49 protein-coding genes, 1 other RNA gene and 1 riboswitch (1 of these 51 running past the window's edge) are annotated in these 57,671 nt (G+C 67.2%); of the genes, 13 read left to right on the top strand and 37 right to left on the bottom strand.

Annotated elements, in window-relative coordinates; translation table 11 throughout:
• Positions 1–263: 263 nt before the first annotated feature.
• The 3 genes from rnpB to rsmI all read right to left on the bottom strand — a co-directional run bounded on the left by rnpB (position 264) and on the right by rsmI (position 2,440).
• An RNA gene (gene rnpB / locus M2299_RS15990) (RNase P RNA component class A) lies at positions 264–615 on the bottom strand.
• A 115-nt stretch (positions 616–730) separates the two neighbouring features.
• Positions 731–1,519, bottom strand: a complete 789-nt coding sequence (locus M2299_RS15995) for a PDZ domain-containing protein (protein WP_180831551.1) — start codon at positions 1,517–1,519, stop codon at positions 731–733.
• Positions 1,520–1,621: 102 nt separating this feature from the next.
• Positions 1,622–2,440 carry a 16S rRNA (cytidine(1402)-2'-O)-methyltransferase gene (gene rsmI / locus M2299_RS16000; RefSeq protein WP_025876607.1) on the bottom strand — a complete coding sequence of 273 codons (819 nt, stop codon included), beginning with the start codon at positions 2,438–2,440 and terminating at the stop codon, positions 1,622–1,624.
• An 81-nt stretch (positions 2,441–2,521) separates the two neighbouring features.
• Here rsmI and M2299_RS16005 point away from each other — a divergent pair, with 81 nt between their 5' ends.
• From M2299_RS16005 to M2299_RS16020, 4 genes are all read left to right on the top strand, one after another.
• The gene (locus tag M2299_RS16005; RefSeq protein WP_280884673.1) at positions 2,522–4,243 is read left to right on the top strand and encodes a penicillin-binding protein activator; all 1,722 of its coding nucleotides are present in this window, start codon (positions 2,522–2,524) and stop codon (positions 4,241–4,243) included.
• Positions 4,233–4,601 (top strand): YraN family protein, encoded by a 369-nt coding sequence (locus M2299_RS16010; protein ID WP_180831553.1) that lies wholly within the window; start codon positions 4,233–4,235, stop codon positions 4,599–4,601. The genes M2299_RS16005 and M2299_RS16010 overlap by 11 nt, the downstream gene beginning before the upstream one ends.
• A gap of 110 nt (positions 4,602–4,711) precedes the next feature.
• The gene (locus M2299_RS16015) at positions 4,712–5,356 is read left to right on the top strand and encodes a metal-dependent hydrolase (protein ID WP_280884674.1); all 645 of its coding nucleotides are present in this window, start codon (positions 4,712–4,714) and stop codon (positions 5,354–5,356) included.
• Entirely contained in the window at positions 5,353–6,738 is a 1,386-nt protein-coding gene (locus M2299_RS16020) for an FAD-linked oxidase C-terminal domain-containing protein (protein ID WP_099841906.1), read from the top strand. Before M2299_RS16015 ends, M2299_RS16020 begins: the two co-directional genes overlap by 4 nt.
• 97 nt (positions 6,739–6,835) lie before the next feature.
• On the opposite strand, the gene M2299_RS16025 is transcribed toward M2299_RS16020, so the two are convergent.
• Both M2299_RS16025 and M2299_RS16030 read right to left on the bottom strand, forming a co-directional pair.
• Positions 6,836–8,857, bottom strand: a complete 2,022-nt coding sequence (locus M2299_RS16025) for an acyltransferase family protein (RefSeq protein WP_280884675.1) — start codon at positions 8,855–8,857, stop codon at positions 6,836–6,838.
• 167 nt (positions 8,858–9,024) lie between these two features.
• On the bottom strand, positions 9,025–9,180 hold the full coding sequence (locus M2299_RS16030; protein WP_157804317.1) for a hypothetical protein: 156 nt from the start codon (positions 9,178–9,180) through the stop codon (positions 9,025–9,027).
• Positions 9,181–9,477: 297 nt separating this feature from the next.
• Here M2299_RS16030 and M2299_RS16035 point away from each other — a divergent pair, with 297 nt between their 5' ends.
• Together M2299_RS16035 and M2299_RS16040 are read left to right on the top strand one after the other, a co-directional pair.
• Positions 9,478–10,083, top strand: a complete 606-nt coding sequence (locus tag M2299_RS16035; RefSeq protein WP_280884676.1) for a hypothetical protein — start codon at positions 9,478–9,480, stop codon at positions 10,081–10,083.
• Between the two features lie 397 nt (positions 10,084–10,480).
• Positions 10,481–10,891, top strand: a complete 411-nt coding sequence (locus tag M2299_RS16040; RefSeq protein WP_099782824.1) for a hypothetical protein — start codon at positions 10,481–10,483, stop codon at positions 10,889–10,891.
• A gap of 44 nt (positions 10,892–10,935) precedes the next feature.
• Here M2299_RS16040 and M2299_RS16045 read toward each other — a convergent pair whose 3' ends face one another.
• The 10 genes from M2299_RS16045 to M2299_RS16090 form a co-directional block, all read right to left on the bottom strand.
• Positions 10,936–12,123: a hypothetical protein gene (locus M2299_RS16045; RefSeq protein ID WP_280884677.1), complete on the bottom strand. Its 1,188-nt coding sequence runs from the start codon at positions 12,121–12,123 to the stop codon at positions 10,936–10,938.
• Positions 12,124–12,157: 34 nt separating this feature from the next.
• A complete protein-coding gene (locus M2299_RS16050) occupies positions 12,158–14,626 on the bottom strand; it encodes a TcfC E-set like domain-containing protein (RefSeq protein ID WP_280884678.1) in 2,469 nt (822 codons plus the stop codon).
• Between the two features lie 99 nt (positions 14,627–14,725).
• On the bottom strand, positions 14,726–15,220 hold the full coding sequence (locus M2299_RS16055) for a CS1 type fimbrial major subunit (RefSeq protein ID WP_025876629.1): 495 nt from the start codon (positions 15,218–15,220) through the stop codon (positions 14,726–14,728).
• Between the two features lie 109 nt (positions 15,221–15,329).
• Complete coding sequence (locus tag M2299_RS16060; RefSeq protein WP_099841901.1) at positions 15,330–16,064, bottom strand: CS1 fimbrial subunit B flags: Precursor; 735 nt, start codon at positions 16,062–16,064, stop codon at positions 15,330–15,332.
• A gap of 196 nt (positions 16,065–16,260) precedes the next feature.
• Positions 16,261–16,512: a hypothetical protein gene (locus tag M2299_RS16065; RefSeq protein WP_280884679.1), complete on the bottom strand. Its 252-nt coding sequence runs from the start codon at positions 16,510–16,512 to the stop codon at positions 16,261–16,263.
• A gap of 345 nt (positions 16,513–16,857) precedes the next feature.
• Entirely contained in the window at positions 16,858–17,820 is a 963-nt protein-coding gene (gene thiL / locus M2299_RS16070; RefSeq protein WP_099588525.1) for a thiamine-phosphate kinase, read from the bottom strand.
• 120 nt (positions 17,821–17,940) lie between these two features.
• On the bottom strand, positions 17,941–18,420 hold the full coding sequence (nusB, locus tag M2299_RS16075) for a transcription antitermination factor NusB (protein WP_025876637.1): 480 nt from the start codon (positions 18,418–18,420) through the stop codon (positions 17,941–17,943).
• Positions 18,417–18,884 (bottom strand): 6,7-dimethyl-8-ribityllumazine synthase, encoded by a 468-nt coding sequence (ribH, locus tag M2299_RS16080; RefSeq protein WP_280884680.1) that lies wholly within the window; start codon positions 18,882–18,884, stop codon positions 18,417–18,419. Before ribH ends, nusB begins: the two co-directional genes overlap by 4 nt.
• Positions 18,885–19,042: 158 nt before the next feature.
• Positions 19,043–20,143, bottom strand: coding sequence for a 3,4-dihydroxy-2-butanone-4-phosphate synthase (gene ribB / locus M2299_RS16085; RefSeq protein WP_280884681.1), 1,101 nt, complete (start codon positions 20,141–20,143; stop codon positions 19,043–19,045).
• Positions 20,140–20,742, bottom strand: a complete 603-nt coding sequence (locus tag M2299_RS16090; protein ID WP_049469489.1) for a riboflavin synthase — start codon at positions 20,740–20,742, stop codon at positions 20,140–20,142. The genes ribB and M2299_RS16090 overlap by 4 nt, the downstream gene beginning before the upstream one ends.
• Before the next feature lie 77 nt (positions 20,743–20,819).
• Positions 20,820–20,965: riboswitch (FMN riboswitch) on the bottom strand.
• A 243-nt stretch (positions 20,966–21,208) separates the two neighbouring features.
• Between M2299_RS16090 and M2299_RS16095 the strand changes: the two genes are divergently transcribed.
• The 3 genes from M2299_RS16095 (at position 21,209) to M2299_RS16105 (ending at position 23,491) form a co-directional block, all read left to right on the top strand.
• On the top strand, positions 21,209–21,832 hold the full coding sequence (locus tag M2299_RS16095; protein WP_025876645.1) for an outer membrane beta-barrel protein: 624 nt from the start codon (positions 21,209–21,211) through the stop codon (positions 21,830–21,832).
• Positions 21,833–21,981: 149 nt separating this feature from the next.
• Entirely contained in the window at positions 21,982–22,863 is an 882-nt protein-coding gene (locus M2299_RS16100; RefSeq protein WP_280884682.1) for a hypothetical protein, read from the top strand.
• Positions 22,850–23,491 (top strand): hypothetical protein, encoded by a 642-nt coding sequence (locus M2299_RS16105; RefSeq protein ID WP_280884683.1) that lies wholly within the window; start codon positions 22,850–22,852, stop codon positions 23,489–23,491. The genes M2299_RS16100 and M2299_RS16105 overlap by 14 nt, the downstream gene beginning before the upstream one ends.
• A 3-nt stretch (positions 23,492–23,494) precedes the next feature.
• Here M2299_RS16105 and ribD read toward each other — a convergent pair whose 3' ends face one another.
• From ribD to glyA, 5 genes are all read right to left on the bottom strand, one after another.
• A complete protein-coding gene (ribD, locus tag M2299_RS16110; RefSeq protein ID WP_280884684.1) occupies positions 23,495–24,580 on the bottom strand; it encodes a bifunctional diaminohydroxyphosphoribosylaminopyrimidine deaminase/5-amino-6-(5-phosphoribosylamino)uracil reductase RibD in 1,086 nt (361 codons plus the stop codon).
• A 115-nt stretch (positions 24,581–24,695) separates the two neighbouring features.
• Entirely contained in the window at positions 24,696–25,217 is a 522-nt protein-coding gene (nrdR, locus tag M2299_RS16115; protein WP_025876654.1) for a transcriptional regulator NrdR, read from the bottom strand.
• 94 nt (positions 25,218–25,311) lie between these two features.
• Positions 25,312–25,755 carry a hypothetical protein gene (locus M2299_RS16120; RefSeq protein ID WP_099782804.1) on the bottom strand — a complete coding sequence of 148 codons (444 nt, stop codon included), beginning with the start codon at positions 25,753–25,755 and terminating at the stop codon, positions 25,312–25,314.
• A gap of 30 nt (positions 25,756–25,785) precedes the next feature.
• Positions 25,786–26,214 (bottom strand): hypothetical protein, encoded by a 429-nt coding sequence (locus tag M2299_RS16125; protein WP_280884685.1) that lies wholly within the window; start codon positions 26,212–26,214, stop codon positions 25,786–25,788.
• Positions 26,215–26,281: 67 nt separating this feature from the next.
• Positions 26,282–27,535: a serine hydroxymethyltransferase gene (glyA, locus tag M2299_RS16130; RefSeq protein ID WP_032978943.1), complete on the bottom strand. Its 1,254-nt coding sequence runs from the start codon at positions 27,533–27,535 to the stop codon at positions 26,282–26,284.
• A 278-nt stretch (positions 27,536–27,813) separates the two neighbouring features.
• Between glyA and M2299_RS16135 the strand changes: the two genes are divergently transcribed.
• Positions 27,814–31,014: an autotransporter domain-containing protein gene (locus tag M2299_RS16135; RefSeq protein ID WP_280884686.1), complete on the top strand. Its 3,201-nt coding sequence runs from the start codon at positions 27,814–27,816 to the stop codon at positions 31,012–31,014.
• A gap of 108 nt (positions 31,015–31,122) precedes the next feature.
• Here M2299_RS16135 and M2299_RS16140 read toward each other — a convergent pair whose 3' ends face one another.
• Positions 31,123–31,599, bottom strand: a complete 477-nt coding sequence (locus M2299_RS16140; protein ID WP_025876662.1) for an RcnB family protein — start codon at positions 31,597–31,599, stop codon at positions 31,123–31,125.
• Positions 31,600–31,851: 252 nt separating this feature from the next.
• Between M2299_RS16140 and ettA the strand changes: the two genes are divergently transcribed.
• The 3 genes from ettA (at position 31,852) to M2299_RS16155 (ending at position 35,831) form a co-directional block, all read left to right on the top strand.
• A complete protein-coding gene (gene ettA, locus M2299_RS16145; RefSeq protein WP_025876664.1) occupies positions 31,852–33,516 on the top strand; it encodes an energy-dependent translational throttle protein EttA in 1,665 nt (554 codons plus the stop codon).
• Between the two features lie 245 nt (positions 33,517–33,761).
• A complete protein-coding gene (locus M2299_RS16150) occupies positions 33,762–34,451 on the top strand; it encodes an outer membrane beta-barrel protein (protein ID WP_025876666.1) in 690 nt (229 codons plus the stop codon).
• Positions 34,452–34,514: 63 nt separating this feature from the next.
• Entirely contained in the window at positions 34,515–35,831 is a 1,317-nt protein-coding gene (locus M2299_RS16155; RefSeq protein WP_025876668.1) for an NCS2 family permease, read from the top strand.
• Positions 35,832–35,873: 42 nt separating this feature from the next.
• Here the strand turns inward: M2299_RS16155 and bcsZ are convergent, their stop codons facing one another.
• The 16 genes from bcsZ to M2299_RS16235 all read right to left on the bottom strand — a co-directional run.
• Positions 35,874–37,007, bottom strand: coding sequence for a cellulose synthase complex periplasmic endoglucanase BcsZ (gene bcsZ, locus M2299_RS16160; RefSeq protein ID WP_099841893.1), 1,134 nt, complete (start codon positions 37,005–37,007; stop codon positions 35,874–35,876).
• Positions 36,991–40,566: a cellulose synthase complex outer membrane protein BcsC gene (gene bcsC / locus M2299_RS16165; protein ID WP_280884687.1), complete on the bottom strand. Its 3,576-nt coding sequence runs from the start codon at positions 40,564–40,566 to the stop codon at positions 36,991–36,993. Before bcsC ends, bcsZ begins: the two co-directional genes overlap by 17 nt.
• Before the next feature lie 3 nt (positions 40,567–40,569).
• Entirely contained in the window at positions 40,570–42,942 is a 2,373-nt protein-coding gene (gene bcsB / locus M2299_RS16170; RefSeq protein WP_025876672.1) for a cellulose biosynthesis cyclic di-GMP-binding regulatory protein BcsB, read from the bottom strand.
• Positions 42,939–45,563, bottom strand: a complete 2,625-nt coding sequence (gene bcsA / locus M2299_RS16175; RefSeq protein WP_099841891.1) for a UDP-forming cellulose synthase catalytic subunit — start codon at positions 45,561–45,563, stop codon at positions 42,939–42,941. The genes bcsB and bcsA overlap by 4 nt, the downstream gene beginning before the upstream one ends.
• Entirely contained in the window at positions 45,560–46,315 is a 756-nt protein-coding gene (gene bcsQ, locus M2299_RS16180; RefSeq protein ID WP_099841890.1) for a cellulose biosynthesis protein BcsQ, read from the bottom strand. Before bcsQ ends, bcsA begins: the two co-directional genes overlap by 4 nt.
• Positions 46,312–46,491, bottom strand: coding sequence for a cellulose biosynthesis protein BcsR (bcsR, locus tag M2299_RS16185; protein ID WP_025876678.1), 180 nt, complete (start codon positions 46,489–46,491; stop codon positions 46,312–46,314). The genes bcsQ and bcsR overlap by 4 nt, the downstream gene beginning before the upstream one ends.
• Positions 46,491–48,119 (bottom strand): cellulose biosynthesis protein BcsG, encoded by a 1,629-nt coding sequence (gene bcsG, locus M2299_RS16190; protein ID WP_280884688.1) that lies wholly within the window; start codon positions 48,117–48,119, stop codon positions 46,491–46,493. The genes bcsR and bcsG overlap by 1 nt, the downstream gene beginning before the upstream one ends.
• A complete protein-coding gene (bcsF, locus tag M2299_RS16195) occupies positions 48,116–48,295 on the bottom strand; it encodes a cellulose biosynthesis protein BcsF (protein ID WP_025876682.1) in 180 nt (59 codons plus the stop codon). The genes bcsG and bcsF overlap by 4 nt, the downstream gene beginning before the upstream one ends.
• Positions 48,292–49,830 carry a BcsE family c-di-GMP-binding protein gene (locus M2299_RS16200; protein ID WP_134831988.1) on the bottom strand — a complete coding sequence of 513 codons (1,539 nt, stop codon included), beginning with the start codon at positions 49,828–49,830 and terminating at the stop codon, positions 48,292–48,294. The genes bcsF and M2299_RS16200 overlap by 4 nt, the downstream gene beginning before the upstream one ends.
• 237 nt (positions 49,831–50,067) lie before the next feature.
• Entirely contained in the window at positions 50,068–51,255 is a 1,188-nt protein-coding gene (pncB, locus tag M2299_RS16205) for a nicotinate phosphoribosyltransferase (protein ID WP_033830318.1), read from the bottom strand.
• 109 nt (positions 51,256–51,364) lie between these two features.
• The gene (locus M2299_RS16210; RefSeq protein ID WP_100435794.1) at positions 51,365–52,204 is read right to left on the bottom strand and encodes a glycosyltransferase family 2 protein; all 840 of its coding nucleotides are present in this window, start codon (positions 52,202–52,204) and stop codon (positions 51,365–51,367) included.
• Positions 52,201–53,055 (bottom strand): glycosyltransferase, encoded by an 855-nt coding sequence (locus M2299_RS16215; protein ID WP_025876690.1) that lies wholly within the window; start codon positions 53,053–53,055, stop codon positions 52,201–52,203. Before M2299_RS16215 ends, M2299_RS16210 begins: the two co-directional genes overlap by 4 nt.
• A gap of 598 nt (positions 53,056–53,653) precedes the next feature.
• Positions 53,654–55,867, bottom strand: a complete 2,214-nt coding sequence (gspD, locus tag M2299_RS16220; RefSeq protein WP_032977175.1) for a type II secretion system secretin GspD — start codon at positions 55,865–55,867, stop codon at positions 53,654–53,656.
• Positions 55,868–55,876: 9 nt separating this feature from the next.
• The gene (locus tag M2299_RS16225; RefSeq protein WP_280884689.1) at positions 55,877–56,665 is read right to left on the bottom strand and encodes a general secretion pathway protein GspN; all 789 of its coding nucleotides are present in this window, start codon (positions 56,663–56,665) and stop codon (positions 55,877–55,879) included.
• Positions 56,655–57,368 carry a type II secretion system protein GspM gene (gspM, locus tag M2299_RS16230; protein ID WP_263291342.1) on the bottom strand — a complete coding sequence of 238 codons (714 nt, stop codon included), beginning with the start codon at positions 57,366–57,368 and terminating at the stop codon, positions 56,655–56,657. Before gspM ends, M2299_RS16225 begins: the two co-directional genes overlap by 11 nt.
• Positions 57,349–57,671, bottom strand: partial view of a PilN domain-containing protein gene (locus tag M2299_RS16235; protein WP_059065974.1) — the end only. The gene runs 847 nt beyond the window's last position; only the last 323 of its 1,170 coding nucleotides appear in the window; its start codon lies off the right edge, out of view; it ends in the stop codon at positions 57,349–57,351. Before M2299_RS16235 ends, gspM begins: the two co-directional genes overlap by 20 nt.

A 57,671-nucleotide genomic window follows, 5' to 3' on the forward strand; every position in this document is an offset into this window, starting at 1 on the left:
TGGGCGGGGCGCGCCCGCCGGGGGGGCCGCGCGCCCCCACACACTCTCTTTTTTTGGGGGGGGGGGGGGGGGGCGCCCCCCCCGCCCCCCCCACTACCAGGTCCACACACCCTGCGTGGACGGCGATAGGTAAATCCACGCCATGCGTGGATGGACGTGGTAGATCCACGCCATGCGTGGACGGCGATAGGTAAATCCACGCCATGCGTGGATGGACGTTGGTAGATCCACGCCATGCGTGGATGGACGTGGATGGAATGAAGGGGCGGAGCCGGCCGATAAGCCGGGTTCTGTCGTGGACAGTCATTCCTCTAGGCGTTACGTCGCCGCAACGCTCAAGCAACCTACCCGGATCCAACGCGGGCCGCGCCAATGGATCCCTATTTGGTCTTGCTCCAGGTGGGGTTTGCCGTACCGGTCTGTTGCCAGACTCGCGGTGCGCTCTTACCGCACCATTTCACCCTTACCGGCCTTCCGAAGAAGACGTAGGCGGTATCTTTCTGTTGCACTTTCCGTCGGCTTGCGCCGCCCAGGCGTTACCTGGCACCTTGCCCTATGGAGCCCGGACTTTCCTCGGCACCCCCGAAGGGATGACGCGACTGTCTGGCCGACTCCGCCGCGCGCATTCTAGCGTACGCGGGCCCGCCCTGCCGGTTTGATTGCGGCGTGCGGTTCATCCGCCCCCGCAGCAGAGCCACGCCACGCGTGGCTGCACACCGCACCTGCAGGCTCAACGGGCCAGCAGCGCTGCCCGCGATTGGAGCACCAGCGCGATATCCAGCTCCTGCGACGAGGCCCCGGTTGCCAGATCCAGCACCGTGCGGCGCACCTTCAGCTGGATGCGATCACCGGGCGCGTACGCGCGAAGGACCTGTTCGATGCCGTAGGTCGTCGCCACGGCGGTTCCCTGCACCGACAGCACCTCGTCATTTGCCTTCAGGCCGGCCCGCTCGGCGTTGCTGCCGTTGAGCACGTGATTGACCAGCGTCCCTCCCGCCATCCCCAACCCCAGCACGGGCCGCAACGCGTCGGCGCGATCATCGACGGCACCGTTGGCCGAGCGCGACATCTCGGTGTGGGCGAGCAGGCGCCCCTCCATACGTTCATCGAAATGCGGGGCCTGCATGGCGAACGCGCCACATTCCAGCACGCCACGCAGCGGCGGTTGCTTGTAGCTGCCGTGCAGCGCCTGGCGCAGCCGCGTCCACTGGCGCGCACTTACATACCGGTGCTGGCTGGCCGCCATCTGCTGGTAGGCCTGCTCGATCGCTTCGCGCGCAGCGGGATCCACCTGCGGGCAGCCCTCGGCCAGGTCCACGGCTTCCCGTGCGGCGGTGTAGATGACGATCGCGTGGTTGCCTTCCACATACGGGCCCTGCCGCAACTGCACCAGGCCAGGATCGAACAACTCATAGCCGGTGAAGCCACGCCCCAGATCCGATGGATCGATCTCCTCGCCCGCCCACGCGTGGGCGGAAAGGGCCAGGGCAAACACCAGTGAAAGTCCTTTTGCCGACATCGTCCTCATCCTTGTCCAGGGCCACTTCATCCACGCATGGCGTGGATCTACTGCATTCCGCGCTGCTTTCATCCACGCATGGCGTGGATCTCCTTCACCCACTCAACTGCCGTACAACGCCTTGCGCGGTGCACCGGTCAACTCGGCCGCCAGCTTGGCTGCGGTCGACGGTGGCAGGTGCTCGCTCAGCTTGGCGTAGACGTGCCGGCCATGTGCCAGCTGCGCCTCGGCATCGTCGCCAGCGCCCTGCACCATCACCACGAACTCGCCCTTGCGCTGGTTGTCATCGGCTTCCACCTGCGCCAGCAACCCGGCCAGGTCGCCATCCAGCACGGTCTCGAACAGCTTGGTCAGCTCGCGCGCAAGCACGGCCGGGCGCTCGCCGCCAAAGATCGCCGCCATGTCGGCCAACGACTCGGTGATGCGGTGCGAGGATTCGTAGAACACCATCGTGCGCACTTCGCCGGCCAGCCCCTGCAGGCGATCGCGGCGGCCGCTGGCCTTGGCCGGCAGGAATCCCTCGAAACTGAAGCGGTCGCTGGGCAGGCCGGCCACGCTCAGCGCAGCGATGGCCGCGCAGGCGCCGGGAATCGGGCTGACCTTGATGCCGGCAGCACGCGCGGCACGCACCAGCCGGAAGCCCGGATCGCTGACCAGCGGGGTGCCTGCATCGCTGACCAGCGCCAGCGACTCGCCCGCCTGCAGCCGCGCCACCAGGCGCTGGGCCAGGGCCTCTTCGTTGTGTTCGTGCAGGGCCACCAGCGGCTGCTGGATGCCGAAATGGGACAGCAGCTGGCCACTGCGGCGGGTGTCCTCGGCGCAGATGGCCGCCACCGAACGCAATACCTCCTGCGCGCGCGGGCTCAGATCGGCCAGGTTGCCGATCGGCGTGGCGACGACATACAGGGTTGGGACACTCATTTCAGCGGTACTCACGGGGCAAGGGTAGAATCCTAGCGTGTACCTGGCCAAGGCCGCTGCCCTCATCGCATGGACCCGATCATGAACAAGCCCGCCGCACGCATCTCTGCCCTGTCGCTGTCGTTGATGCTGCTGGCCGGTTGTGCCACCACCAGCCTCGTCAGCACGCCCGAATCGCCGGCCCAGAGCCAGGCGCTGGCGCTGATTGAACAAGGCAAGCCGCGCGACGCCGCCCTGCAACTGGAAGCGCTGGCCGCGACCCTGCGTGGCGGCGCCCGCAGCAACGCACTGGCCGATGCGGCCTGGGCCTGGCACCTGGCCGGCGACAGCGCGCGCGCGCGCAGCCTGCTGGGCCAGGTGACCGCCCGCCAGCTGACCGGCGCCAGCCTGCAGCGTTACCAGCTGGCCAGCGCCGAGCTGGCGCTGGCCGACAAGCAGCCGGCGCAGGCACTGGCCCTGCTGAAGGATCATGCCGACAACGTGCACCCGAGCCTGCGCACGCGCTGGTCACTGGCCCGCGCCAGTGCCCTGCAGGCCACCGGCGATGCCTTTGGCGCCGCCACCGAACGCGCCCGTGCGCATGCCGGCCTGACCGGCACCGCGCGCAGCGAGAACCAGGCCGCCATCTCCGGCCTGCTCGGCACCCTCGACGATGCCACCCTGCGCAGCCGCGCCGCCGCCTTGCCGGCCAATGACCCGCTGTACAACTTTGCAGGCCGTGCGCTGATCGCCCGTGGCCTGCCGCTGCCGCGCCCGTTCGATCGCGATGGCGCCGCCCAGTTCGACACCAGCAAGCGCCCGCCGGCGATGAGCGATGGCTACCGCCCGCCGGCCAAGCTGGCCGTGCTGCTGCCGCTCAGTGGTCGCCTGGCCACCGCCGCACAACCGGTGCGCGATGGCCTGCTCAGCGCCTACTACGGTGAAACCCGCCGTCGTCCGGAGGTGAACTTCTTCGACACCGCTGGTACCCCGGCCGGTGCGCTGGCTGCGTATGACAAGGCCGTGGCGTCCGGCGCCGACTTCGTGGTCGGCCCGCTCGGCCGCGACGAGGTGGATGCCGTGTACGGCCGCCAGCAGCTGCCGGTACCGGTGCTCGGCCTGAACCGCGGCAAGGATGCACCGCCCGCCGGCAGCGCCGGTTTCTCGCTGGCACCGGAGGACGACGGCATCGTCGCCGCCGAATACATGCGTGGCCGCGAGCGCAGCAAGGCGCTGGTGATCAACAGCAGCGACGACACCGGCCGTCGCGCCGCAGCCGCCTTCGCCCAGCGCTTTGCCCAGCGCGGCGGCAGCGTCGCCGCCACCATCGCCATCAGCGAAACCGTGGGGGATGTCAGCGCGCAGGTGCGCAACGCCGGCGCGGTCGATGCCGTGTTCCTGGCCGTACGTGCACCGCAGGCCCGCCTGCTGGCCCCGCAGCTGGCGCTGGCCGGTGCCGGTGGTGCCACCCGCGTGGGTACCTCGCAGCTGACCACCGGCAGTGGCAAGGTCGAAGAAGACGTGGCGCTGGACGGCATCATCTATCCGAACGAAGCCTGGAACGTGCGCAGCGTGTCCGGCGTGCCGTCCGCTACCCAGGTCGCGCAGACCCTGCCCAGCGCGCGCGGCGCCGCCAGCCGCCTGTTCGCCTTCGGCGCCGATGCGTGGAAGATCAGCGCCTACCTGGACAAGCTGGCCACCGAAGGCGGCCTGGACGGCGCCACCGGCACGCTGTACCTGGACAGCAACGGCAACATCCTGCGCCAGCCGGCATGGTCGACCTTCAGCGGTGGCCGGCCGATGCCGATCGCCGGTGGTCGCTGAGCACCTGCAACGTGGCTCGGCGGTGGAAACCGCCGCCGAGCAGCATCTGCAGCAGGCCGGGTTGCAGCCGCGTGCGCGCAACGTGCGTTATCGCGGTGGTGAACTGGACCTGGTGATGGATGACGCCGGCACCGTGGTGTTCGTGGAAGTGCGCTACCGCGCGCGACAGGACTTCGGTGGCGGCGCGGCCTCGGTCGATCCGCGCAAATGCCGGCGCCTGATCCACGCGGCACAGCTGTACCTGCAGGAACACCCCGCCGTGGCCAACGCGCCCTGCCGCTTCGACGTGGTTGAAGCCACGGGCGAACCACCGCAGCTGCACTGGCTGCGCGATGCGTTCCGGTTGGATGATTGCTGATGGGTACCGTCCGCTCTGGTAGAGGCCGACCTTGGTCGGCGCTCCTGTGCCAACCAAGGTTGGCACCTACCAGAGCGCAGCCTGGCCGGCACTACCACGGTGCGTGACTGATGCCTTCGATCATCACCCACGCGGCGGTGCCACTGGCGTTGTGGTGCGCTGCTGATCGCGGCCGCATTCCGCCGCGCCTGCTGGGCGCCGGCGTGATCGCGGCGATGCTGCCCGACGCCGATGTACTCGCGTTTGCCCTGCACATTCCCTACGCCGATGCGTTCGGCCATCGCGGGGCCAGCCACTCGTTGCTGTTCGCCCTGGTGCTCGCAGTGTTGGCGGCGGTGCTGGCGTTCTTTGGTAGCCGCCGACCTTGGTCGGCGCCGCTCAGCTCCGGTAGTCGCCAACCTTGGTTGGCGGTGCTGTGCCAACCAAGGTTGGCACCTACCACGGCAAAGCCAAGGTTGGCATCTACCGTACAAGCGGCGGCGTTCGTGTTCGTCTGCGCCGCCAGCCATCCATTGCTGGATGCGTTGACCTCCGGCGGCCTTGGCGTCGCGCTGGCCTGGCCCTGGAGCGAACACCGCTTCTTCGCACCCTGGCGGCCGATCCGCGTGTCGCCGTTCGCGCCGCAGTTCTTCAGCGCGCGCGGCCTGGCCACCCTGCTGTCGGAACTGCGCTGGGTATGGCTGCCGCTGGCCGGCGCTGTCATCGCCTGGAAACTGATTCACCCCGCCCCCGCTGCCCCACGAGATCTGTCATGAGTACTGCCCTGCCCTCCGCATTGGTTGCCGAACTGACCGCCCTGCTGGGCAGCGACGGCTGGCGCATGGATGACGGCGCACTGGAGGCGAACGCGCAGGACAACTCGTGGCGCCACCAGCGCCCGGCTGCGGTGGCATTGCCGGCCGACATCGAACAGGTGCAGGCGCTGGTGCGTGCCTGCCGCGCGCATGGCGTGGCCCTGGTCGCGCGCGGTGCGGGCACCGGCACCACCGGCGCTGCGGTGCCGTTGCCCGGCAGCATCGTGCTGTCGTTCACCCGCATGGACCGCATCCTCCAGATCCGCGCCGGCGACCGCTGTGCGGTGGTACAACCGGGCGTGCTCAACGGAACGCTGCAGCAGGCACTGGCACCGCACGGCCTGTTCTGGGCACCGGACCCGTCCAGCGCCGAGATCTGCAGCATCGGCGGCAACCTCGCCTGCAATGCCGGTGGTCCGCGCGCGGTGAAGTACGGCACCAGCCGCGACAACGTGCTGGGCCTGGTAGCAGTGACAGGTACCGGCGAGGTGATCCGCTGCGGCGGTGCCTACACCAAAGACGCCACTGGCTATGACCTCACCCACCTGCTGGTGGGCAGCGAAGGCACGCTGGCGCTGATCGTGGAAGCCACGCTGAAGCTGACCCCGCTGCCGGTCAGCCAGGCCGGGCTGCGTGTGCTGTACCGCGATGCCGACGCGGCCGCCTCTGCCGTCTCGCGGCTGATGTCGCAGCCGGTCGTTCCCACGCGCTTGGAATTCATGGACGCACGCAGCCTGGAGCTGCTGCGCCTCAACGGTGCCGACGTACCCGACGCTGGCGCGATGCTGCTGGTGGAAGCCGACGGCGACCACGACACCTTGCCCTACCTGCTGCAGGCATTGGCGACCGCCGCCGAAGGTGACGGCATGATCGCACTGGACGTGGCAATGGAAGGCCGCGCGCGTGACCAGCTGTGGGCCGCACGCAAGGCCTTGTCACCCGCGCTGCGCAGCGTCGCCCCGGGCAAGATCAACGAAGACGTAGTGGTACCGGTATCGCGCATCCCCGATCTGGTGGCTGGCGTGCAGGTACTGGCCCACGACTATTCGCTGACCATCGTCACCTTCGGCCATGCCGGCAACGGCAACCTGCACGTCAACATCCTCTACCACCCCGATGATGCCGACGAGAACGCGCGCGCGCATGCCGCGCTGCCGAAGATCTTCGAACTGACGCTGGCGCTGGGTGGCACGCTGTCGGGCGAACACGGCATCGGCCTGGCCAAGCGTGATTTCATGGCGAAGGCGTTCACCGCGGAAACGCTGGCGGCGATGCGCGCGATCAAGGTCGCGCTGGACCCGGATGGCATCCTCAACCCGGGCAAGGTGCTGCCGCCGGCATAGGCCGCGGAAGGCGGTAGAGCCGAGCCATGCGCGGCTCGCAACGCGACGCGCGGGCTTCCCCGAGCGGAACGGAGAGCAGCCAAGCGCGGGCCCGGCGCTACAGTGGATTGTCGCCCGCAACATCGATCAGGGTCTGCCGGAAGCTGGGCAACAGCACGCGGTTGCCATGGCCGCTCAGGTGATCGTTGTCGAAGAACAGCGGTTCACCGTCCTGCACGGCCGAGCAGGTATCCGGTCCGCACAGCAGCGGCAGCGGATCCCACACGGTCAATGACGGGTAACGCGCGGCCAGCTCGGCCAGCAGTGCCATCTGCGGCGCACGCAGCCGCTGCAGATCCGCGCGCGACATGCTCAGGCCACCGGCGCACGCCGGATTGCTACGGTTGAACCAGTCCGAGCAGCGATAGGCCCCGGCCTTGAACAGCGGCAGCGGTGCATCGATGACCACGTGCACGCCCAACCGCTGCAGGCGGCCCAGCACACGCTCGGCTTCATCGCGTGCCGCCTGCGCATGCGCGGGCGTGTGTTCGGCCCGCAACTGCCGATAAATCTGCTGTGCGTCCTGTTGCTGCCAATCGAACCCTCGCAGCTCCGGCATGCGCAGCGCCGCCAGCAACACGATGTCACCCGGGCGCGCGTCGCGTTCGATGGCCGACAGGCTGTCCTCGATGAAGTCCTGGCAGTCGGCCGGGCTGGGCCGCAGCAGATTGACGAAGCTGCAGCCGCCGCGATCCTCCTGGCGGATCTCCATTCCGGTCTGCCGCGCGACCATGCTGGTCATCGTGCGGTAGGCCGCCGCATGCGAGTCGCCCACAACAAACAGGCGTCGCCCTTCAAGCGCCGGTGCGCCCACCGGCTCCAGCGGTCGCCACGCCGGGTAGCGACGCGCCTGCCATGCGTAGCCATCACGGGTGACGCTGAGCGAGATCTGCTCGTGGTACTCCACCGTCGCCCAGGCACCGGCGCCGCACAGCGCCACCACCGGCAGCGCCATCGCCAGCACCTTCGCCGGCGCCAGCCGCAACAGCGGCAGGGCGCTGCGCAGCGGACGTTCGACGTAATGGTAGGACGCGGCCGACACGGCCAGCAGCAGCACCGGGTACAGCCACAGCGCAGCGCCCTGCAGCCCGTAGGTCCAGCGCAGCAGCACCAGCAGTGGCCAATGCCACAGGTACAGCGAATACGACAGGCGCCCCAGGTACGACAGCGGTGCCCAGCCCAGGGCGCGGCCGACCCGCGATTGGCCATGCCCGGCTACCGCCGCCAACAGCAACAGGGTGCCGACCACCGTGGCCAGCACACCCGGCACCGGGATCGCCAGTTGCGGCGCGACAAATACGCCCGCCAGCAGCAGGGCCAGGCCGGACAGTGCGAGCGCATCCCCGCGCTTGCCGGGACCGCGCGTGCTCATCCACTGGTACAACAGCGCACCGGCCGCCAGTTCCCAGAAGCGCGACGGCAGCAGGTAGAACGCCGCCGCCGGGGCGGCCTGCACCTGCCAGCCCGCCCACGCCAGCGACAGCACCGTGAGCGCCGGCAACAGCACACGCGACCACGGCCAGCGGTCGTGGCCGCGCAACCACACGAAGAACAGCAGCGGGAACACCAGGTAGAACTGCTCCTCCACGCCCAGCGTCCAGGTGTGGAGGAACGGATTGAGTTCCGCGCCGGGCGAGAAGTAGTCATCCTGCTGGCCGGCCAGTACCACGTTGCTGAAACCCACCAGCGCCGCCCAGCCGGTCTGGTCGAACTGCTCGTTGCGCCAGGCGCGGGGAATGAACAGCGCCGACAGCACGAAGGTGGCCATCAGCATCACCAGCAGCGCCGGCAACAGGCGCAGCACGCGGCGCCGGTAGAAATCGAGCAGCAGCGCGCCCAGTGGCATGCCTGCACGCGATGCCAGCGACTGGCTGATCACGAAGCCGGAGACCACGAAGAACAGGTCCACGCCGGTGAAACCACCGGGCAGCCACGCCGCGTTCGCATGGAAGACGATGACGGCCAGCACGGCCAGTGCACGCAGGCCATCGATGGCAGCGTTGTGGGAGCGTTCGGGGTGAAGCATGCGGGCGACCGTCAGCGAGCGATCGGGCAGCATGGCCAGCGCTGGCGCAGTCATTCAATGGACAATCGCGACAGACCTGGACATCGTTCATGTCCGATCCCAACTCAGCACGATGGTGGAGCCGAGCCATGCTCGGCGGTTCTGCAGCCAGAGCGCTTGGGGTCAGATCCCATTGCCACGGGCACTGGGATCCGACCCCGGCGTCGGCCTGGTGTCGCTGTTTACCAGGCCATGCGCAGGCCCAGCTCGGCCAGCAGGGTACCGTCGCTGACGACCAGTCCGCTGGCACTGTTGTGCGTCTCGATCACGCTGTCACGCAGCTGCACATCGCCACCGCGTACCGACAGCCCATGCCCGAGTCCACCGCGGGTGAGCACGCGGCCTGCTGCTGGCCCTGGGAACCTTCCCAGCCGGCATGGCGCTGGCCGGTGATCTGGACGACCAGCGCGCCGACGTATCTGCAGGCGACCCGGTCGAGGCCTGGACCCTGGTCATCGGCTCGATCCTGAATGTGGACGGTGGGCAGACGCTGCAGATCGTGGCTAATGACGACTCCGAGCTAAACATCTGGGACGCCGTGGTAACCCGTAGTGGAACCAGTCAGAGAGCCATTACGCTGAACGACTCGGCGTATCTCGCTCTGGCCCGAAGCCGGATCTTTGGGGGGCATCGGGTTGAATGGTGGCACCACGCCGGCCATCCTGGCGCAGAGCTCGATCTCAGTGACCACTGCCGGGTTGGCACCTGGCGAGCGCCTTTCGGTCGGCGTCGACTTGGCAGGCTCGGCAGCAGGCTTCGGTGTTGCCAGCCCCAGGGCGACCATCAACGTCACCACCATCTACGTGGAAGACGCCCCAGTCGCCAGCCGCGATGTCGGCAACGGCGTTGGCGTGCGAATCCAGTTCGGGCAGATGGATATCGTCAACGGCTCGCGTGTGGATGCATCCAATATCGGCGCGGTGCTCTGGGGCGAAGTCAATCCGGATCAACGCATCCGTCTGAACATCGATAACTCCACCCTGCAATCTGGTCGCGGCGCTGCCATCCGGGTCAATGCAGCCGCTGACAATACCTACGACATCACCGTGGCCAATGGGGCGCAGCTGATCGGCGGCGATGGCAACCTGCTGCTGGTGGGCCGCGACATCGGTCTGGTCAACACGCGCACCGACGTCAACTTCAATGTGGATGACGCCCGATTGGCGGGTAACATTACCTTTGAGCCTACCAATGCCCCCACCGCCAAGACGGCGAACCTGAGCGTGGCTTACAAGTGGTGATCTGCTTTCTACAACAAGTGTCGCAACTGGCACGCGCAGGCGTGCTCCGGTTTCGCGCAGTGCGTTCGATATGCGTCTGCAATGTTTTCGAAATTGAAACTTTTCTGATTGGTATAGCAGCACCTGCGTGCACATCATGGCGCGCCACCGACAACGGGTGGCACGGGCTTGCAATCCCGTTAGGTTGATGTGTTGTTTACGCTTGCCTGTCGGCGTCGCGCTTTCCTTGTTGGGCGGCGTCGGCAGGCAATCCGTCCGTGCCCTATGGCGGGCGGTGCGTGGGGGGCTCGTACCCGCCGGCGTTTCTACATCAACCTCCGGTATTGCAACCACGCACCGTCCGCCGCCCTCGCCCAGCGCGAGGGCGGCCCCTTGCTTCGCACTCAAGGACGCCGCCATGACTTCTTCGCTCTATCCCTATCTGTTCGCCACACTGGGCGACGCCGTCGAACGCCTGCCAGACGATCTGGCCAAAGCACTGGAAACCACGTTGGGCAGCACGATGCGCGCCCACGCCGACGAAGGCATCACCCTGCTCAGCTGCCTGCAGCGCATCCGCCACGTGGACGCCGCCGATGGCCAGCCGTGGCCGGACAAGGGACGCAAACAGTGCTTTGGTTTCGCGATGGCACGCATCGACCGCGCCAATGCCGGGCTGACCTTGCTGCTGGAACTGCTGCACGCCATCGAGCGCTTGCGCGTGGACGGCGATGCCGACCAGCAGGTGGGCGATGACGTGCGCGAAGGCTTGCTGCTGGCCTGCCGTGGGCTGGCCGAGTATGTGGATGTGCAGTTGCGGGTAGCGTAGCCAGCTTCCGCGGCACCTCGACCACGCCAATCCCTGCCCCAGGCTCAGGGATTGGCGTCGAACAACACGGTCATGTCTCCTTCCCAGCGCGAGCCCGGTGTCTTCACCATCTCCAGCACCGCGTCACGCCCGGCGGTGAAGCGTAGGGTCGAACGGCGCTGCATGAGGTAACCATCGGGCGTGAAGCGCGGTGCCTGACCGTCATCGGCCAGCAGTACGGTGTTCTGCGCCGGACGACCATCGCGCAGGTTGTTCATGCCCGGAAGGGTGACGTCCACCTCCACCGGCACCTGCTTGTCCGCCCGCGGATCATGAATACCGCACTGGTCGCCGACGTGGTGCTGGCAGCGCAGCTTCATGCTGAAGTCCATCGACGTGGTCAGATGAAAGGGCAGCTCCTGGCGCAGCCTCGCCGGCGCAGTGCCATGATCGATCCAGGGCGACCAGCCCCCTTCGGGCGCCAACTGTACGCGCGGCGCCTCGGTGGCGAAGCGCACCTGGAAGTCGTGGATCACATCGAACACGAAGTTCATGCGCACGGCCTCGACACCGGTGATGTTGTCGCCCAGATCGATGTCGGCCCCGGCGCCGCCGGTGGTCCAGGTTTCCTGGGCCACGTAACGGCCGTCCTGCAGCGTCATTGCATTGGGCAGGGTGACGTGGATGCCGAGCCCCACGTTCCGGTAGGAATAGGTGCGGCCATACCGCGTGCTGGTGCTGTAGCACTCGGTGGGGCTGGCTGGCGTCCGCGCCGCCCAACCACCCAGGGAGAATCCAACCCCACCGGCGCCGCGGATGGCCGTACAACCTCCACTGACGCCGTAGTACCAGGGATCGCCGCCACCACCGAAGTTGATGCGCATGGACAGGGCCGCAAAGCTGATGGTCGCCTCGAAGGTGCGTCCGCTCGATACCTCCTGCAGGGTGATCGTACGCGGTGGCGGGAAGCGGATGTAGGTGGTATCACGCCTTGACGTGTCGTCGCTCGGCCCTTGCTTGCGCCAGTACTCGCGGTTGCCGAGGTCGAAGATATAGGCCCCTTTTCTATCGCATTCGGCCGGTCTCCAGTTGCAGAAGCTGCCCCGGGGTGTCGTGTTGCGGAATGCGGTATCGCCCGGATCCAGGGCGTTGGGCCTGAATTCGCCGGTGACGTTGACGTCCACCACCTGTGCGGTGGCAGGCAACGCCGCCATTACGGCCAGCAACGGGAACAGCCGGATGCCAATAGTCATGCTTTAGACCTGCCTGGTTCGTCGGAACAATGGGCTAGTGCGCGACCACCGACGGCGGACAACCGATGCCGCCCACCATCAGTACATCGCCTTCTCGGGGGTGACGGCCCTCCTCCATGGTCAGCACACAGCTGATCCGATTCGGATAGCGCAGCTCCACCACCGGCGCGCGTGCGCTGAGTTCAAGGGTGAAGAAGCCTTCTTCCTGGCTGACGTTGCGGCCGGCGTGGTTGATCACCTGCACCCCGCGCATGCCATTGCCATCGGCATCCAGTACCTGCCCCATCACGGTGAAGGTGCGCAGTACATCCACCGTGGTATGCACCACGCCGCCCTTGTTGAGGTGGTAGCTGATGGTCGACGGCTGCAGCGCCGCCGCAGGTGCGTGCCGGCCGTGGAAGTCGAACTGCACCTGTCCCGCACGATAGGCGGTGACCGGAACGAAGTTGCGTCCCGGGCGCAGCTGCACGCCACCGCCACGACTGTCGTCGGCACGCAGCTTGATATCGGGGAAGTCACTGCGCACGTCGACGATGATGCCGGTGTCCACGCTGCCGCTGCGTCCCTGGCCCAGCACGGCAGCATGTCCTCCCCCGATCACCAAGGTGCTGTCCAGGTTGGCGCTGCCGCCAACGTGGCCGGAACCGGCAGCGCGATACAGCTGCACATCGCCTTCCAGCAATGGGCTCTGCAGATAGGCGCCGGCGCCGGCGCCAATGCCGCTGCGTTCAGCTGTGACCATGCCATTGACGCTGCGCAGGATCTTCCCATCCACACGCTGGGTGGCGACCGCGGTGACGTAGCCGTCGCGCTGGCCGGCTTCGCCGGTCCGGCTGCCCAAGCTGCCGCTGTAACTGCGGCGCTCGCTGCCGAGTGACACACTGACGGTCAGATCGATGCCGCGCTGGCGGCGATAGTGGGTGAAGCGGCTGCCCGGACGGTCGTAGGCCGAGACACGCCAGTTGACGTCATGCCTGCCGAACAGGGTCTCGCGGCGACCGTAGGAAACGTCGATGCCGGTGCCACGGGTGAAGCCGGAACTGCGGGCCACGCGCAGGCTCGCATTATCGCGGTGACTGAAGCGATGGGTGATCGATACGGCCGTGGTGTCCTGCCAGCCTCCCCGGGTTTCCCAACGTGGCGGCGCACCCTCGCTGGCGGGCAGCCGATGACGCTGCTCTGCCCAGCTGCGCGCGTGGTTGGCGACCACCGAACCGGCACGGTAGCGATACAGTCCCTGCAGATCCACGCCGCGCCCGGCATCGCTGGAGGTGTAGAAATTGGTGTAGGCGCTGAAGCGATCACTGGCCTGCCAGTCCATCGACAGGCCGGTGGCGCGGCGCGTGCCGATCTGCTGCACGGTGGCACCGGCCACTGCGCGCGGGTGCAGCAGGTAGTTGACCACCGCACCGGCGGCGATCTCGCCTTCCTGCATTGAACGATCGCTGTCGAGCAGGCTGCGCTGCTGGCCGGCGAACGCGCTGTAGCGCCAGCGTCGAGTGGGATCACGCCAACGGCTGGGTTTGTGGATCGAGGCGGTTTCGCGCGAGGCCTCCTGGCCGTCTTCAATGACCCGCAGTACCACGTCGTAGATGCCGCCTGGCAGGCGACGTGTGTCGATCTCCTGCACGCCGGGCTTCACGGCCTGTGTGGCCAGCAGGTTGCCGTCGCGCAGAATCTCCACCACACCGTCGCGGTTGGCGGTGACATAGACCGGATAGACGCTGGCGCTGCGCGTGTCGGCCAGCAGCACATCCGACGAACCGAACATCACTCCCAGCGCGGTGTCATTCTGCGTACCCGGCGCGCGTGGCTGGCGGATGATGCCCTCGAACGTGGGCAGGAAATAGCCCGCGCGGACGAAATGATCGCCGAGCTCGCGTTGTGCATACAACGCACTGAGATAGTGCTCCGTGCTGCCGGGTTGGGCGTAGTACTGGTAGCTGCCAACCGTGCTCCACAGGCCGATGCTGCCACTCAGTTCAGCGCTGTAGCGTGCGCTGGCCGGCTGGTCCTGGCCGCCATGCACCGCCAGGCTGTTGCGTACGATCAAGCCGTGGCTGCCGGACGCCGGCAGGGCAATGTTGCGTTGTTCCGCACTGGCAGTTGCCGGCGTCAACAGGCTCAGCAGCGAATTGGCCAGACTGTAGTGCAGCGCGGCCAGGCCACGACACTGCGGCGCGCATATGCCAAGCGGCAGCGGTTCGGCCAGCTGCTCGGCCCAGCGCGTGCGCTCGCTCTGCGGCCACGGGCTGTCGATGCTTTCGACGAAGCCGATCAGCTGTACGCGGTTGTCTTCATGCAGCAGTACTTCGGCATCGCCCAGGTACTGCCCGTCCAGTTCCACGCGCACGGTCAGCGGATTGCCGAACAGATGCTCGCGGAACTCCGCAGGCATGCGGCCGCGCTGCTCCAGGAGGCTGGCCTGTGCGTCTGGCGCGCCTGCGGTCGCCTGCGCCGAGACAGCAGCAAGCATGGCGGCAATGGCAACAGCCAGTCGCATCGGAACCGGTCGCGGAGGTAGGTGTGAAAGGCGCATAGATGACATTGGCCCTCCTGCCGCACGCGCGGTGGGGCAGGAAGGCACAGAGCTCGGCAGGCGTCAGATGTCGCTTTCGAAGATCATGTGGAACTGGCCGCCGTAAGTACCCTGCTTGTAACCGCCGCCCGGTTCGGTAGGCGCGATGGCGAAGGCCAGAGACTTGCCGGATGCGGCCTGGGCTGCGTTGGCAACGGTGATCTTGGCGGCGGCCGTTGCCGGCACGACCACGTTGTCCAGTTTCACCGCCAGATCCACGACGTCCGCGGCCGATGCCATCTGCGCCGGGGCAGACAGATAGGCGGTGATGGCAGCCGGCGACTTCACGTTGATCACGCGACCGGTCAGTTCGCCGAGCACCTGGCGTGCGGTATCCCACGGCAGATTCTGCGGCAGGCCTTCCCAGCCGTCCGGCGTGGACACCTGCAGGCCGGCGACGTTGGGCACGTCAGCCGACACATTGACGGTGATCGATTTGGTTTCGGTAGCCGCAAAGCTGACGGCCGGGGTGATGAGCAGGACTGCCGCAGCCGCCATCGCGTGTTTCAAGAAGGACATTCAGATACTCCTGGGTGAGTGGGTACAAAAGCCAGGACAAGGGCAAAGCTGTCCCATCGGACTCCTGGCGGGCCCGGGCGGGACAATGGCGTTGGTGGGGGACGGACGGTCAGCGGCGACTGTCGATGCTGCGCTGGCGTTCGCCCTCCTTCAGGTCGTAACGGATGAAATGCGTATCGTCAGACGCCAGCACGTGAGAGCGACCGGGACGTACGTGCACGATGATTCCGGGCGTACAGGCGTCGACCTTGGCCCGCTCGCACTGGCGCAGGTTTTCCAGAACAATGGTGGCGTTGCCGTGGTTGTGGATCTGGCCGGACTCGATGCGGGTGTCATAGCGCGGGTGTTGTGGCGCGATGAACAGCACGGTGCCGAAGCCGGTGAACACGCGGATGGCCGAGGAAAGCTCTGCGGCCTGCTGTGCCTGTTCCTCGCTGAGCGAGAATTCCTCGGCACTGGGCGCCACCGGCACGAAGCGCAGGCGGTAGTAGCGTTCCTCGTCGCGCAGGCCCCGATACACCAGACGTGTGGCCTGCTGGCCGTTGCCTGCGATGATCAGGCGACTGGGACTGGCGATGACCCCATGCGCCCCAGGCGCGTTGCGCACCAGCGATGGCGCATCCACCGGAACTTCGACGGGCTTGTCATCGGCATCGAAAACGATCTCTGCCACTTCCACCCGGACGTAGGCGGTGCTGGCGCCGGTATTGCGGATGCGTTTGAGCAGGTTGCTGCTGCCGGGCTGCAGGTAGTCGAAGAGGACGCCGACATTGATCTGCGGTGCGCTGGCGTGACTGGGGAACGCCAGCGCACACAGCAGCAGGACATGGACGACACGTGACATGGCACCGCTCGTTTTCAGGAGCGTGAAGTGTGTCGTCGCGTCAAACGCCCCGCTATGAAAATAGTTGTAAGCCGAAGCGCGCAGCGGCGAATTCGGAGGATTCCTAAATGCTCATCGCGCGTACTGCCAGCATGGCCGGCAATCAAGGCACCCTGCCCGCAGCCGCGTACCGGCAGGACACAAATCCCTGCCGCACTCAGGCGAAGTGCTCGTCTCCGCTCGGGCCGTCGTGCACTTCCGTATGCACGCCCTGCCCTTCCGTGATGTGGCCGATGCGGGTGATCGGCACGCCCAGCGATTCGGCGACGTAGTGGCACGCCTGTTCCGCACGTATAAGGGTTACGCCGGAGAGGTGGCGCGCAGAGCTGTTACATCCGTGCCAACCAAGGTTGGCACCCACCAGGACAACACGGTAGCGCCGGGCCATGCCCGGCGTTCTGGTAGCCATCGACCTTGGTCGACGCAGCGTTGGCGCGCAACCCTGACACATCCGTGCCAACCAAGGTTGGCACCTACCAGAGCAGCACGGTAGCGCCGGGCCATGCCTGGCGTTCTGGTAGGCGTCGACCTTGGTCGACGCAGTGTCGGCACGAAGGCCTGACACATCCGTGCCAACCAAGGTTGGCAGCCACCAGGACAACACGGTAGCGCCGGGCCATGCCCGGCGTTTTGGTAGGCGTCGACCCTGGTCGACACAGCGTCGGCACGAAGGCCTGACACATCCGTGCCAACCAAGGTTGGCACCTACCAGAGCAACACGGTAGCGCCGGGCCATGCCCGGCGTTCTCATGTGTCAGGCGAAATGCTCGTATCCGCTCGGGCCGTCGTGGCCTTCGGTGTGCACACCCTGCCCTTCCATGATGCGGCCGATGCGGGTGATCGGCACGTCCAGCGATTCGGCGACGTAGTGCAGCGCGTCGCGCTGGTCGGCGGCGGCGGTGAAGCACAGTTCGTAATCGTCGCCGCCGTGCAGCGCGCAATCACGGGCGCCATCGCGGCCGAGCAGTTCGCGCAGTGCCGACGACATCGGCAATGCATCGGCGTCGACTTCGGCGCGCACACCGCTGCGTGCGGCGATGTGGCCCAGGTCGGCCAGCAGGCCATCGGAGATGTCCACGGCGGCATGCGCGAATGCACGCAGCCGCAGGCCCAGGGTGACGCGCGGGGTGGGACGCAAAAGGCGCAGGCGCAGGGTTTCGTAGTCGGCCAGCAGGGTGGCGGCGGTGACGTTCAATGCGCCCTGCTGCCACAGGCGCAGCGCACCGGCAGCATCGCCGAGGGTGCCGCTGACCCAGATGTCATCGCCAATCTGTGCGCGATCACGACGCAGGGCCTGGCCGCGAGATACCTGGCCCATCGCGGTCACCGACAGCGACAGCGGGCCACGCGTGGTGTCACCGCCAATCAGGGCGATGTCGTGCTGGTCGGCCAGCGCGAAAAAGCCATCGGCGAAGGCATCGATCCAGTCTTCGCTGGCCTCGGGCAGCGACAGCGCCAGCGTGCACCAGGCCGGGCGCGCGCCCATCGCGGCGAGGTCGGACAGGTTGACGGCCAGCGTCTTCCAGCCGATGTCGAACGCCGGAGTTTCGGTCGGGAAATGCACGCCGCTGTTGAGCGTGTCGGCGGTGACCACCAGTTGCTCGTTCGGGCGCGGCTGCAGCAGCGCGGCGTCGTCGCCGATGCCGAGCACGATGTCGTCGCGCTCGACGGTGCGGGCGCGGATGCGGTCGATGAGGGCGAATTCGGCCAGGGACATGGGGCGCTCCCGCGTTTGTACGTGCCGCGCCGTGCGCGGTGGGCGGTAGTGCCGGCCGCAGGCCGGCAACCTCAGAATCCCTGCAGTTGCCGGCCAGCGGCCGGCATTACCACAGGTGGGTCAGTGACCCGATTCGACCTTGCGCCATTCCACGGCGGCACGATCCAGCACGCCGTTGACGTAGGTGTGGCCATGTTCGGAACCGAAGCGCTTGGCCGATTCGATGGCTTCGTTGATCACCACGCGGTACGGCACGTCCAGGCGGTAACGCAGTTCGTAACCGGCCAGGCGCAGCACGGCGCGTTCGATCGCGTCCACTTCGTCGATGCCACGGTCCAGGTACGGGCCGAAGGCTTCGTCGATGTCGCGACGGTTGTCGAGCACGCCATGCACCAGCGCTTCGAAGTACGCCAGGTCGGCGATTTCGCGGGCCTGTTCGTGGGCGAACTGGGCGATCAGCGACTGGCCGTTGCCGCCGGAGATCTGCCAGGCATAGATGGCCTGCACGGCACGACGGCGCGCGCGCGAGCGCAGCACCGGATCGATGCCATCGCGGCGGACGGGTTTACCGGAGGGCTTGCCCTGGGTGTTCTTGTTCATGGCAGCTGCTCCAGAAGGTTGACCATTTCCAATGCGGCGAGCGCGACTTCCTCGCCCTTGTTGCCGTGGCTGCCGCCTGCGCGGGCCTCTGCATCTTCCACGCGTTCCACGGCCAGCACGCCGTTCAGCACCGGCACGCCGAAGTCCAGCTGCACGCGCATCAGGCCTTCGGCACAGCGGTCGGCCACGTGTTCGTAGTGGCGGGTGTCGCCACGGATCACGCAGCCCAGGGTGAGGATGGCGGCGTGTTCGTGGGCGGCGGCCAGGCGCACGGCGACCAGCGGCAGCTCCCAGGCACCCGGCACGCGGATCACGTCGATGTTGGCTTCGGCAATGCCGTTGCCGGCCAAGCTCTGGCGGGCGCCAGCAACCAGCACATCGGTGATGCGGGCGTTCCAGCGGCTGGCCAGGATGGCGAAGCGCGCCGATTCGGGAGTGCGAAGATCGCCTTCGTAGTGGCTCATATGCGGCTTGGGATTCGATTAAGGGGTAATTCTACCGTGGATGGGCCCCGGCCGTGGCTGGCGGGGGCCCGGGAGACCCGCCGGGCATGGCCCGGCGCTACCGGATTACGGGGCGCCGGTGTAGCGCCGGGCCATGCCCGGCGAGCGCAGCGGGCGGGTTACGGGGTGACCGTCTCCACCACTTCCAGGCCATAGCCGGCCAGTCCGATCTGGCGGCGGGGCGTGCCCAGCACGCGCAGCTTGCCCAGGCCCAGGTCGGACAGGATCTGCGCACCGGCACCGTTGCGGCGCCATTGGCCCACATCCTTGTCCTTGCCCGGCACCACCGGCGCCGGCTGCTGGCGCAGGCGGGCCAACAGCGCTTCGCCGTCGCGCGGGGCCGACAGCACCACCATCACGCCACTGCCTTCCGCGGCGATCGCGCGCAGGGCATCGGTGGCCGCCACGCCGAAGTCATCGCGGCGCCAGTGCAGCAGGTCGGCCAGCGGGTTTTCCACCTGCACGCGCACCAGGGTGGGCGTGTCCGCATCCGGGGTGCCGCGGACCAGGGCGAAATGCAGGTCGTGGGCGATGCGGTCGCGGTAGGTGACCAGCTTGAACGGACCGAACTCGGTGTCGATATCACGCTCGTCCACGCGCTCGATGGTCTTTTCGGTGGCCAGGCGGTAGGCGATCAGGTCGGCGATGGAGCCCATCTTCAGGCCGTGCTCGCGGGCGAACACTTCCAGCTCCGGGCGGCGCGCCATGCTGCCGTCCGGGTTGAGGATCTCCACCAGCACGCCGGCCGGTTCCAGCCCGGCCAGCATGGCCAGGTCGACGCCGGCTTCGGTGTGGCCGGCGCGGGTCAGCACGCCACCGGGCTGGGCGATCAGCGGGAAGATGTGGCCCGGCTGGTGCAGGTCCGACGGCTTGGCATTGGGCTTCACCGCGGTGCGGATGGTGTGTGCGCGGTCGTGTGCCGAGATGCCGGTGGTCACGCCCTCGGCCGCTTCGATGCTGACGGTGAAGTTGGTCTGGAACTGCGCGGTATTGGCCTGCACCATCGGCGCCAGGCCGAGGTCGGCGGCGCGGGTGCGGGTGAGCGGCAGGCACACCAGGCCGCGGCCATGGGTGACCATGAAGTTGATGTCGCTGGCCTTGACCAGCTCGGCGGCCATGATCAGGTCGCCTTCGTTCTCGCGGTCTTCGTCATCGACGATGACGACCATGCGGCCGAGGCGGATCTCTTCCAGGATGTCGGGAATGGGGGCGAAGTTCATGCGCGGGCTCCTTCACCCAGCAACCGCTCGACATAACGAGCGACCAGATCGATTTCCAGGTTGACCGCACTGCCCACGCCGGTGGCGGAGAACGCGGTATTGGCCACGGTGTGCGGGATCAGCGCCACTTCAAAGCCTTCGTCGTCCACTTCGTTGACGGTGAGGCTGACGCCGTCCACGCAGATCGAGCCCTTCTTGGCGATGTAGCGGCGCAGGGCGGCCGGCGCGGCGAAACGCCAGCGCTGGGCACGCGCATCTTCATGGATGGACAGGACCTGGCCGAGGCCGTCGACGTGGCCGCTGACCAGATGGCCGCCAAGGCGGTCGGTCGGGCGCATGGCACGTTCGAGGTTGATGACCGCACCTTCGGCCAGTTGGCCGAGCGTGGTCAGGCCCAGGGTCTCGGTGGACGCATCGGCCTGGAAGCTGCCGGCGTCGAACGCGATGACGGTGAGGCAGACGCCGTTGATGGCGATGCTCTCGCCCATCTGCACGTTGTCGAACGGCAGGTTGCCGACGTTGAAGGTGAAGCGGACATCGCCGCCGATGGATTCGCGTGCGGCCAGACGGCCGACGCCTTCGATGATTCCAGTAAACAAGTAACGTTCTCCGCGAAAAGTGAGCGAAAAACGCCGCAAGGCAAACAGGCGGGCGCAGGGCCGCAAAGGCCCTGTGGCACCGTCTTCTTTCATCCGGACTATACCGTCGGCTCCGGCATTGGACCGGATCTGCTGACCCCCGACGGTAAGGCCGGGGCGCTCGCGGGCTCGTGCTTGCGCACCTACCGCCGGTGGGGAATTGCACCCCGCCCTGAAGACGTTTGTGTACCGGCGAACCGGCCCGCCAAGTGTAACAGCCCGGGCTGAACGGGGCCGGATGCCCCCGGGGGTCGGATCCCTTTCCGCAGGAAAGGGCTCTGACCCTACCCGGGCGCGTCCGAGCCTGTGACGGCCGTCGCTCGCATTTCGTAAAACTTTCATTAAAATCGGCGGTCGGACGACATGAGGTCGCCACGGACTGCCGCACAGGTGGGCCGCCAATGGACTGAAATTCACAGGAATTCCCATGCGCAAGATCCTGATCGTGGCCGCCCTGCTGGCCGCTGCCCCGTTCTCGGCCTCCGCCGACGCCCTGAGCTACACCTACGTCGAGGGCGGCTGGACCCAGGTCAAGACCGACGACGACGTGTTCAACGACCCGAAGGTTGATGGTGGCTACGTGCGCGGTTCGATCGCGCTGGCCGAGCAGGTGCACGTGTTCGGCGGCTGGAACTACGGCAGCAAGTCGTACGACTACGACTACGGCTCGATGAAGCTCAAGCTGAACCAGCCGGAGCTGGGCATCGGTTACCACATGCCCTTCAGCGACCGCGTCGACTACACCGCCGACATCGCCTGGGTCCGCCAGCAGGCTGAAATCACCGTCAAGGACGTGGATTACGGCCGCTTCAGCGTGAAGGACCACACCAACCTGGTGCGCGCCACCATGGGCCTGCGTGGCAAGCCTTCGCGCATGACCGAAGCCTGGATCAAGGCCGGTTACATGGACGGTGGCAACGAATTCAAGGGCACCTGGGTCGGCACCGTCGGCGGCCAGATCAACTTCACCCGGACCTGGGGTCTGGTGGGCGAGATCTCCGGCTACCGCGACGTCACCCAGTACTCGGCCGGCGTGCGCGCCAGCTTCTGATTGCCCGATCCTCGTCGTGCGATCGAACGGGCTCCGCAAGGGGCCCGTTTTTTGTTGGCCGTCGCGCGCAATACGCTTGGCTGCGGCACGCCATCGAATGCAATGACAATTGCGCTAGGCTTGCCGCCCTCTGGAACAGGAACACCGTCATGAAGACCCCGATCCGCGGCCTGCTGGCCACCGCACTGCTGTGCGCCCCGTTGTTCGCCGCGGCCGCCCCGGCGCAGCTGACGCCCGAACAGACCTTCAATCTGTACGCACGCGCATTGCTGGAAGACGATGCCGCCGCCACGCGCACGCTAAACGATGCATTGAAGCCGGCCTTCGACGGCCAGGACTCGGTAACGCCGGTGCCGGGCATGATGGCCCAGGCGTTGGCCGAGCCGTGGCAGATCGTGCTGGACGTGGCCGGAGTGAAGGGCGATCCCGCAGCGGCGGAAGCGATGTACGCCAAGGCGCTGAAGGCCTCGCAGTGCCGTGCCACGCGCAGCACGGTGGAAGACAACGAATTCGTGGACGACCAGAAGATCGCCAAGGTTGATTTCAGCTGCCAGCTGGCCGACCTGGGCAGCGTGCAGCCGTTGTTCCTGGCCAGCCTGACGGGTGAGGACAAGGCTCCGCGCGCGCGCTTCACCGAGGCCTATACCCAGGCCCTGCAGAGTGGCCCGCGCAAGGCCGTGACCGGCACCCTCACCCTGTACACCGCCAAGGACAAGAGCTACTGGTACAGCAGCAACTTCGATGATCTGGTGGGCCCGGTGCTGGATGCGCTGGCGCCGTTCGATGGCTGGATGCAGGACGTTGAAGCAGCCAAGGCACCGAAGGTGACCGGCGTGCCGGCCTGCGATCTGCTGCTGCAGCAGCACCGCAGCTGCGTGGCGAAGATCGCACCGGACCAGATCAGCGGTGTGGATGCGATGACCGAAGAGTTGAAGGCCAAGACGCAGGTGATGTCGGCCGAGGAAATGACGCAGGAGTGCAAGGCACTGCGTCCGATGGCCGAGATGATGTGGACCGATGCGTGCGCGTGAGTTCACTGCGCTGAAGCGACTGGGGCTGGCTGCATTGCTGGCCCCGGTTGCGGCACTGGCGGCGCCACCTGTGCCCACGCCCGGACACGTGTTCGAGCTGTACGCACAGGTGATCGTGCACGGCGATGCCGCCGCCCAGGCCGAGCTGGGCCGCTATCTGGGTACAGCCAATGGCCCGGCGATCGCGGCGGCGCTGGCGAGCGTAAGCCACCTGGAGCAGGCGCCTGAAATGGCCGATTGGCCGCAGGCCGCCGCGGCCCTGCGCAGGCGCCAGACATCGGTGCGTTGCAGTGTCGGCAGCGTGCATCATCCGCAGGCAGACATTGCCGATGTTGACTACCGTTGCCACCTGCCGGACCTGACGGCCCTGCTGCCCGTCTATCGGCAGCACCCGGTGCCATTCAACGGACCGCATCCCCCACAGATGGCGAGCGAACTGGCGAGCGCGTATACGCAGATGATCGCGACGGCACCGGACCGGGAAAGGATCATCACCGTGTCCTTCGAGCGCGATCATGACGGCGGCGCCTGGCGCGTACAGAACCCCTCGCCGCTGATGGGCGAACTGGCCGATGCGTTCCTGCCGTTCTTCGAGTGGAACGAGCACCCGCCTGGCGAGGATCGTTGAACTTCATGGCCGCAGCAGCAGCCGCAGATCATCCCCAACTTGGCGCTGGTCGATCACGCGCAGGCGGCGCTGTTGGTCCATCACGTCGATGCCGAGGTCGGCCAGCAACGGGCGGCCGCTGTCGCCCAGCAGTGTTGGCGCCTGGTACATCAGCAGTTCGTCGACCCAGCCACCACGCACCAGCGCGCCGGCCAGCGTTGCACCGGCTTCGGTGTGCACCTCGTTGATGCCGCGCTCGGCCAGCAGTGCCAACACCGCGCCCAGATCAAGGCGACCGTGGCGGACGGCGACGCTGGCAAAGGCCGCGTCGGCAGCGTCGGGCGGGCTGATCATTGCATCGTGCAGGTACAGCGTGGGCGCCCCACCCTCGCGCACACGGCTGCATTCCAGCGAGCGCAGGCGGGAATCGAGGACGACGCGCAGGGGCGGCATGACTTCAGTGTCAGCCAGGCGCACGGTCAGCATCGGGTCGTCGGCGATGACGGTGTCGGCGCCGGTGAGGATCGCGCCAGCGCGCGCGCGCCAGTGCTGCACATCTTCGCGAGCGGCGGGGCCGGTGATCCACTTCGAGCTGCCGTCGGCCATCGCGGTGCGGCCATCGAGGCTGGCGGCCAGTTTCACCCGCAGCCACGGACGACCGCGTTCCACGCGCGACAGGAAGCCCTTGTTGAGTTCCCGCGCCTGTGCCGCCATCAAGCCCTCGGCGACCTCGATGCCGGCGTCACGCAGCAGGTCGAAGCCACCGCCATCGACTTTCGGGAACGGGTCGCGCATTGCCGCGACCACGCGCGACACGCCGGCTTCGATCAGCGCCAGTGCGCACGGCGGCGTACGGCCGTAATGCGCGCAGGGTTCCAGGGTGACGTAGGCGGTGGCACCGCGCGCGTCGCCGCCCGCTTCGCGCAGGGCGAACACTTCGGCATGCGGGCCGCCAGCGCGCTGGTGCCAGCCCTGCCCGACCACGCGCTCGCCATGGGCGATCACGCAGCCGACCATCGGATTGGGACGGGTGGTATAGGCACCGCGTTCGGCAAGCCGCAATGCGGCGGCCATGTGCAGGTGGTCAAGGACGGTGAACGATAGGCTCATGCCGCCATGGTACCGCCGTCAGCACGATGCCAGCCAAGAGCCCAGTAGATCCACGCCATGCGTGGATGGGCGGTACGGCGCCAACCAAGGTTGGCAGCTACCGATGCAGAGGCCGTCAGCCCTTCTTTTTCTTGGTGAGGGCAATCACATCGCCCAGCAGCTGCAACTGCTCGGTGCTGGAAGGCAGGTCGCGTTCGAGCTTCTCGATTTCCTCGCGGAAGTCGGCCACATCCTCGAAACTGCGGTACACCGACGCGAAACGCACATAACCGACATGGTCAAGCTTGCGCAGTTCGTTCATCACGAACTCGCCCACTTTGATCGACGGCACTTCGCGTTCGCCGCTGATGCGCAGCTGATGCACCACTGCGCGCACCGCCGCCTCGATCTTCTCTTCCGGCACCGCACGCTTCTGCAGCGCGCGGTCAAAGCCGGCGCGGACCTTGCGGGCATCGAAGGCTTCACGGGTGCCATCGCTCTTGACGATGGCCGGCAGCTTCAGTTCAACGGTTTCCAGCGTACTGAAGCGTTCGTTGCACGCCTCGCACTCACGCCGACGGCGAATCGTCGCGCCGTCTTCGGAGACGCGCGAGTCGATGACCCGTGTATCGGCATGCTGGCAGAAGGGGCAATGCATTGAACGCCTGGCTCAGGGAAATACCTGCTGCCACGGTCGTGGTAGCGTCGCAACGGTACCTGAGAAGGGGTTTTGCAGCAAATGCAGGCAGCGATCAGCCTTGTCCGGCAAGGCCCGGGGCGCGACGCAACCACACCAGATGCGCAGCCGGCACCAGCAGCGGCACGCCCAGTACCAGATAGCCCAGTACCTGCCAGGGGCTGCCGGCAAACAAGCTGAAAAGCACCACGCCGATCACCGCCAGCGCGGCCATCGCGCCAAGCGCCAAGCCGATCCAGGGAATACGGGCGGTGTGCCGCAGGCCATCGCGCCCTCGCCGCAGGTAGCGGATGCTGAGCCACAACCAGGCCAGCAAGCCGATCACACCCGCCAGCGCCCACAGCAACAGCACCGCCCCTTCGTCCCCGCGCATCAGGCCGTGGCGGGTCAGGAAGGTGTAGATACCGAAGCCGGCGACGCCGCCACCGGCCACCAGTGCAGGCAACCCCAGCAGCAGGCATTGGGCGATATACAGGCGTTTGTGCAGGCGCTCATCCATGCGTTCGAATCTCCTTGCTGGCTGCTTGCTTCACGTGCGTGGTCGCAGCCACCAGAGCATGCCGGCCGGGACCAGCAGCGAAGGCCCCATCAGCAGCAGACCGAAGCCTTCGCTGCCGTGGGTGATGCCCAGCCACAGCCCCATGCCCAACAGCGGCAGCGCAGCCAGCATGCCAAGCAGCAGCGTCCCCCACTGCGCCCGGCTGCGCGCATGCAGTGCGCTGCGCCCTGCAAACAAATATCCGCAACTGAGGTCCAGCCAGGCGATGCAACCGGCGAGTCCGGCCAGGCCCCACAGCAGCATCAATGCCTGCCCGGGCAGGTTGACGGTGCCGTCGGCAAGTGAAAGCACGCTTCCGGCCATGGCCAGTACCGCCATCGCCCCACCAAACAGCACGCTGGGTGCGCCCAACGGCACAGCCAAGGCTGCATAAAGATACTTGAGGCGGCGCTCATCCATGCGCGGGTACTCCGGTACCGGGGTCAGAACCCTTCCCGCAGGGAAGGGCTCCGACCCCAGTGCCCGATCAACCGTAGACCGGGTACTTGCGGCACTGCGCGCTGACCGCATCACGCACGCGGGCGATCACGGCCTCATCGGCCGGGGCGTCGAGCACGTCGGCGATCCAGTTGGCCAGGTCCACGCAGTCCTGTTCCAGGTAACCGCGGGTGGTCACCGCCGGGGTGCCCAGGCGCAGGCCCGAGGTCACGAACGGCGAACGCGGGTCGTTCGGCACCGAGTTCTTGTTGACGGTGATATGGGCCTTGCCCAGTGCGGCTTCCGCGTCCTTGCCGGACACGTCCTTGCCGATCATGTCGACCAGCATCAGGTGGTTCTGGGTGCCACCGGAGACGATCTTGTAGCCGCGTGCGATGAGCGTGTTGGCCATCGCCTGCGCGTTCTTCACCACCTGCTGCTGGTAGGCCTTGAAGCCCGGCTCCAGCGCTTCCTTGAAGGCCACGGCCTTGCCGGCGATGACGTGCATCAGCGGACCGCCCTGGATGCCCGGGAACACGATCGACTGCAGCTTCTTGACCAGGTCTTCGTCGGCGCCCTTGGCGACGATGATGCCGCCGCGCGGGCCGCGCAGGGTCTTGTGGGTGGTCGAGGTGACCACGTGTGCATGTTCCAGCGGGCTCGGGTAGACGCCAGCAGCAACCAGGCCGGCGACGTGCGCCATGTCGACGAACAGGTAGGCACCGACCTTGTCGGCGATGGCGCGGAAGCGCGCCCAGTCGATCACCTGCGAGTAGGCCGAGAAGCCGGCCACGACCATCTTCGGCTTGTGCTCCAGGGCCAGGCGCTCGACTTCGTCGTAATCGATCAGGCCCTGGTCGTTGACGCCGTACTGCACGGCGTTGAACAGCTTGCCCGAGGCGTTGACCTTGGCACCGTGGGTGAGGTGGCCGCCGTGGGCCAGGCTCATGCCGAGGATGGTGTCGCCCGGCTGCAGCAGCGCGAAGTACACGGCCTGGTTGGCCTGCGAACCGCTGTGCGGCTGCACGTTGGCGTAGTCCGCGCCGAACAGTTCCTTCAGGCGGTCGATCGCCAGCTGTTCGGCGATGTCCACGTATTCGCAGCCACCGTAGTAGCGCTTGCCCGGGTAGCCTTCGGCGTACTTGTTGGTCAGCTGGCTGCCCTGGGCTTCCATCACCGCCGGGCTGGTGTAGTTCTCGCTGGCGATCAGCTCGACGTGGTCTTCCTGGCGCTGGGTTTCGGCGGCGATGGCCTTGGCCAGTTCGGGATCGTAGGTTTCGATGCGGACGTCACGCGGGAACATCGGTTACTCCAGGCAGGGAGGGAACAGCGGGGCCTGCGATTGTAAGCGGGCTGGAGGGCCCGGGCGACCGCAGCGGAAGGGGCTTGGGCATTGCGCTGTGGCATGATGTGCTGGCGCGCCTGCGTGTGTAATCCGCAGCGGTGTTGGGCAGCGACTCCATTCCTGGAATATCCGGAAGTGTGACCCGCTTCCTTGCAACTCTGAATTGTTTATATTCAGAAACCTAAAGCCCTCCCCTGCGCGGCCGATACGCCCTGTCCATACAGGGGAAAATCCGCGTGACCCATTCGCACCAAGCTTCGCCGGCAATGACGCTGGCACCGCGTCGCACTTCCGGCGCCTCCCGTACTCTTTCCACCAGCCTGCTGGCCCTGGCGATCGGCCTGGCCATGAGCGGCCCCACCACGGCGATTGCTGCGACGGTCACCGTGCGCGATCCGAGCCAGCTCGATGGCAACTGGTATGTGCCGGGCGCGTGGAGCAACGGCGATCCGAACCTGACCGTCGAGAACCACGCCTACATCGACAGCGTGACCCCGGTCGTGGTGGATGCGATCAGGGCTGATTCGTGGCGCGTGGACATCGGCCATGGCGGCAGCGGCGAGCTGTTCATCCAGAACGGCGGCGTGCTGGAAAGCACTGCCATCTTCATTGCGACGCTGGCCGGCTCGACCGGCAAGGTCACCGTGACCGGCGCCGGTTCGCAGTGGATCGGCAACAACAGCATCGGCGTCGGCCATGAAGGCAGCGGCTTCCTGGACGTGCTTGATGGCGGCCAGGTGATCAACGCCCAGGGCACGTGGGTGGCCTCGGAAATGGGCAGCAGTGGCGTGCTGACCGTGTCCGACAAGGATTCGCGCTTTGCCACCGACCAGATCCACGTGGGCGCGCAGGGCATGGGCACGGTAAACGTGCGTAACGGTGGCAGCTTCCAGACCGGCGTCGCCCGTCTGGGCAGCTACAGCAGCGTGGCCCGCGGCGAAGCCACGGTGACCGGCAAGGATTCGAGCTGGTTGAACAGCAGTGACCTGCTGATCGGCGTTTCCGGCACCGGCACGATGACCGTCGCCGACGGCGCCACGCTGACCGTGCAGGGCAGCACCCTGCTGGGCCAGCAGCGGCACACTCCGGGTGTGCCCGATGGCGTGCTGGTGCTGACCGGCGCGGGCACCACCGCCACCACCGGCTTCATCGCCGTGGGCCAGAACGCGGTGGCCGAACTGAATGTCTTCGACGGCGCCGCACTGACCGCAGGCAACGTGGGCGTGGGTGAGAGCACGCAGGGCGAAGGCAGCTTCCGCGTGGCCGACGCTGGCAGTTCGGCCAGCATGGGCCGCCTGACCGTCGGCAATCAGGGCAACGGCAGCGTGTCGGTGTATGACGGCGGTGCGCTGACGGTCAACGACGCGCTGGGCCTGGCCGGCGCCAGCGGCAGCCGTGGCTCGCTGACCATTGGTCGGCAGGGCACGTTGAACCTGGCCGGCGGCCTGATCTACCAAGGCGCCGGTACGGCCACCGTACTGATTGCCGATGGCACCCTGCACCTGACCAGCAAGGCCTTCACCAGCAACGTTGAAATGGCGCTGGACGGTGTCGCCACGGTGGACACCGACCAGGTCGATGCGATGTTCAGCGGCCGCCTGACCGGCACCGGCGCACTGCGCAAGACCGGCAGCGGCACGCTGACCACCCATGCCAACAACAGCTACAGCGGCGGTACCCGCATTGAACAGGGCACCCTTGTGCTGGCTGGCAACGGTGCGATCCGTGGCGCGGTGGACGTGGCATCGGGCGCGACACTGCAGCTGCAGCGCAATGGCCAGACCCTGTTCAACAACGTGCTGTCCGGCGCGGGCGATGTGGTCAAGCTGGATGCGGGCCTGCTGAGCCTGTCGGGCGACAGCAGCGGCTTCACCGGTACCACGCGCGTGCAGGCCGGCGCGCTTGACGTGCATGGCCGCCTGGGCGGCCTGGCCGACCTGGGCACTGGCACCGAGCTGAGCGGTGACGGCCAGCTGGGCAACGTCGTCATCCGCGACGGCGCCACCCTGGCACCGGGTTCGGCCACGGCCTTCGGCACGCTGTCGATGACCGGCAGCCTGCTGATGGAGAACGGCTCGCGCTACCTGGTGGATCTGGGCGCCGATGGCGCCGGCGACCGCGTGCAGGTGGGCGGCGGCGCAACGCTGCAGGGTGGCAACACGGTGGCCATCGCCAGCGAGGGTGACTGGCAGCCACGCACCCGCTACACCATCCTGAGCGCGACGCAGGGCGTGCAGGGCACGTTCTCCGGCGTGAGCAGCACGCTGGCCTTCCTGACCCCCACGCTGGACTACGACGCCAGCAACGTCTACCTGACCCTGGCCCGCAACGATATCGCCATGCCGGATATCGATCTGGCCTTCCCCGATGTGGTGGTGAACCCGAACCAGAAGGCGGTGGCCGGCGCGGTGGAAGCGCTGGGCAATGGCAACGCCGTGTATGAGGCGGTGGTACGGCTGGACCTGGCCGAGGTGGTGCCGGCCTTCGACAGCCTGAGCGGTGAGATCCATGCCGCGCACCGCGGCGCACTGCTGCAGAACCGCTTCCTGCACGAGGGCATCGACCGCCATCTGGACGGTGCCACGATGGGTGCCGAGATCGCCCCGGGCGTGCACGCCTGGATCGGCGGCAACGCCGGCCAGCGCCGCACCGATGCCGGCGCGGACAACACCGGCTTGCGTTCGTCGCAGCACGGCGTCATGGCCGGTGCCGGCTGGCGCCTGGGTGAATCGCTGGAAGTGGGCGTGGCCGCCGGCCAGCAGCAGCTGGTCAGCCGCCTGGCCCAGCGCGATGCACGCAGCGAAACCGACAGCACCGAGTACGGCGTGTACGGCCAGTATCGCTGGCAGGGCCTGAGCCTGCGTGCCGGTGTCAGCCGTGCCGACTACCGCACCGACAGCACGCGCACCGCAAAGGTCGGCACCCGCCTGGACGAAGGCCTGTCCGCCCGCGAGGACGCCACCGGCACGACCGCGTTCCTGCGTGCCGGCTGGACCTTCGGCGGCGCGCGCCTGCAGCTGACCCCGGAAATCGAAGTGGCCCAGGTGCGCCTGCAAAGCGACGGCAGCCAGGAACACGGCGGCCACAGTGCCCTGCAGTGGAACGGCGGCAGCGCACGTTACCGCACCGGCCTGGCTGCGCTGCGCGCGGACTGGGACATCAGCGGTGGCCAGCGTGATCGTGCGGCGCTGACCGCGCGCGTGGGCTGGCAGGTGGCGGGCGGCGATCGCCTGCCGCAGGTCGATGCACGCTTCGTGGAAGGCACGCAGGGTTTTGCGATCAGCGGTGCGCCGCTGGCCCGCCGCAGCGCGCTGGCCCAGTTCGGCGTGGCGGTGAGCCCGACCGACAACAGCCGCGTGGCGCTGCAGATGCAGGGCCGCCGTGGCGATGGCCAGCGCGATGTGGGGGCGCAGTTGGACTGGTCGGTGGCGTTCTGACCGCGAGGTTGGCCGGTTGAATGAAGAAGGGCGCCTTGCGGCGCCCTTCTTTTTTCCGGGCGGGTCGGAGCCCTTTCCGTTGGAAAGGGATCCGACCCTGGCGCTGCATCAACGGTTGTTGATGATGTAGTCGGCGATGATGCCGGTTGCCACGGCCACCAGCAGCATGTTGCCGCGGTCATCGCGGATCCAGTGGTGGCCGGACGGCGGGCGGCGCAGGTGGTAGCGCGGGTAGTCGTTCACCACGTAGATCGGGCCGCGGTAGTAATCGCGATAGCGGTGGCCGCGCTGCCAGCCATAGCCATAGCCGGGCCGGTAGCCCGGGCTGTAGACCACGCGCGGCGGCGGCGGTGCCGGGCGGTAGTAGCCATGGTCGTAGCGGCGGTCGTGGCGGTAGTCACGGCGCGCTTCGCGGCGGTCGCGTTCCCAGTCGCGACGGTCGTGGCGCCACTCGCGGCGATCTTCTCGCCATTCACGGCGGTCGTGGTCGCGACCACGGTGGTCGTTGTCGGCGAAGGCCGGGGCGATGGCGCCCAGCGCCAGTACAGAGGCCACGGCGCCGGCCATGAGTCGATGGATGTGCATGGGAGACCTCTGCTGGGTGGGTGGTGAGCCCATATTGCGCATTCGATCTGAACGGTTTCCGGCTGGAAACGCTTCCCGCTGCGGGACTGTGACGGCCCATTCAGTCCTCGGCCAGCCCCGGGCGCTGCGGACGGCGCGGGGCGTAAGCGGTTCCGGCTATAATTGGGGGTATTCCATTCAGTCTGTGCCCGCTGCCGCAACGGGAAGTTCCCCGTGACGGACCGGGCGCAGGGTCGCGCCTACGGAGACCTCATGTCCTCGCAATACATCTACACCATGAACCGCGTGTCCAAGGTGGTCCCGCCCAAGCGGCAGATCATCAAGGACATCTCGCTGTCCTTCTTCCCGGGCGCGAAGATCGGCCTGCTGGGCCTGAACGGCGCCGGCAAGTCCACCGTGCTGAAGATCATGGCCGGCGTGGACACCGATTTCGAGGGCGAAGCCCGTCCGCAGGCCGGCATCAAGGTTGGCTACCTGGCGCAGGAACCGGAGCTGGACCCGACCAAGACCGTGCGTGAAGCGGTTGAAGAAGGCGTGGGCGAAGTGCTGCAGGCACAGGCTGCGCTGGACGCTGTCTACGCCGCCTATGCCGAAGAAGGCGCCGATTTCGACGCGCTGGCCAAGGAACAGGAGCGCCTGGAGGCGATCCTCGCCGCCGGCGATGCGCACACGCTGGAAAACCAGCTGGACGTGGCCGCCGATGCGCTGCGCCTGCCGCCGTGGGATGCCATCGTCGGCAAGCTGTCCGGTGGTGAAAAGCGCCGTGTGGCGCTGTGCCGCCTGCTGCTGCAGAAGCCGGACATGCTGCTGCTCGACGAACCGACCAACCACCTCGACGCCGAGTCGGTGGAATGGCTGGAACAGTTCCTGGCGCGCTACACCGGCACCGTCGTGGCGGTCACCCATGATCGCTACTTCCTGGACAACGCCGCCGAGTGGATCCTGGAACTGGACCGTGGCCGCGGCATTCCGTGGAAGGGCAACTACACCGACTGGCTGACCCAGAAGGATGAGCGCCTGAAGCAGGAAGACAACCAGGAAAAGGCTCGCCAGAAGGCGATCCAGAAGGAACTGGAGTGGTCGCGCCAGAACGCCAAGGGCGGCCGCACCAAGGGCAAGGCCCGTCTGGCCCGCCTGGAAGAGCTGCAGTCGGTCGATTACCAGAAGCGCAACGAGACCAATGAAATCTTCATCCCGCCGGGCGAGCGCCTGGGCCAGGCGGTGATGGAATTCAAGAACGTCTCCAAGAAGTTCGGCGACCGCCTGCTGTTCGACAACCTGAACTTCCTGGTGCCCTCGGGCGCCATCGTCGGCATCATCGGCCCCAACGGTGCCGGTAAGTCGACCCTGTTCAAGATGATCACCGGCCAGGAAAAGCCGGACACCGGCGAGATCGTGGTCGGCCCGACCGTGCAGCTGTCCTACGTGGACCAGAGCCGCGACGCGCTGGAAGGCAACCACAGCGTGTTCCAGGAAATCGCGGGCGGCCTGGACATCCTCAACATCAACGGCATCGAGATCCAGTCGCGCGCCTACATCGGCCGCTTCAACTTCAAGGGCCAGGACCAGCAGAAGATGGTCGGTTCGCTGTCCGGTGGTGAGCGTGGCCGCCTGCACATGGCCAAGACCCTGCTGCAGGGTGGCAACGTGCTGCTGCTCGACGAACCGTCCAACGATCTGGACATCGAAACCCTGCGTGCGCTGGAAGATGCGCTGCTGGAGTTCCCGGGCAACACCTTCGTCATTTCGCATGACCGCTGGTTCCTGGATCGCATCGCGACCCACATCCTGGCGTTCGAAGGTGATTCGCACGTGGAGTTCTTCCAGGGCAACTATCGTGAGTACGAAGAAGACAAGCGCCGCCGCATGGGCGACGACGCTGCGCCGAAGCGCCTGCGCTTCAAGGCGCTGAAGTAAGCAAGAACGAAAGGCCGCGCTCGCGCGGCCTTTCACCTTTCATGGGCCGCAATCGATTTTTGTTGACGCTTTTGGTCTCTTCGCGACGCACTTCAACGCGACCCGGCTGAAGGCTGCCCGTGTAAAGCAGTGTTGATTCCTTGTCGCACACGGCATCCTCCGTACTTTGCAACTCGTTGTATGTTCCCGGCCCAATGCTTCGGTTTTCCTACGCACCCGATTCATCCCCCTCGTAGGAAAACACCATGAAAGCACTGATCTCCACCACGGCAGCGCTGCTGCTGTCGGGCACTGCCGCGGCCGCGCCGGCGAACTGGGAAGGCATCTACCTGGGTGCCCATGCCAGCCATGGCGAAGGCCACAGCCAGGACCGCAGCAATGCCAATGCCTCTGAAAAGAGCATCCGCGGCTTTGCTGGCGGGCTGCAGGCCGGCCGCAACTGGCAGTTCGACAACAATGTGGTTGCCGGGATCGAAGGCACCCTTTCCTTCGGCAACATCACCCAGGAGTGGAAGGACCGCGACAACCACCAGTACAGCCCCTACTACGGCAAGGATGCGGTGACCCGTTCGGGCGCAGTCAACCTGACGCTGGGTTACGCGGCGGGCCAGTGGCTGCCGTACGTCAGCGCCGGCGTGAGCGTGGCCCGCCAGGAGTTTTCGCTGGGCTGCGACAAGTCGCTGGTGGAGGCCACCAACGGCTGCCGCGTGGCCGAATTTGAAACCCGCGCATCCCATGTATCCACCGGCGCGAACGTCGGCGCAGGCGTGCTGTACCGCTTCAGCGACCAGCTTTCGGCGGGTGCGGAGTACCGTTACACCCATCTGGGCTCCAGCCCGGTTTACCTGGAAGATCCCAACTACCCGGCTGCGGCGCGACGCAGCTTCCATACCAACTACAGCAGCGTTACGCTGAAGTTGAACTACCACTTCTAACCGCCTGGCGACGCACCCGCCGGTCCTTCGGGCGGCAGGGCGTGCAGGTACGAGAGATCTGCGATGTCCCTGTTCGAACGCCTGTTCCAGCTGCAACAGCACGGCACCACCGTGCGCACCGAACTGCTGGCCGGTGTCACCACCTTCCTGACGATGTCCTACATCGTCTTCGTCAATCCCGAGATCCTGGGCACCACCGGCATGGACGCCGGCGCGGTGTTCGTGGCCACCTGCCTGGCCGCGGCGCTGGGCTCGGTGGTGATGGCGCTGGCGGCCAACTTCCCGGTGGGCATGGCCCCGGGCATGGGCTTGAATGCGTTCTTCGCCTTCACCGTGGTCGGCGCTGCCGGGCTGCCCTGGCAGCAGGCGCTGGCGGCGGTGTTCATTTCCGGCCTGGTGTTCCTGGTGCTGTCGCTGACCGGCGTGCGCGCGTGGCTGGTGTCGGGCATTCCGGCGTCGTTGCGGTCGGCGATCGTGGCCGGCATCGGCCTGTTCCTGGCCATCATCGCGCTGCAGAAATCCGGCGTGATCATCGGCAACGAGGACACGCTGGTCGCGCTGGGCCCGCTCAATACCGCGCCGCCGCTGCTGGCACTGGGCGGCTTCCTGCTGATCGCGATCCTGGAAGCGCGACGAGTGCGCGGTGCGATCCTGATCGGCATCCTGGCGGTGACCGCGGCCGGCTGGGCGTTGGGCGATCTGCAGTACCACGGGCTGGTGTCGTTGCCGCCGAGCCTGGCGCCGACCTTCCTGCAGCTGGACCTGCCTGGCCTGCTGCACCACAACGGCGGCGCGCCGATCGCCGTGCTGCTGCAGGTGGTGCTGGTGTTCGTGCTGGTGGAAGTGTTCGATGCCACCGGCACGCTGTATGGCGTGGTCGGCCGTGCCGGCCTGCTGAAACTGCCGGGCGCGCAGAAGCGGTTCGGCCGCGCGCTGCTGGCCGACAGCACGGCGATTGTGGCCGGCTCGCTGCTGGGCACCAGCAGCACCACCGCCTTCGCCGAAAGCGCCTCGGGCGTGCAGGTGGGTGGCCGTACCGGTTTGACCGCACTGGTGGTCGCTGCGTTGTTCCTGGCCGCGCTGTTGTTCTCGCCGCTGGCGGCAATGGTGCCCGGCTATGCCACCGCGCCGGCGCTGCTGTTCGTAGCCGGACTGATGCTGCGCGAACTGGTGGAAGTGGACTGGAGCGACCTGACCGAATCCGTACCCGCCGCGCTGTGTGCGCTGGCGATGCCGTTCACCTATTCCATCGCCAACGGCCTGGCCTTCGGCTTCATTGCCTATGCCGCGCTGAAGGCCGGCACCGGCCGCTGGCGCGAGGTGCATCCGGCGGTGTGGCTGGTGGCGGTGTTGTTCGTGCTGCGTTACGCGCTGGAGTGATCCCCTGTTGATGGGCCCGCCGGGCATCGCCCGGCCGTTGCATCACCAGCGCGGCTGCAGGCGTCCGTCGGCAGCGAAGCGCCAGCGGCCTTCCGCCCAGCCGCGACCGAACAGGGTGAGCATCTGCGAATAGTACGCGGGCTCGCCAGCACGCTGCTGTTCGGCGCTGGGCAGGCTTTCAAGCAGAACCGCGGCGCGGGATGTTTCCCCCTGTGCCAGCAGGTAGGGCAGCAGTGCGGCACGGAAACCGTAGTTGCCCTCGCCCTGCCCTTTGCCGGTACGCGTGTCGATTTTCTCCCACATCGGCGCACCGCTGCGCAGGCGCTGCAGAGGGCCGGACAGAGCGGTGAGCTGGCGACGGAACAAGGGATCGCGCGGCGCAGTCATGCCGGCCCAGGTGTAACAGCGGATGGCGTCGTAGCCACCCACAGCCCCTTTCACCGGATCGGCGATGAAGCTGCCGTCCTTCCACGCGGCCCAGTCCGGCGCGAACCCATGCGGACTGGTCTGCTGCAGCAGGGCCACGGTGTTGTCGGCCAGCGCCTGCCAGGGGCCGCTGCGATCAACCGCTGCGAATCGCCGCAGCAACGGCAGCGGCAGGTAGCTCGGATTGACCCGGGTGGCACCGTCTTCGATAAATCCCTGCGGCCCCGGCAGCAGCATCGGCCCCAGCGTGGGTATCTGCACGATTTCGCGCGCGCGCACCTGTGCCAGCATGCCTTCGGCGATGGCCTGCAGCGCGGGGCGGCGCCACAGGCGCGCAGCTTCCAGCAATGCGTAGGCGAGCCACAGGTCCGAATCGGATGCAGGATTGTCGTCCAGCAGGCGCCAGCCTTCCTTGCCCTGCCCCCACAACCAGCCTGGCAGGCGCGCGGCCATGTCACCGCCTGCGAGATTGTCCTGCGTCCAGGCCAGGATGCGGTCGAACAGTGCAGGATCGTTGTCGACCAGCGCGAAGAACAGTGCATAGGACTGGCCCTCCGATGTGCTGCGCTGATCGTCCTGGCTGCGGTCGATCATGCGCCCATCGCGGCTCAGGCTGCTGTCCTGCAGCACCTGCCAGGCCGGCCAACGCGATGCTGTGGTGGCCGCGCGAACGCCGGCGCTGCCCAGCAGCGGCAGCAGGACTGTCGCCTGCAGCAGACGGCGGCGTTGCAGGTCAGCGGAATTCGCCATACGGCACCAGCGGAGAGACGGGCAACGGCAGGTTGCCCTGCCACGGTTTGAAGGAATAGCGCAGGTACAACTGGAACGTGTTCGGCGAAAAATCGCGGCTGCGCTGCAGGGTACCGGCCGCGCCCAGCACGACGTGATCACCCAGGCGCCGCTCAACTGCCGCGTACAGGCGATAGCCCGTACCGGTACTGCTGCCATCGGTGGTGTACAGGCCATCCGCGTCCAGTTGCAGCGGACCGTACTGCGGTTCCAGCTGTGCGATCACGCGCTGGATGAGGGCCTCGTCGGGGAAGCGGCTGATCGAGCGGGTGCGTGCGTTGGAGACGCTGACCGAACCATCAATGCGCACCGACCAGTCGTCGTTGCGCCAGGCGAAGCCCACCGGAAGGCTCAACGACGCATAGCGCTGCGGGCTGTAGTAGCCGCCCTGACCCAGCGAATAGCCGCCCAGGTCCTTCTGGTAGCGCCAATACATCGCGGTGGTTCCCACATCCAGGCGCATGTCCGGGCGTTGGATCAGCTTGTGGTACCAGCCAACCATCGCCCGCGCGCGGGTGTTGTCCACCACGTTGTGACCGGTCAGCTGGTGCCAGCTCCAGTTCGACCACACGCCGTTGCGTCCACCTTCGTCATAGCCGAGGCTGACGGTCACGCCATTGGCGGTGACACCGCCCCAGGCAATGCCACTGCGTGGATCGATCGCACCAGCCTGCGACAGCAGCGAATTGGTCATCGGCCGCCGCGATACGGTCGCTCCCCAGCCCAGCCGGCCGAGGTCACCATTGAGAGTCACGCCGCCCAGCCAGTTGCCCACCACGTAGTTGGACGGCGAATGGCCGATATCGAAATTCCAGCGATCATCCAGGGTGCGCCAGCCCACGGCAAAGCCGGCACCCGAACTGCGCCGCTGGTGTACGTAGCGGGTGCAGCCCGGCGCCTGCATCCGCGTGCCGTCGGCCTGCAGCAGGCCCAGGTCGCAGCTGCCGAAATCGTCGCTGTAGGCGCCGTCGGCGTCGGTCTGGAAACGGCCTGCATCGAAATGCACTTGTTCAATGCGCGCCCAGCCCAGACCACCGGCGAACGGTGCATCAAGATGGGCGATGCGGGTATCGCGTGCAAGTTTCGAGATGCCAGGCGTGCCGTCGCTGCGACGGCCGGAATCCTGCATCACGGTCAGCGTCGGATTTTCCTGCTGGTACAGGGTTTCCACGTCGCTGCGCAGGCTGCGCCGCAACCAGTCGTCGCTGGCGGTTTCGCGGCTGGCCAGGGTCAACGCGCGGTTGTCACGTGGCTGCGCCTGCGACGGTGCGATCAAGCCATTGTCGGCCATCGCCCGTGCGTACATGTCCAGCGCCTGCTGCGGATCTTCGCGCCGTACAAGACGCGCCGCATCGCGCCAGGACTGGGCGTCCGGCCCGCTCTTGCGGGCAAGCAGCGCGCGCAGGATCTGCAGCGCCTTGGCGTCTTCATGCAGGTCGGTCCAGATGGTCGCCAACTGGCGTTGCTGGCCGATCGCATCATCGGCCACCACGGGGGGCGCGTCGTGCATCTGCCGACGGGCACTGGCCAGGTCGCCGGTGCCGATCCAGGCCTGCAGCTGGCCCAACTGCGCATCGAGATTGTCCGGTTGCACCGCCAGCACCTGCTGGTAGTAGTGCAGCGCCTGTGCATGATCATCACGCAGGCGCGCCCACTCGGCCAGGATCAGCTGGTTGTCCGCGCTGGGCGGCTGTTGCTGCAGCAGGGCAACGGCTTCTGCTTCCCGGCCTTGCGCGCGCAGCTCCCACAGATGATCGATCAGCTGCTGGCGCTGCAGGCGTTCTGACAAGGCGCGCATGTCATCGTCCCACTGCGCGCGCGGCACGCCTTCCAGCACGGCCAGCGCCTGTGGCAGGCGATCGGAGCCGGACAGGTACAGCGCCTGCGCGTAACGCGCTTCGATGCCGGCATTGCGCGTGGCCATATCGGCAACCACCGCATCTGCTTCATCCAGCTTGCCGGCCGTCCGCAGTTCATTGCCCAGCGCATACGCCAGCCAGGCATCGCCGGGCAGTTCGCGGCGCAGCTCACGCCCCAACGTGATGGCCGCATCGGCATCACCAGCGGCCAACGCCTGCTCACGACGCTCACGCAGCCGGCTGATCTGCAGCTGGCGCAGGTCTTCGGCGTACAGGGTGCGCTGCGCTGCAGGCAAGGCGTTGATGAAGGATTCCAGACGCTGCGGGTCGGTACGGCCATACAGCTGCACCAGCTTGCGGATCACATTGGCATCGCGCGGGGCGATCCGCCGCGCGGCCTGCAGCTGCCGCTCGGCGGCCTCATCGTCGCCACGCGCCACCGCGACATCGACCAGGCCGAGGATGGCGTTTATCTCGCGCGGCTGCTGCCGGCGCGCCTGCGAATACAGTGCCTGAGCATCATCGAGCCTGGCAGCGGCCAGCGCGGTGTCGGCCTGGTCCAGCAGCAGCCAATAGCGGGTGCTGGTGATCAGGTCGCGCCATCTGTCGCTGGTATCACCCGCGGGTGTGGCCTGCACGGCACGCTGGAAATAGGCGATGGCCTGCTCGCGGCGCCCCTGCCGCATCAGGGCCATGCCCAGCCCACCGAGGAACTCCGCTTCGCGCGGATAGCCGCGCAGCGATTGCAGGAATGCGCGCTCGGCCTCTGCATTGCGACCGGCGTCGAGCAGTTGCTGGCCACGCAGGCCTGCGCGCCAGGAGGGATCGCTTACCCGCTTGTGCTGTTCGGCATAGCGTTCGCGCACCAGCGCAATGTCGCTGAAGGTGGGGTTGCGGGTGATGAATTCCTGCAGGCGGCGCACGTTGCGCTCGTCGGCAGGCTGGTCCTGCAAGTAGCCCCATTCGGCATCAGCCGCCAGCGCGCGCGCTTCCGGATTGCGCCCCATGCGCTGCAGCGCCGCCAGCGCATCGGCGTCACGCCCGGCTGCGAACAACAGCTGCGACAGTGTCTGCAACAGGGTGGTGTTGCCGGGGTAACTGCGGTCCAGCGCGGTCAGTTCCCGGATTGCGGCATCGCGCCCGCTGGCCTGCGTGCCGCGCAGGCGCCAGTACTCCAGGCCCAGCTGCAGCCCCGGTGGATCGTCGTTGAACAGACGGCGGTAGATCAGCAACGCTTCATCGCTGCGACCACCGGCGGCGAACAGCCGTGCCTGCTGCAGTTCCTGCTGCAGGTCGCCGCGATAGGCGCGCCACAGGCGCTCACCGGCGGCCAGTTCGCGGCTACCGGCGCCGAGCTGGCGCAACCGTTGCAGGGTCGCATCGGCATCTTCCATCTTCTGCTGCGACAGCTGCACTTCCAGGATCGCCACCAGGGTGCTGCGGTCGTCCGGTGCCAGCATTCGCAGCCGGGCCAGTGCATCTTCGATCAGCCCCTGACGGCCGCTGGCCTCGCCGATGCGCACCTGCTGCAGCAGCCATTGCCGCTGCTCGGCAACAGTGCCGCCGGGCGTGGCTGGCAGCGCCTGCGCCGCGCACGGGCCCGCCAGCCCGATCAGGACCAGGCCGGAGGCGGCGACCAGCGACGGCGGCGTACGCACCATCAATCAGTGCCCCGGATCCAGCCGCTTGGCTGCCACCCAGCGCAGCACACGCCAGAACAGGAATGCCACCATCAGCACCACCACCGTAGCCAGCACCGCCAGCAGTGCCGGATGGTCGGCCAGGTGGTACCAGAGCAGCAGCCACCACGGCAGCGCGCCAACGTAGTAATGGTCGCCGACGAACTGGCTGTGGATGCCCGAACTGCGCAGGATCGCCACCGAACCGGCGATCGCCTGGCGCTTGCCGGTATCGCTGAGGGCTTCGTCGAGCAGGCCGTAGTCGGCGGCATTGCTGGCCGCCAGCGAGACGATGCTGCGCTGCGCGTGATGCGGCGACTGCAGGCCGATGATCGCCGCGAAGGGCGCTTCGGCGGTGACCGCCACCTGGGTAACTGCCGGATCACCGGCACGGCTGCCGCGACGGGCCTGCTCCATCGCCAGCTGCGGCGACGGTGACTGGCCATTGAGCAGGCGCGTACGCTGGTCATCGATCAGCAGCGACAACTGATCGCTGCCGCGCAGCTCTGCCGGCATTGCACCCAGCATCAGCAGGTCGGCATCCAGTGCGCTGGCCTGCTTCCAGTCGTCGGACAGGCGCAGGCCATAGGCCGGGTACCCCGTCTGTACGCCCAGGCCGCCCACCAGGTTCAACAGCAGGCTGACCTGCGACTCGCTCGCCGTTGCCGGCACCAGCACCACCGTCTCGGACAGATCGGCCATGCGGCTGAAGGGGAAACCGCTGAGCGCGAATGCGGACAGGTCCGGCAGGCCCATGTAGTGGTGGAAACCGGAGAAGTCGATGGTCGAATCTTCTTCGATCGCCGCCTGCAGGTTCGGCGGCAGCACGGTCTGGCAGTGGTCGCGCTGGGCACTGCCCATCACGCTGGCAAAGTTGAAATCAAAGCGCAGCTGGTTGCGGTCGCCCAGCTTGAGCGAGGGAATCAGCAGGCGGCCGTCGTCGGCACCGGCGTCGCCGGCCAGCACCGGCAGGCGGATTTCCTCCAGACCCTGCTTGCCGTTGCGGCGCACCAGCGGGAAGCTGGAAATGAACTGGTCGTTGATTGCTACGCCCAATCGCGATTCATCGCTGCCGAACGGCGGCGTGTAGCGGTAACGCAGGTTCAGCGGAATGCCCTGGTTGCGCCAGATGAAAAGATCCGGCGGCAGGTTGAGGTTGACCGTGATCGGCTGCGGCGACACGCCGTTTGCATGCAGCTGCTGCGGGTAGTCGAGCAGTTCGGCCAAGCGCACGGCCCGGTCGGTGCGCACCCAGTTAGGTGCATCGTACGGCTTGCGCGGGGCCAACGGCTTGACCTCGTCGATGCTGACCTGGCGGCCACGGAACAACGCGTTGCCCGCCGCCATCGCCGCCACCGCCTTCTGCAGATCGTCATCGTTGCGGCCCAGCACCAGCAGAAGCTTGCGCTGCGGATCCTCCGGCAGCGCCATCAGCTCGACCACCGGGCCCTTCACCGGTGCATGGTTGGCGATCACCGGCGGGAACTTGCCATTGACTGCCAGCACCACGGCATGCCCCTGCGCCGGCAGTTGGCCGAAGCTGACCGGGAAACGCGCCTGCCGCCACCAGCCGGCCAGGCTGCCGAAGTAAGAGGCCATCACGGCACCGGCGCGTTGCTGGGCCAACGTCGGTGCGGCACCGAACACCACCGGCAGCTCTAGGCGCGCGGTATCGCGTGGATCGAAGAACGGCAGCGGGAAGTTGGCCAGGTCATCCTGCATCGCCAGCAGCTGTCCGCCCAGGCGCAGTGTGCTGTTGCTGGACAGGTTCACCCACAGTGAACTGTGGGTGGGTTCTTCGCAGATGTCGGTGTAATGGCCGACAAATTCCAGCCGCACCTGGTTGAAGTCTGCGATCAGGCGCGCATCCAGCGGCAGCTTGGCCTGCACCGGGCGGCCAAGCTGGTCGTTGCTGATCGGCACCACGCCCATCAACGCATCGTTGAGATAGACCCGCAGATGCGACAGGGTCGGCAGCAGCGACGGCGACGGTGTGAAGCTCAGGTCCAGTTCGGCCTCGCGCGCGAGCCGGTCGCGGCGCACCTGGAATTCGAAGGTGGTCGCGTTGCGCACGCCCGACAACAGCGTGTCCTGGCGACGACCCAACTGGGCGAAGGTACTTTCGCGTTGCCAAGGCCAGGCACTGCCTGCCCAGGTCTGCGGCAGTGCAGCTTCACTGCGCTGCGCAGGAACCGCTGCAGCCGCCACCGGGGTCGGTACGGCGACCTGGGCAGCCGGTGCGTCCGGGGTGGAACCGGTGGTCGGCATGCGTGCCGGGGCCGGCGCACTGTTGCCCGAGGCCACAGGCAAGGCCAGCAGGGGCAGCAGCAGCCAGCGCAGAGAGGACGGAATGCTCATGGACGAAGCCCTGGATCAGCGGCTGGGTCAGCCGGGTGGGATGGAAGCGGACGTTGCGGGGCGAAACTGGCCAGCCAGCGCAGCAGGCGACGGTTCCAGTGCGCGGGACGGTCAAGGTCGAACGGAGTGAAGTCGCCCATCCGCCGGTAACCGCGCCAACCCAGCACCAGCACGCTCCACAGGCTGCGTGGCAGGCTCTTGGGCTGGTAGCCGGCGTGCCAGTCGAGCCACGCATCGGCGCGGGCGAAGGTGCACTGGGCAAATTCCACGCGCTGGCGTTCATTCTCGAACGTCAACAGCAGGCCGAGGCGATGGCCAACGCTGCGCTGCACCCGTGCGGGGAACGCAAACTCGCGGCGGCCCCGGCCCAGCAGCACCTGCACCGGTTGCCCCTCAAGCAGCTGCGGGTCGTCGCCCAGCTCGATGCCGACACCGTCGTTGGAGTAATCCTGCATGACGCCACGCAGGCGGCGACCATCGGGAACCTGCAGGGCCATCGGCAAGCGTGTCGTCACGCGATGGGTGCGGCGCACCTGCTGCACCTCGGCGGCCACGGCCAGCGCGCCACCGATGATCAGCAGGTTGTACAGCACCCACAGCGAGCTGACGACCACGGTGCCGCGTTCATCAGCCGGGCCGTGCATGAAGCGCCAGACCGCAAAGCACAGGCCCAGCACGTTCAACAGTGCCAGCACCAGGTATGGCCGTGCCACACGCCAGTCGAAACGGTCACCGGCCTGGGTGCCGCCCTTGTCGGTGACGTTGAACTTGCCGCGCCCCGGGCTGAACAACGCAATGGTGGTCGGCCGTGCGATGTACCAGGCCAGCACGGTCTCGTAGACCTCGCCCCAGAAGGGCCGCCGATACTTGCCCTGGATGCGTGCGTTGGTAAGGCTGGCGTGGGCCATGTGCGGCACCACGAACAACAGGATGGCCAGTGCTGGCGCATAGATGATGTAGACGTGCAGCAGCAGGAACGCCAGCGGCGCGGTGAGGAACACCAGACGTGGAATGCCGGCGAGGAAGTGCAGCATCGCGTTGGCGTAGCAGAAGCGCTGGAACAGGCTCAGGCCCTTGCCGATCAGGGGATTGTCGATGCGGAAGATCTGCACCATGCCGCGCGCCCAGCGGATGCGCTGGTTGACATGCGCTCCCAGGCTGTCGGTGGCCAGGCCAGCCGCCTGCGGGATACGCAGGTACGCCGAGTTCCAACCGTTGCGATGCAGGCGCAGCGCAGTATGCGCATCCTCGGTGACGGTCTCGGTGGCAAAGCCGCCAATGGCATCGATCGCCTCGCGGCGCAGCACCGCGCAGGAGCCACAGAAGAAGGCCGCGTTCCACAGGTCGTTGCCATCCTGCACAAGACCGTAGAACAACTCGCCCTCGTTGGGGTCGCTGCGGAATACCTGCAGGTTGCGCTCGAACGGATCGGCCGAGAAGAAGTGGTGCGGCGTCTGTACCAGCGCCAGCTTCGGGTCGCGCAGGAACCAGCCGCAGGAGACCTGCAGGAACGACCGCACCGGCAGATGATCGCTGTCGAAGATGGCCACCAGTTCGCCATCGATCAAGGTCAGGGCGTGATTGAGGTTGCCCGCCTTGGCGTGTCGGTTGTCGGTGCGGGTGATGTAGTTCACTCCGGTACGTTCGGCGAAAGCGCGGAACTCCTCGCGCCTGCCGTCGTCGAGAATGTGGATGCGCAGCTTGTCGGCCGGCCAGTCCAGGCCCATCGCCGCGTACACGGTGTGCCGCACCAGGGCCAGGTCTTCGTTGTAGGTGGGAATGAGCACATCCACCGTCGGCCACTGCTGGACATCGGCGGGCAGCGGCGCCGGGCGACGGCGCAGCGGCCAGGCCACCTGCACATACCCCAGCATCAGCACCAGCCACGAGTAGGTTTCCGCAGCCAACAGCACCAGCCCGCAGATCAGGTCGAAGGTGCTGTTCCAGTTCAACGTGGCCGTATAGCGCCACCACAGGTAGCGGCAGGACACGGTGATCGACAGCACCACCAGCACCAGGGTGGCGTAGCGCCCCTGCATGCGCCGCACCAGCAGGGCGATGACCCACAGCAGCAGCACGAACACGAACTGCGCGAAGTAGGTGAACGGCTGGGTGATGCACAGCACGGCCAGGCCCAGCGTGACCAGGCCGATCAGGAACGTCAGCAGATTGCGCCTACGCGGCGACAGCCCCTGCAGGCGCTGGCTTGCCCAGGCCATGAAGCGGCTGTTCCAGACCTCGTTGGGTGCATCGCGCATTGCGCGCACGTAGCGCAGGTGACCACGCCCGGCGGCACCGCGCAGCTCGGCGATGCGTTGCCGGCGCGCGCGCGCCAAGCGTTGCCGGCGCTGCGAAGGGCGCGGCACCAAGCGCACGATCGACAACCAGAGCGCCTGGATCAGCAAGCGGATCGGATCGCCGGGGCGCCAGCGACGGTCACCCTGCAACTGCGGGAAGGCACCGCGCAGGCGCGGCGCCAATGCCTGCCATGCCGGAGCTTCCAGGCGCAGGAACGCCCAGCCGATGGCCTGCAGCAGCCACAGCACCAGGCAAGTCGCCCACGGCGCATGTACCCGATCACGCAGGCGGCTCCAATGCAGGTAGTACACCCGCGCGCTCATCCGTGCGCGCCCTCCGCCTGCCGCCGGGCAGACTCGGCCAGGCACCACAGCGCGAGGCCATCGATATCAGCCGCGGCCAGCGAATCGGCCGCGTAGCGGCCCAACGGCTGCTTGCTGGCCAACGCCGCCGGTACCCGCGCATCCTCATGCAGCGGTTGCGGCAACAGGCGCGCAGCATGCGAGTGCAGCCACAACTGCATCAGGTCGCGCTGTACCGGCACAGCAGGATCGTAGCGATTGGCCAGCACACGGCGCGCGTCGGCACTGTGCCGTTGCAGCGCCACATGGTTGGCCGGATCGACACAGGCCAGGCGGAGCGGCAAGGTGCAAGCGGCATGCTGGTTGATCGCGGCCACGTGTGCAGGCAGCCGCTGTGGCAGGTCGAACATCACCCAGTCGAACTGCGGCACCAACAGCGGCATGCGATCGGCCCAGGTAGCCGGCGCCGCCTGCAGCCACTGCTCTACCTGCAGTGCCTCAGCGTCATCGACGCGGCCATAGGGAAGCACGGCCAAGCCAGGCGCGCAGGCGAAGGCCGCCGCGCGCCAGTCGCCTCCGTCAAGCTGGGCACGCGCCCAGCCACCCGCTTCCTTTGCGGGCAGGCCCAGGTGCAGGCCAAGCATCTGGTCCGGGCTGCATTCGACCAGCAGCACGCGCTGGCCCTGCGCATGCAGGGCCTGGCCCAGCGCTGCCAGCACGGTGGTTACCCCGGTGCCGCCATGCACGCCCTGCAGGGACAACAGCGTGTTCATCGCTGCTGCTCCAGTTCCGCCAGCAGCGGCCAGCGCGCCAGCGCCTGCTCGCGCTCGCGCTGCGCCGAAAAGTCCACGTAGGGCATCTCCGGCATGTTCAGGCTGCGCCGCAGCAGGTCGATGTCGTCTTCCTCGACCGACAGGGTGGTGGGCACCGCAAGAATGTCGGCAGCCATCAGCGTTTGTCCTCGGGGTAAGGGCTCCAGGTCTGGCTGCCCTGCAGCTGCAGCCACGGCTTGCCGTCGTAGTCGATGACCTTGGCGCCTTCGTTCTCGGAAACCGATGGCGTTCGCGGCAACCCCTTCAGCAGGCTGTCCCAGTCACGGTCGGCCGGCGGCGACTGCGCGTTGAGCGCGTAGACCCGTGCCACCAGCTCGGAGATGGCCAGGTAGCTGCTCGGTTCGGGAATGTGGCGCGGGCCGCCGGCAGCAGGTGCCCCCATACCGACCAGCTTCACGCCTACCGGCACGTGGGTGATCGACGGGCTGGGAATTTCACGCATGCCCGGGATCTGCATGCGATCGCCGTGCAGTGCGGCACCGTGTTCGGGTACCACCACGATCATGGCGCGGCGCCCACTCTTCTCCACCGCGTCGACGAAGCCGGCCATGTCACCGAGCACCATCTGCGCACGCGCCTTGTAGTCGGCAGCGTTGGCACGACCATCGGCGCCGACGATGCGGTTGCCGTCGTGCAGCGAGATCGTGTTGTAGAACAGCGCGACCTGCTGGGTGGATTCGGCCTGGCGTTGCTTGAACCAGCTGTTCAGCACGTCGCCATCGCGACGCAACGGTGACTTGTCGAACGCCACCAGCGCGCGCGGCAGTGGATTGATGTCCATCGGTTTGGCCTGCAGGCCGCCGTACTTGGAGAGCTCGCCGATGAAATCGTCGAAATGGCCATCATGATTCATGGCCAGCTCGCTCTGGAAACCGAGGCGCTGCAGGTTGGAGAACAGCTGGCACTCGGCCGGTACCGGGTCGAACAGCGCGGTGTGCGAAGTCTGCCCGCAGCTGGCGCGCAGCAGGCGGATGGCCGCCGGCCCGCTGTAGGCGGTTGCCGAATTGAAATCGTCGAAGACCACGTCCATGCGGTCGAGCAGGTTGTTCTGGCGCAGCCCCACTTCGTCCAGGTCGCTCCAGGCCAGCGAGCAGATGTTGAGGATGATGACGTCGAAGGGCGCGCCGCTTGCCGGCGCCGGGAAGGCCGTCTTCAAACTTGACTGCTGCTGGTAGAAGCTTGCCAGCCAGGCGTTGAGGTTGTCGTTGCTGGCAGGTGCCAGCGGCGCACGACCGGAGCCCGTATTGCCGGTGGCGGCCACGGCCTGGCCCTGTCGCGCGACCAGGTCTGCCGGCAGCGGCAGCGCAACCACCGCCATGCCGAGCATGCCCAGCACGCTGAGGGTGGTGATGCGCAGCCACGGTTTCAGCAGGTAATAGGCCACCAGCAGCAGGGTCAGCACCGCCACCATCTGCCAGTTGATGAAGCGCTGGGCCAGTTCCAGCCAATAGTCGGCAGAAAAGTCGAGCACGCCCGGCTGCGCCAGCAATCGCTGGAACGGCGGCCACCAGGTGTCCTGGTAATACAGCGCCACGCCAACGGGGACAGCCACCACCGTCCGCGCGATACGCGCCCAGCGCCAGCGCAGCGGCACCAGCAGCGCGCCGAGGAACAGCAGGTTGGGCAGGATCTTCAGGTCCAGCGCACCCATCCAGGCCAGCACCACCTTGGACAGGAAGTACAGGTTCCAGCCGCGCAGGTCGGCCCAGGCGAACGGCGATGCGGGCAATGCCTGCGGACTCATGCCGGCCTCCGCGGTGCGCGCTGGCGCACGCCCGCCCGGCGCAGGTGACGTGGCGGCAACCACCCGCCGACGCGTCGGCGCAGGCCTCGCCACAGCACGCCCAGCATCGCGCCGAACGGAATCATCAATACCGCGCAGGCGACGATCAACGTCCACAGCTGCTGGTCGGTGGTCATGTGTCGTCTCCCAGCCGCAACGGTGTTGGCGTTGCAAATGGCACTGCTACAACCGTCGCAACTGCGACCGGCGCGGGTTCCGCAGGCTGCGGCAGCAGCTCCGTCTCCGGATCGCTGCCGCTGGCGTTCATCGCCGCGATATCGTATTCGGCAAGCCGCTGGTAACCGTCGAACAGCTCGCGCCAGGGCAGCCGGAACAGGTTGCCCAGCGCCTGTTCGATGGCATCGCGGCGACAGCCGAACAGGAACAGGCGCACCTGCCCGCGGTACACGCAGGCCAGGTCGCCCTGGCGGCGGATGCGCAGCTGCTGCAGCGTCTGCTCGGCACGCAGGCCAGCCACCGGCTGCAATGCCAGCACTGCACTCTCCACGGCGCTGCCGTCCTGGTCGATGCGTTCACTGGCGATCTGGCGGAAGCGCGACGCACTGACCTGGCCACTGATCGACGGCGGCCGGTGCGCACGGATCAACGGTTCCGGATCGTCAGCCAACTGGCCCTGCCAACGCTGCCGCTGCACGGTATCGAGCAGGGTCAACAGGCGCGGCAAAGGGGTGTGGGCAGGCACCACGAGGCTGCCGCCGCACTGCAGCAACAGCCGCTCATCGGCGTAGCGCAGGCAAGGTTGCAGTTCACGTACCACCAGCTTCACAGCATCGCCGCGCTCACGCCGCAGGCGATGCAGCAATCGCGCCAGGGCGTCGACCTGTGCGTTTTCGCTGATGGCGACCACCACCGTGGCTTCGCGTGCCTGCAGCGCGGCAGGCATCAGGCCAGCCCAGCCTTCATACAGGCGCCAGGCCGACGACAACGGCGGGGCACCTTCCAGTACATCGGCCTGGGCCAGGAACAGGTCGCGGTCGCTGCCGCCCTCGCCCGCCACTGACGGCGCTTCAACCTCGGGGTCGACCAAGCGCTGCAGACGCTGCTCGACTTGTTCAACGGTGAAGGCACGTTGTGCGACGACGCCGTGGCTGTTGGTCCAGTAATGCAGCAACAGCTGCAGTGCACCACGGTGCGGATGCAACTGGGCGACACCGGCGCAGCTCCGGTTCAAGGGCAACAGACGCGGAGCGAGCGTGGCCACCTCGCCATGGCAGAGCAGCAACAAGACCTGCGCGGCGTTCTGCGCCCACTGCTGCAGGCGCTGGCACCAGCGCGACAAACGCGCGTCGTCCCAACCGTCCAGTGCAGCCACGGGGAACTGCACGATGCACATGCGCGTTGTGGCGCCTGAAGCGCGAGGCAAGTCCTCGGCAAGGCCGCGCAGGGCCAACTGCATGCCCTGGTGCGAGCACTGGAACATGTGCACCCGTGCAGGACCTTGTTCGGGCGTCAGCAGAGACAACATCGGCTCGACGCCGCGCCCCAGCGTTGCCAGCACTACGTCATCAAGATCGCCCGCGCCGATCAACGCACTGGCGCCGAGCAGATCGGCCGGCGCGCTGCCAGCAGCAACGACCCAGTACACGCTGCCACCGCGCATTTCGACGAATTCGGCCGGCATGCCGGCAATGGCAAGATGAGGCGCCGTCACGCGTTGTTCCTTTCAGCGGCCATCGGTGGGTCCATTGGCAGACTTGCAGGGTGGATACTGCAGCGAAGGAAACTCATTTGATGACGCACGTCACATTCGTGTGGTTGTGGGCGCATCATACCGTCGATCCTGATGCTTGCGGCATCAAGGCACGGTCAATTACTGCCACCCGCGATGTGCGGCAAGCACCACATGCAGGCAGCCACGGGCCGCGGTGCGGCCCCGGACCGACCGCGATCAGGCCTGGGCCGGATCCGGCAATTCGAACACCTGGCGCAGGTAGGACAGGTAGCCCGGGTCGTCGCACATGCTCTTGCCCGGCGAGTCACTGAGCTTGGCCACCGGCTGGCCGTTGCAGCGGACCATCTTGATGACGATGTTCAGCGGGGTCGGCCCCAGATCGTTGGTCAGGTGGGTGCCCACGCCGAACGCCACCTGGCAGCGGCCACGGAAGTAGTCGTACAGGCGCATCACCTTGGTGATGTCGAGCCCATCGCTGAACACCAGTACTTTGCTGCGCGGGTCGACGCGGCGCAGCTGGAAGTGGGCCAGCATGCGGTCGCCCCAGTCGAACGGGTCGCCGGAATCATGGCGCACGCCGTCGAACAGCTTGCAGAAATACATGTCGAAGTCGCGCAGGAACGCATCCAGCCCGACCACGTCGGACAGGGCGATGCCAAGGTCTCCGCGGTACTCGCGCGCCCACGACTCCAGCGCCGCCACCTGCGAATCGCGCAGGCGCGGGCCCAGTGCCTGGAACGCCTGCAGGTACTCGTGGGCCATGGTGCCGTGCGGCGTCATGCCGTACAGGCGCGCGAAGTGCACGTTGCTGGTGCCGACCAGCTGCGGGCCCAGCGCATCGCGCAGCAGCGGCAGCAGGCGGGCATGCCAATCGCGCGAGTAGCGGCGGCGGCTGCCATAGTCGGCGATGCGGCACTGCTCGAAGCCAGGGGTATCGCGCAGCAGCGCGGCCTTGGCCTGCAGGCGGCGTTCGCCTTCGGCGAAATCCGCCGTGGTGGTGTTGCGGAACCAGACTTCGTTGATGATCGCCAGCAGCGGCACTTCGAACAGGATCGTATGCAGCCACGGACCGGTGATGTCCAGTTCGATCTCGCCGGGCACCGTCTTCGACGCGCGCAGCTGGATGTATTTGCGGTCCAGGTGGAACAGGCCGAGGAAGTCGGCGAAATCGGGCTTCACAAAGCGCAGGCCACGCATGTAATCCAGCTCTTCATTGCTGAAGCGCAGGCTGCACAGGTGGTCGATCTCCTCATCGATCTGGTCGATGTAGCGGGCCAGCTCGATACCGGGGGTGCGGCATTTGAAACGGTATTGAACCTGCGCGCCGGGGTGCTGGTGCAGCACCGCCTGCATCATGGTGAACTTGTACAGGTCGGTGTCGAGCAGGGACTGGATGATAGGCATGGGGGAATTATGCGCCCGTTCGGGTGAACCGGGGTCCGTCGTGGAGGTGGCGCCCTCACGCGCTCTGCAGTCGATCCACGCCATGCGTGGATGATCCTGTGGCAGCGCGCTACAGCGACCTGCGCAGCAACCTCGGCACCTGCACCAGTGCATGGGCCCAGATCGCCCCCCACACCGCCACCCGCACCGGCAACGACCGCTGCGGCGCTTCGAACTTGCTGAAATAGCGCCATAGCCCGCGATGCTTGTGCCATTCAACGAAGAACGGGCGCGAGCGGCTGGACACCCCGCGCACGTGGGTCACCTTCAGGTCGTTGGCGATGGCAACCACGCCACCGGCCTCACGCACGCGGCGGCACAGGTCGAGGTCTTCGGCGTGCAGCCGGTAGCCGGCATCCCAGCCGCCGATGCGATCAAACAGGGCGCGGGGCATCAGCAGCAGCGCACCGGACAACGCCGGCACCTGCTGCAACGGCTGCGCCGGGTCGCGGGCAATGGCCAACCGCGCGCCACGACCGGGCGAGCGCAGCATGGCAAGGAAGTCCGGATCACGGCGCCGTACCGCGTCATCGGCCAGGCCCTGTTCGTCCACCTGCTCCACCCCCAGCAGACTGTCGCCCACCGCATTGGCGCGGTCACGCAGGGCTGCCAGCGTATCGACTTCGACCATCAGGTCGGGGTTGATGAAGGCCAGCCACGGGCTGCGTGAATCGGCAACGCCCTGGTTGTTGGCTGCGGCAAAACCGGGATTGTCCGGGTTGGCGATGAAACGTACACGCGGATCATGGCTGGCGTGGCGCTGCACGACTTCCAGGGTGTCATCCAGCGATCCATTGTCGACCACCCGGATCTCGGCCACGTCCTGCGCCTGGCGCAGCCGCGACAGGCACGCATCAATGGTGCTGCCGCTCTGGTAGGTGACGACGATGGCGGCAATGGCGGAATTCAAACAGGCGGCTCCAACGGTGATGGCGGGACGAACAGGTCGCCCTGCCCGCGCGGCATTATCGCCTGCTGCAGGCCGTGCTGCAGGTCCTGGCGCAGCGTGTGCAGCGGGTCGTGCATCAGGAAGTCAGCCAGCCGCGGTACCCAGCCCGGCCAGCGCGCGGCCAGTGCTTCCAGATCGCCGTCGCGGCTGGGTGCTTCACTGGCACGGCTGACGAAGGCGTTTTCGCACAACACGTTGCGCCAACCGAGACCAGCCATGCGCAGGCTCAGATCGACCAGCGCCGCGTTCCAGCCCAGGTAGCTTTCTGCATCCAGGCCGCCGGCGCGCCGCCGAGCATTGGCGCGCACCAGCACGGCGTGGGTGACCGCCGAAGGGAGTTCAGGATGCAGGCTCGGCAGTGCGGCGCAGACATGTGCCAACAGCGCCGGGTCGCCCGGTTCGGGGTTGAGCTCACCCAAGCGCGGCCACGCCGCGGTTTCGCCCACGTTGCACCACGGCGTGGCCGTGGCAATGGCCGCGTCGCGTGCAAACGTGGCCTGCAGCTGCTGCAGCCATCCCGGTGCGGGCACGCTGTCCGGGGCCAGCACCGCCACGTCCAGGCCATCGCAGGCACGCAGCATTTCGTCCAGGTGGGCAACCTCGCCCAGCGGCCGCGCGCGGCGGGTGTATTCGGCCTGCAACGGCGTATGTGCCAGCCAGTGTTCGACCACCGCCTGTGCACGTGGCCCGGCCTGTGCGTCATCGGCCAGCCAGATCGATGTTCCCGCTGCGGTACCGGCATCAAGCGCGGCCAGGCAGCGGTCAAGTACCGCGTCGTCCACGCCCAGCGGCAACAACACGATCGCCCCCATCCCGCCTCCGTGGTTGTCGGTGGCCACAGCGTAGCATCGGGTGGGTGTCGGCCGGGTTGCACCCGGCACCCGCAGAGGCCGCAGCAACAGCAACGGCAACGGCAAAAGCTGACTTCCTGGGAATGGCGGGGTGGGTCCGGTGGCGGAGGACGCCGTGAATCCATCCCTGGAGGCTTGGCCGCGGCATCCATGCCGCGGACACCCCCGCCACCGGACCCACCCCGCCTTCGACAGATTTCCGCGACCTGTCTGGCCTGTTCCTGGTAGTGCCGGCCGCTGGCCGGCACATGCAGGTATCGGGAACGAAAAGAATGGGGTCAGATCCGTTTCCCCTTGGAAAACCGATCTGACCCCATTCTTCGAAATCTGACAGAGATTCATCCACGCATGGCGTGGATCTACTGGCCGCCGGGAAACTGTCGAAGGCGGGGCGGTGTCGGATTGTGGGGTGCCAGCCGCATGGATGCGGCTGCCAAGCCTACAGGGACGTACTTGCGGCGTCCCCGCAATCCGACACCGCCCCGCCATCCCACGGAATACCCGCTGTTGCTGTTGCTGTTGATTCGGCAGGTGCAGGGTGCAGCCCTGCCGCCCCCCCTTACTTCTTTGCGCGCGGCTGGTTCAGCGGCTCCATCGCGCGGAAGCGCTGGCTGTACTCGTCGGTCAGGGTGCGGGCCTCCTGGCCGTTGCGGACGATGGTCGGGGTCAGCAGCACGATCACTTCCGAACGACGGCTGGTGCGGCTCTTCTGGCCGAACAGCGCGCCCAGTACCGGAATCCGGCTCAGGCCGGGAATGCCGCTGCTGCCATCGGTGGCCGAATCGGTGATCAGGCCGGCCAGCATGATGGTGTCACCACTCTGCACCGCCGCCTCGGTGGCCAGCTTCTTGGTGGAGATGCGCGGATTGCAGTTGCGCTCCTGCGGATTGCAGTTCTCCGGCACGTCCGATGCGCTGCTGATCTCCTGCACGATATCCAGGAACACCGTGCCGTCGCGGGTGACGCGCGGGCGCACCTTGAGGATCACGCCGGTGTCGATGTACTGCACCGAGCTGTAGCTGCTGGTGCCGATGCCGGTGTTGACCGTGGTGGTGTTGATCGGCACCTTGTCGCCTACGTTGAGGGTGGCTTCGGCGTTGTTGCGCACGAACACCGAAGGCGTCTGCAGCAGGCGCACGTCGGTGACCTTGTCCAGCGCACTGACCACGGCTGCACCGTTGTGCCCGGTGAACGCCCAGCCGGCGCCATCGGTACCGGTCACCGCACCGGCGAAGGTGTTCCAGGAGCCGCCGGCCGCTGCTGGCAGGGTCAACCCGGACAGCGCGCCGGTCAGCGCGCGCCCCGCCACGGCATTGTCGAAGAACCAGTTGACGCCGTACTTCAGGTCGCCGGTCAGCCCGACTTCGGCCACCTGCGCTTCGATGTGTACCTGCAGCGGCATCACGTCCAGCTTTTCGATCACCTCGCGGATCGAGCGCCAGGCCTGCGGTGTCGAACGCACCAGCAGCGTGTTGGTTTCCTCCACCGCCGACACGCCGACACGATCGCCTTCCACTTCCAGGCTGATGCTGACGTTGCCCGACTGGCGCTGCGGCAGGTTCAGGCTGCCGGCGCTGCTGCCACTACCACTGCTGCTGCCGCCACCGACCTGGTTGTTGAAACTGCTGCTGTTGCCCGCGTCCATACCGCGGTCGCCCTCGCTGCCCAGCTGCGACGGAATGGCACCCGGCGCCAGCGATGCCGAGCCGGAGCCGCCGCGGTTGCCGCTGCTGGCAAAGGCTTCGCTGAGGCGTTCGGCCAGGTCGCGTGCCTTGATGTATCGCAGTTCATGCGAGAACAGGCGCGCGCTGCCGCCGGCGGTATCGATGCGGTCCAGCCACTGCTGGATCTGGTCCAGGTAGCGCACCTGCGGGGTGATCACCAGCACTGCATTGGCGTTTTCCAGCGGCAGGAAACGGAACATGCCGGCGCTGGGCGTCTTGCTCTCTTCGCCGAAGACCTTCTCCAGATCCGCCGCGACCTGCTCGGCCTTGCCGGACTGGATCGGGAATACACCCACCGACATGCCCGAAAGCCAGTCGACGTCGAAGATCTCGACGGTATGCAGGTAGTTCTCCAGTTCCGCACGCGTACCGCCGAGGGTGATCACGTTGCGGCCGCTGTCGACGTTGACGATGGCATTGGGCCGCGCATAGGGCTCCAGCACCTTCTTCATCTCGGTGGCGGAAATGAACTGCAGCGGCACCACGCGCACTTCAAAACCGCGTGCGCTGGAGGCCGGCGCGGTGCTCGGCGCCACGGTGCCGGCCAGTGCCTGGTCGGCGGCGACGATGTTGTAGCGGCCACCGCTGTAGACCATGCGGGCGTTGTTCCAGCCCAGCACCATCTCCAGCAGGTTCAGTGCCTGTGCCGGCGATACCGGCTTGGGCGTGGCCAGCGTCACCGTGCCCTGCACCCCCGGGGCGATCACGTAGTTCTGGCCGAGCATGTCCCCGAGGATGGCCTTGACCACCGCGTGCACCGACTCGCCTTCAAAGTTGAAGGTCGCCTCACCGGAGCTGGCCGCATGCAGCGCGGGCGACGGCTTGCGCGCGGCTTCGCGGTTGATCATGGTGCCGGTGCCACGGCGGATCACCGCCTGCGGCGCCCCCTGGGCTTGATCGGCCGCTTCGGTCTGCGCATCGACGGCAGCCTGGCCGGCACTGGCCGAGGGCTGCAGGTTGCCGTTGCGTTGCACATGCGGGGCCGACACGGTGCTGCAGCCGACCAGCAGCGTCAGGGCGAAGGACCAGGGAAGAAAACGCAGATTCATGCATTCACTCTATCGGTTGGTGCCATCGCCCGGGGGCGGCGACGGTTGTTGCTGCTGTTGCTGCAGCTGACGGCGGCGGGCCTGGATGCGTTCGCGGATGGCCTGCATCTGCGCTTCGCTGGGACCGTTGGTGTTTGCAGGGGGTGCGGCGGCCGCGGCCGGTGCAGGCGAGGCGGGACCCACGTTGCCATCGGCGGCACGGGGGGTGGGCAGCGTCTGGCTGGGCGTTGGCTGCGGTGGCGGCGGCGGAACCACCGCGCCAGGCACAGGCGGTGTGCCAGTGGCTCCGCGCAGCGCGGTCGGCGCTTCACCGCCCTGGCCATTGAACACGGCCAGTTCCAGCACCTGGCTGCCACTGGAGCCGATCACCGTGGCCTGGCGCGGTTCCAATGCCACCAGCTGCCAGCCATCGACTGCATCGCCGTTGAGGCGCAGGCGCAGCGACCGGCCCTGCTCGGTGGTGAAGGTGGCCATGCTGAAGTCGCCGGTCATCAGCACGCCGGTCAGGCGCAGTGCCGGACTGGCGGCGGCTTCACTGCCCCCCAGCAGATACGGGCGTGGCTTGCGGTCCTCGGCGAACAGGGGCCGTTCGCTGATCACGCTGTAGCTGTCTGCACCGGCCATGCGTTCGGGCGCCAGCACGGGCAGCGCCGGCAGCGCGGACTGCGCGTCGCCCTCCGCACTGACCGTGGGCAGCTGGCTGCCAAGACCGAAGCCGGTGGCCAGCCAGATCGCTGCGGCCCATCCGGCCAGCGCCAGCAACAGCCCGGTGCGCAGGCTGATCTGCTCAAGCTTCATCGGCCACCTCCTGCGCATCGGTGGCAGGCTGCTCCGCCGGTGACGGCACAGGTGCCGGCGGCGACGCCACCGGCGCTGCTGCAGGCGGAGTGGCCGCAGGCGCTGTCGAGGGATCGGCAGCAGCCGCCGGCAGCAGGTAGCCGGCCAGCTCGAAGGACACATCCAGGCCGAGCCCGGATTCGTTGGGCGATTGCTGGAAACGCTGTGCGATCAGGTTGAGGTTGTCCACGAACAGGCGCGGGCTGCCGGTCTCCAGGCTGTGCAGCACGGTGGCCAGTTCGGCCACGCCACAGCGCAGGCGCACCTGCATGGCCACGCGCACGAACGCAGCATCGCGACGGTTGTCGCTCAACGGCGTGCGGTTGCTGATGGTGCAGCTGCGGTTGCCCGGGCTGGCCATCGCCACTGCATCCTGCAGGCGTGCGCCGAGCGCGGCTGCGGCGGCCTCGGCGGTGGCTTCCTGCAGGAACCCCGGGCGCTGCTGCAGGGCGTCGCGGGTTGCGCGCAGCCGCTGTTCGATCTGCGGCTGCTGCTGCAGCTGCGCCTGCACGCGCTGCTGGCGCTCGCGCAGGGCGGCGGCATCGGCATCGATGGCGCGCAGCGGCTGGGTGAACCACGGGTGCACCAGCAGCAGGTAGGCCAGGCCCAGCACTGCCAACAGCAGTGCCAGTGCCAGCCAGCGGTCACGGCGTGCGCTTGGCATCGGCATTGGCCGCCTCCGTGGTTGCAGTCGGGGCGGGTGCCGGCGCCGCTGCCGCCGAAGGCAATGGCTGCAGCTCGGCGGTCAGGGTGAAGCGGTCGCGGCCACTGGCGGCACCGTCAGCCTGCAGCACGCCGGTAAGGTTGACCTTGCGCCACTGCGGCGCGTCCTGCAGCAGCGTGACCAGCTGCGATGCTTCGCTGCTGAGGCCGATCAACTGCAGGCTGTTGTTCTCGATCGCCAGTTTTTCCAGGTAGGTGCCATCGGGCAGGCGTCGGGTCAGCTCGTTCCAGACTTCGACGGTAC

It is taken from the genome of Stenotrophomonas sp. 1278, from assembly GCF_029892765.1.
In the GTDB taxonomy this organism is placed as follows: Bacteria; Pseudomonadota; Gammaproteobacteria; order Xanthomonadales; family Xanthomonadaceae; genus Stenotrophomonas; species Stenotrophomonas indicatrix.

Bases quoted from the DNA above. Each gene is read 5' to 3' on its own strand.
- bcsZ (WP_099841893.1), bottom strand. From the start codon at position 37,007: ATGGCGAATTCCGCTGACCTGCAACGCCGCCGTCTGCTGCAGGCGACA.
- M2299_RS16105 (WP_280884683.1), top strand. From the start codon at position 22,850: ATGCGTGCGCGTGAGTTCACTGCGCTGAAGCGACTGGGGCTGGCTGCA.
- bcsA (WP_099841891.1), bottom strand. From the start codon at position 45,563: ATGAGCGCGCGGGTGTACTACCTGCATTGGAGCCGCCTGCGTGATCGG.
- pncB (WP_033830318.1), bottom strand. From the start codon at position 51,255: ATGCCTATCATCCAGTCCCTGCTCGACACCGACCTGTACAAGTTCACC.
- gspM (WP_263291342.1), bottom strand. From the start codon at position 57,368: ATGCCAAGCGCACGCCGTGACCGCTGGCTGGCACTGGCACTGCTGTTG.
- M2299_RS16020 (WP_099841906.1), top strand. From the start codon at position 5,353: ATGAGTACTGCCCTGCCCTCCGCATTGGTTGCCGAACTGACCGCCCTG.
- M2299_RS16095 (WP_025876645.1), top strand. From the start codon at position 21,209: ATGCGCAAGATCCTGATCGTGGCCGCCCTGCTGGCCGCTGCCCCGTTC.
- glyA (WP_032978943.1), bottom strand. From the start codon at position 27,535: ATGTTCCCGCGTGACGTCCGCATCGAAACCTACGATCCCGAACTGGCC.
- M2299_RS16015 (WP_280884674.1), top strand. From the start codon at position 4,712: ATGCCTTCGATCATCACCCACGCGGCGGTGCCACTGGCGTTGTGGTGC.
- ribH (WP_280884680.1), bottom strand. From the start codon at position 18,884: ATGAGCCACTACGAAGGCGATCTTCGCACTCCCGAATCGGCGCGCTTC.
- bcsC (WP_280884687.1), bottom strand. From the start codon at position 40,566: ATGGTGCGTACGCCGCCGTCGCTGGTCGCCGCCTCCGGCCTGGTCCTG.
- M2299_RS16155 (WP_025876668.1), top strand. From the start codon at position 34,515: ATGTCCCTGTTCGAACGCCTGTTCCAGCTGCAACAGCACGGCACCACC.
- M2299_RS16065 (WP_280884679.1), bottom strand. From the start codon at position 16,512: ATGGCTACCAGAACGCCGGGCATGGCCCGGCGCTACCGTGTTGTCCTG.
- ettA (WP_025876664.1), top strand. From the start codon at position 31,852: ATGTCCTCGCAATACATCTACACCATGAACCGCGTGTCCAAGGTGGTC.
- M2299_RS16060 (WP_099841901.1), bottom strand. From the start codon at position 16,064: ATGTCACGTGTCGTCCATGTCCTGCTGCTGTGTGCGCTGGCGTTCCCC.
- nrdR (WP_025876654.1), bottom strand. From the start codon at position 25,217: ATGCATTGCCCCTTCTGCCAGCATGCCGATACACGGGTCATCGACTCG.
- gspD (WP_032977175.1), bottom strand. From the start codon at position 55,867: ATGAATCTGCGTTTTCTTCCCTGGTCCTTCGCCCTGACGCTGCTGGTC.
- M2299_RS16040 (WP_099782824.1), top strand. From the start codon at position 10,481: ATGACTTCTTCGCTCTATCCCTATCTGTTCGCCACACTGGGCGACGCC.
- M2299_RS16055 (WP_025876629.1), bottom strand. From the start codon at position 15,220: ATGTCCTTCTTGAAACACGCGATGGCGGCTGCGGCAGTCCTGCTCATC.
- M2299_RS16100 (WP_280884682.1), top strand. From the start codon at position 21,982: ATGAAGACCCCGATCCGCGGCCTGCTGGCCACCGCACTGCTGTGCGCC.
- M2299_RS16150 (WP_025876666.1), top strand. From the start codon at position 33,762: ATGAAAGCACTGATCTCCACCACGGCAGCGCTGCTGCTGTCGGGCACT.
- bcsF (WP_025876682.1), bottom strand. From the start codon at position 48,295: ATGACCACCGACCAGCAGCTGTGGACGTTGATCGTCGCCTGCGCGGTA.
- M2299_RS16005 (WP_280884673.1), top strand. From the start codon at position 2,522: ATGAACAAGCCCGCCGCACGCATCTCTGCCCTGTCGCTGTCGTTGATG.
- bcsB (WP_025876672.1), bottom strand. From the start codon at position 42,942: ATGAGCATTCCGTCCTCTCTGCGCTGGCTGCTGCTGCCCCTGCTGGCC.
- bcsR (WP_025876678.1), bottom strand. From the start codon at position 46,491: ATGGCTGCCGACATTCTTGCGGTGCCCACCACCCTGTCGGTCGAGGAA.
- M2299_RS16215 (WP_025876690.1), bottom strand. From the start codon at position 53,055: ATGGGGGCGATCGTGTTGTTGCCGCTGGGCGTGGACGACGCGGTACTT.
- nusB (WP_025876637.1), bottom strand. From the start codon at position 18,420: ATGAACAAGAACACCCAGGGCAAGCCCTCCGGTAAACCCGTCCGCCGC.
- M2299_RS16140 (WP_025876662.1), bottom strand. From the start codon at position 31,599: ATGCACATCCATCGACTCATGGCCGGCGCCGTGGCCTCTGTACTGGCG.
- M2299_RS15995 (WP_180831551.1), bottom strand. From the start codon at position 1,519: ATGTCGGCAAAAGGACTTTCACTGGTGTTTGCCCTGGCCCTTTCCGCC.
- ribD (WP_280884684.1), bottom strand. From the start codon at position 24,580: ATGAGCCTATCGTTCACCGTCCTTGACCACCTGCACATGGCCGCCGCA.
- bcsG (WP_280884688.1), bottom strand. From the start codon at position 48,119: ATGAGTCCGCAGGCATTGCCCGCATCGCCGTTCGCCTGGGCCGACCTG.
- bcsQ (WP_099841890.1), bottom strand. From the start codon at position 46,315: ATGAACACGCTGTTGTCCCTGCAGGGCGTGCATGGCGGCACCGGGGTA.
- thiL (WP_099588525.1), bottom strand. From the start codon at position 17,820: ATGTCCCTGGCCGAATTCGCCCTCATCGACCGCATCCGCGCCCGCACC.
- M2299_RS16050 (WP_280884678.1), bottom strand. From the start codon at position 14,626: ATGCGACTGGCTGTTGCCATTGCCGCCATGCTTGCTGCTGTCTCGGCG.
- M2299_RS16225 (WP_280884689.1), bottom strand. From the start codon at position 56,665: ATGAAGCTTGAGCAGATCAGCCTGCGCACCGGGCTGTTGCTGGCGCTG.
- M2299_RS16045 (WP_280884677.1), bottom strand. From the start codon at position 12,123: ATGACTATTGGCATCCGGCTGTTCCCGTTGCTGGCCGTAATGGCGGCG.
- M2299_RS16120 (WP_099782804.1), bottom strand. From the start codon at position 25,755: ATGGATGAGCGCCTGCACAAACGCCTGTATATCGCCCAATGCCTGCTG.
- rsmI (WP_025876607.1), bottom strand. From the start codon at position 2,440: ATGAGTGTCCCAACCCTGTATGTCGTCGCCACGCCGATCGGCAACCTG.
- ribB (WP_280884681.1), bottom strand. From the start codon at position 20,143: ATGAACTTCGCCCCCATTCCCGACATCCTGGAAGAGATCCGCCTCGGC.
- M2299_RS16025 (WP_280884675.1), bottom strand. From the start codon at position 8,857: ATGACTGCGCCAGCGCTGGCCATGCTGCCCGATCGCTCGCTGACGGTC.
- M2299_RS16125 (WP_280884685.1), bottom strand. From the start codon at position 26,214: ATGGATGAGCGCCGCCTCAAGTATCTTTATGCAGCCTTGGCTGTGCCG.